54 protein-coding genes (1 of these 54 only partly in view) are annotated in these 57,671 nt (G+C 45.8%); 39 read left to right on the plus strand and 15 right to left on the minus strand.

Going from position 1 to position 57,671, the window contains the following annotated elements:
* The first annotated feature begins 140 nt into the window (after nucleotides 1-140).
* The 3 genes from ABIE27_RS04910 (at nucleotide 141) to ABIE27_RS04920 (ending at nucleotide 2,400) form a co-directional block, all read left to right on the plus strand.
* Nucleotides 141-1,049, plus strand: coding sequence for a helix-turn-helix transcriptional regulator (locus ABIE27_RS04910; protein ID WP_429350024.1), 909 nt, complete (start codon nucleotides 141-143; stop codon nucleotides 1,047-1,049).
* A 278-nt stretch (nucleotides 1,050-1,327) separates the two neighbouring features.
* Nucleotides 1,328-1,600, plus strand: coding sequence for a CD3324 family protein (locus ABIE27_RS04915; RefSeq protein ID WP_123063895.1), 273 nt, complete (start codon nucleotides 1,328-1,330; stop codon nucleotides 1,598-1,600).
* Nucleotides 1,601-1,824: 224 nt separating this feature from the next.
* On the plus strand, nucleotides 1,825-2,400 hold the full coding sequence (locus ABIE27_RS04920) for a GNAT family N-acetyltransferase (RefSeq protein WP_429350025.1): 576 nt from the start codon (nucleotides 1,825-1,827) through the stop codon (nucleotides 2,398-2,400).
* 121 nt (nucleotides 2,401-2,521) lie between these two features.
* On the opposite strand, the gene ABIE27_RS04925 is transcribed toward ABIE27_RS04920, so the two are convergent.
* Nucleotides 2,522-4,339, minus strand: coding sequence for an AbfB domain-containing protein (locus ABIE27_RS04925; RefSeq protein WP_429350249.1), 1,818 nt, complete (start codon nucleotides 4,337-4,339; stop codon nucleotides 2,522-2,524).
* A gap of 313 nt (nucleotides 4,340-4,652) precedes the next feature.
* Here ABIE27_RS04925 and ABIE27_RS04930 point away from each other — a divergent pair, with 313 nt between their 5' ends.
* From ABIE27_RS04930 to ABIE27_RS04940, 3 genes are all read left to right on the plus strand, one after another.
* Nucleotides 4,653-5,429: an FRG domain-containing protein gene (locus ABIE27_RS04930; protein WP_123063897.1), complete on the plus strand. Its 777-nt coding sequence runs from the start codon at nucleotides 4,653-4,655 to the stop codon at nucleotides 5,427-5,429.
* Between the two features lie 106 nt (nucleotides 5,430-5,535).
* Nucleotides 5,536-6,312 (plus strand): SDR family oxidoreductase, encoded by a 777-nt coding sequence (locus ABIE27_RS04935; RefSeq protein ID WP_123063898.1) that lies wholly within the window; start codon nucleotides 5,536-5,538, stop codon nucleotides 6,310-6,312.
* Between the two features lie 39 nt (nucleotides 6,313-6,351).
* Nucleotides 6,352-7,761, plus strand: coding sequence for a DKNYY domain-containing protein (locus tag ABIE27_RS04940; protein ID WP_429350026.1), 1,410 nt, complete (start codon nucleotides 6,352-6,354; stop codon nucleotides 7,759-7,761).
* Between the two features lie 200 nt (nucleotides 7,762-7,961).
* On the opposite strand, the gene ABIE27_RS04945 is transcribed toward ABIE27_RS04940, so the two are convergent.
* Complete coding sequence (locus tag ABIE27_RS04945) at nucleotides 7,962-9,410, minus strand: DEAD/DEAH box helicase (protein ID WP_429350027.1); 1,449 nt, start codon at nucleotides 9,408-9,410, stop codon at nucleotides 7,962-7,964.
* Between the two features lie 425 nt (nucleotides 9,411-9,835).
* On the opposite strand from ABIE27_RS04945, the gene ABIE27_RS04950 reads away from it, so the two are divergent.
* Complete coding sequence (locus ABIE27_RS04950; protein ID WP_429350028.1) at nucleotides 9,836-10,396, plus strand: DUF4352 domain-containing protein; 561 nt, start codon at nucleotides 9,836-9,838, stop codon at nucleotides 10,394-10,396.
* A 250-nt stretch (nucleotides 10,397-10,646) separates the two neighbouring features.
* Nucleotides 10,647-11,609, plus strand: coding sequence for an endo-1,4-beta-xylanase (locus ABIE27_RS04955; RefSeq protein ID WP_429350029.1), 963 nt, complete (start codon nucleotides 10,647-10,649; stop codon nucleotides 11,607-11,609).
* A gap of 202 nt (nucleotides 11,610-11,811) precedes the next feature.
* Here the strand turns inward: ABIE27_RS04955 and ABIE27_RS04960 are convergent, their stop codons facing one another.
* The gene (locus ABIE27_RS04960; protein ID WP_123063903.1) at nucleotides 11,812-13,152 is read right to left on the minus strand and encodes a glycoside hydrolase family 30 protein; all 1,341 of its coding nucleotides are present in this window, start codon (nucleotides 13,150-13,152) and stop codon (nucleotides 11,812-11,814) included.
* A 278-nt stretch (nucleotides 13,153-13,430) separates the two neighbouring features.
* Nucleotides 13,431-14,924 carry a leucine-rich repeat domain-containing protein gene (locus ABIE27_RS04965; RefSeq protein ID WP_429350030.1) on the minus strand — a complete coding sequence of 498 codons (1,494 nt, stop codon included), beginning with the start codon at nucleotides 14,922-14,924 and terminating at the stop codon, nucleotides 13,431-13,433.
* Between the two features lie 260 nt (nucleotides 14,925-15,184).
* On the opposite strand from ABIE27_RS04965, the gene ABIE27_RS04970 reads away from it, so the two are divergent.
* The 7 genes from ABIE27_RS04970 to ABIE27_RS05000 all read left to right on the plus strand — a co-directional run bounded on the left by ABIE27_RS04970 (nucleotide 15,185) and on the right by ABIE27_RS05000 (nucleotide 21,390).
* Complete coding sequence (locus ABIE27_RS04970) at nucleotides 15,185-16,075, plus strand: diacylglycerol/lipid kinase family protein (protein ID WP_429350031.1); 891 nt, start codon at nucleotides 15,185-15,187, stop codon at nucleotides 16,073-16,075.
* 193 nt (nucleotides 16,076-16,268) lie between these two features.
* Nucleotides 16,269-17,186, plus strand: coding sequence for an aldo/keto reductase (locus ABIE27_RS04975; protein WP_123063906.1), 918 nt, complete (start codon nucleotides 16,269-16,271; stop codon nucleotides 17,184-17,186).
* A 298-nt stretch (nucleotides 17,187-17,484) separates the two neighbouring features.
* Complete coding sequence (locus ABIE27_RS04980; protein ID WP_345789266.1) at nucleotides 17,485-18,870, plus strand: transcriptional regulator; 1,386 nt, start codon at nucleotides 17,485-17,487, stop codon at nucleotides 18,868-18,870.
* Between the two features lie 257 nt (nucleotides 18,871-19,127).
* Nucleotides 19,128-19,298 (plus strand): aspartyl-phosphate phosphatase Spo0E family protein, encoded by a 171-nt coding sequence (locus ABIE27_RS04985; protein ID WP_123063907.1) that lies wholly within the window; start codon nucleotides 19,128-19,130, stop codon nucleotides 19,296-19,298.
* 138 nt (nucleotides 19,299-19,436) lie between these two features.
* Nucleotides 19,437-19,817, plus strand: a complete 381-nt coding sequence (locus ABIE27_RS04990) for a GntR family transcriptional regulator (RefSeq protein WP_123063908.1) — start codon at nucleotides 19,437-19,439, stop codon at nucleotides 19,815-19,817.
* The gene (locus ABIE27_RS04995; RefSeq protein ID WP_123063909.1) at nucleotides 19,814-20,695 is read left to right on the plus strand and encodes an ABC transporter ATP-binding protein; all 882 of its coding nucleotides are present in this window, start codon (nucleotides 19,814-19,816) and stop codon (nucleotides 20,693-20,695) included. Before ABIE27_RS04990 ends, ABIE27_RS04995 begins: the two co-directional genes overlap by 4 nt.
* Entirely contained in the window at nucleotides 20,692-21,390 is a 699-nt protein-coding gene (locus ABIE27_RS05000) for a hypothetical protein (RefSeq protein ID WP_123063910.1), read from the plus strand. Before ABIE27_RS04995 ends, ABIE27_RS05000 begins: the two co-directional genes overlap by 4 nt.
* Nucleotides 21,391-21,546: 156 nt before the next feature.
* Here the strand turns inward: ABIE27_RS05000 and ABIE27_RS05005 are convergent, their stop codons facing one another.
* The 3 genes from ABIE27_RS05005 to ABIE27_RS05015 form a co-directional block, all read right to left on the minus strand.
* Nucleotides 21,547-22,062: a hypothetical protein gene (locus tag ABIE27_RS05005; RefSeq protein ID WP_123063911.1), complete on the minus strand. Its 516-nt coding sequence runs from the start codon at nucleotides 22,060-22,062 to the stop codon at nucleotides 21,547-21,549.
* Nucleotides 22,063-22,176: 114 nt separating this feature from the next.
* The gene (locus ABIE27_RS05010) at nucleotides 22,177-22,962 is read right to left on the minus strand and encodes an isocitrate lyase/PEP mutase family protein (protein WP_123063912.1); all 786 of its coding nucleotides are present in this window, start codon (nucleotides 22,960-22,962) and stop codon (nucleotides 22,177-22,179) included.
* A gap of 51 nt (nucleotides 22,963-23,013) precedes the next feature.
* A complete protein-coding gene (locus ABIE27_RS05015) occupies nucleotides 23,014-24,066 on the minus strand; it encodes a bifunctional transcriptional activator/DNA repair enzyme AdaA (RefSeq protein WP_429350032.1) in 1,053 nt (350 codons plus the stop codon).
* A 309-nt stretch (nucleotides 24,067-24,375) separates the two neighbouring features.
* On the opposite strand from ABIE27_RS05015, the gene ABIE27_RS05020 reads away from it, so the two are divergent.
* Both ABIE27_RS05020 and ABIE27_RS05025 read left to right on the plus strand, forming a co-directional pair.
* A complete protein-coding gene (locus ABIE27_RS05020; RefSeq protein WP_161556895.1) occupies nucleotides 24,376-24,762 on the plus strand; it encodes a LysM peptidoglycan-binding domain-containing protein in 387 nt (128 codons plus the stop codon).
* A gap of 211 nt (nucleotides 24,763-24,973) precedes the next feature.
* A complete protein-coding gene (locus ABIE27_RS05025; RefSeq protein WP_123063915.1) occupies nucleotides 24,974-25,549 on the plus strand; it encodes a hypothetical protein in 576 nt (191 codons plus the stop codon).
* Nucleotides 25,550-25,699: 150 nt separating this feature from the next.
* On the opposite strand, the gene ABIE27_RS05030 is transcribed toward ABIE27_RS05025, so the two are convergent.
* Nucleotides 25,700-26,617 carry a phosphatidate cytidylyltransferase gene (locus tag ABIE27_RS05030; protein ID WP_123063916.1) on the minus strand — a complete coding sequence of 306 codons (918 nt, stop codon included), beginning with the start codon at nucleotides 26,615-26,617 and terminating at the stop codon, nucleotides 25,700-25,702.
* 98 nt (nucleotides 26,618-26,715) lie between these two features.
* On the opposite strand from ABIE27_RS05030, the gene ABIE27_RS05035 reads away from it, so the two are divergent.
* Complete coding sequence (locus ABIE27_RS05035; RefSeq protein WP_123063917.1) at nucleotides 26,716-27,264, plus strand: hypothetical protein; 549 nt, start codon at nucleotides 26,716-26,718, stop codon at nucleotides 27,262-27,264.
* A 203-nt stretch (nucleotides 27,265-27,467) separates the two neighbouring features.
* On the plus strand, nucleotides 27,468-31,505 hold the full coding sequence (locus ABIE27_RS05040) for an S-layer homology domain-containing protein (protein ID WP_429350033.1): 4,038 nt from the start codon (nucleotides 27,468-27,470) through the stop codon (nucleotides 31,503-31,505).
* Between the two features lie 209 nt (nucleotides 31,506-31,714).
* Here the strand turns inward: ABIE27_RS05040 and ABIE27_RS05045 are convergent, their stop codons facing one another.
* A complete protein-coding gene (locus ABIE27_RS05045) occupies nucleotides 31,715-32,317 on the minus strand; it encodes a GbsR/MarR family transcriptional regulator (RefSeq protein WP_429350250.1) in 603 nt (200 codons plus the stop codon).
* A 165-nt stretch (nucleotides 32,318-32,482) separates the two neighbouring features.
* On the opposite strand from ABIE27_RS05045, the gene ABIE27_RS05050 reads away from it, so the two are divergent.
* From ABIE27_RS05050 to ABIE27_RS05080, 7 genes are all read left to right on the plus strand, one after another.
* Nucleotides 32,483-33,358: a carbohydrate ABC transporter permease gene (locus ABIE27_RS05050; RefSeq protein WP_123063919.1), complete on the plus strand. Its 876-nt coding sequence runs from the start codon at nucleotides 32,483-32,485 to the stop codon at nucleotides 33,356-33,358.
* A gap of 50 nt (nucleotides 33,359-33,408) precedes the next feature.
* Nucleotides 33,409-34,263, plus strand: coding sequence for a carbohydrate ABC transporter permease (locus ABIE27_RS05055; protein ID WP_123064167.1), 855 nt, complete (start codon nucleotides 33,409-33,411; stop codon nucleotides 34,261-34,263).
* Between the two features lie 52 nt (nucleotides 34,264-34,315).
* Nucleotides 34,316-35,692, plus strand: a complete 1,377-nt coding sequence (locus ABIE27_RS05060) for an ABC transporter substrate-binding protein (RefSeq protein WP_123063920.1) — start codon at nucleotides 34,316-34,318, stop codon at nucleotides 35,690-35,692.
* 124 nt (nucleotides 35,693-35,816) lie between these two features.
* Nucleotides 35,817-36,587 carry an HAD family hydrolase gene (locus ABIE27_RS05065; protein WP_429350034.1) on the plus strand — a complete coding sequence of 257 codons (771 nt, stop codon included), beginning with the start codon at nucleotides 35,817-35,819 and terminating at the stop codon, nucleotides 36,585-36,587.
* Nucleotides 36,584-36,922, plus strand: coding sequence for a DMT family transporter (locus ABIE27_RS05070; protein WP_123063921.1), 339 nt, complete (start codon nucleotides 36,584-36,586; stop codon nucleotides 36,920-36,922). Before ABIE27_RS05065 ends, ABIE27_RS05070 begins: the two co-directional genes overlap by 4 nt.
* Nucleotides 36,922-38,094: a metallophosphoesterase family protein gene (locus tag ABIE27_RS05075; protein ID WP_123063922.1), complete on the plus strand. Its 1,173-nt coding sequence runs from the start codon at nucleotides 36,922-36,924 to the stop codon at nucleotides 38,092-38,094. Before ABIE27_RS05070 ends, ABIE27_RS05075 begins: the two co-directional genes overlap by 1 nt.
* 565 nt (nucleotides 38,095-38,659) lie before the next feature.
* Complete coding sequence (locus tag ABIE27_RS05080) at nucleotides 38,660-40,120, plus strand: carboxylesterase/lipase family protein (protein WP_123063924.1); 1,461 nt, start codon at nucleotides 38,660-38,662, stop codon at nucleotides 40,118-40,120.
* A gap of 171 nt (nucleotides 40,121-40,291) precedes the next feature.
* On the opposite strand, the gene ABIE27_RS05085 is transcribed toward ABIE27_RS05080, so the two are convergent.
* Nucleotides 40,292-41,443: a VanZ family protein gene (locus ABIE27_RS05085; RefSeq protein ID WP_123063925.1), complete on the minus strand. Its 1,152-nt coding sequence runs from the start codon at nucleotides 41,441-41,443 to the stop codon at nucleotides 40,292-40,294.
* Nucleotides 41,444-41,715: 272 nt separating this feature from the next.
* Here ABIE27_RS05085 and ABIE27_RS05090 point away from each other — a divergent pair, with 272 nt between their 5' ends.
* The 7 genes from ABIE27_RS05090 (at nucleotide 41,716) to ABIE27_RS05120 (ending at nucleotide 47,772) form a co-directional block, all read left to right on the plus strand.
* Nucleotides 41,716-42,057, plus strand: coding sequence for a zinc ribbon domain-containing protein YjdM (locus ABIE27_RS05090; protein ID WP_090921192.1), 342 nt, complete (start codon nucleotides 41,716-41,718; stop codon nucleotides 42,055-42,057).
* Nucleotides 42,058-42,414: 357 nt separating this feature from the next.
* Nucleotides 42,415-42,972 carry an RNA polymerase sigma factor gene (locus ABIE27_RS05095; protein WP_123063926.1) on the plus strand — a complete coding sequence of 186 codons (558 nt, stop codon included), beginning with the start codon at nucleotides 42,415-42,417 and terminating at the stop codon, nucleotides 42,970-42,972.
* Nucleotides 42,929-44,590 carry a DUF4179 domain-containing protein gene (locus tag ABIE27_RS05100; RefSeq protein WP_429350035.1) on the plus strand — a complete coding sequence of 554 codons (1,662 nt, stop codon included), beginning with the start codon at nucleotides 42,929-42,931 and terminating at the stop codon, nucleotides 44,588-44,590. The genes ABIE27_RS05095 and ABIE27_RS05100 overlap by 44 nt, the downstream gene beginning before the upstream one ends.
* Nucleotides 44,591-45,093: 503 nt before the next feature.
* A complete protein-coding gene (locus tag ABIE27_RS05105) occupies nucleotides 45,094-45,912 on the plus strand; it encodes a class I SAM-dependent methyltransferase (protein WP_123064169.1) in 819 nt (272 codons plus the stop codon).
* A 100-nt stretch (nucleotides 45,913-46,012) separates the two neighbouring features.
* A complete protein-coding gene (locus ABIE27_RS05110; protein WP_123063928.1) occupies nucleotides 46,013-46,270 on the plus strand; it encodes a hypothetical protein in 258 nt (85 codons plus the stop codon).
* Nucleotides 46,267-46,566 (plus strand): hypothetical protein, encoded by a 300-nt coding sequence (locus tag ABIE27_RS05115; RefSeq protein WP_429350036.1) that lies wholly within the window; start codon nucleotides 46,267-46,269, stop codon nucleotides 46,564-46,566. Before ABIE27_RS05110 ends, ABIE27_RS05115 begins: the two co-directional genes overlap by 4 nt.
* Before the next feature lie 153 nt (nucleotides 46,567-46,719).
* Nucleotides 46,720-47,772 (plus strand): LLM class flavin-dependent oxidoreductase, encoded by a 1,053-nt coding sequence (locus ABIE27_RS05120; protein ID WP_429350037.1) that lies wholly within the window; start codon nucleotides 46,720-46,722, stop codon nucleotides 47,770-47,772.
* 152 nt (nucleotides 47,773-47,924) lie between these two features.
* Here ABIE27_RS05120 and ABIE27_RS05125 read toward each other — a convergent pair whose 3' ends face one another.
* The gene (locus ABIE27_RS05125) at nucleotides 47,925-48,584 is read right to left on the minus strand and encodes a TetR/AcrR family transcriptional regulator (RefSeq protein WP_123063931.1); all 660 of its coding nucleotides are present in this window, start codon (nucleotides 48,582-48,584) and stop codon (nucleotides 47,925-47,927) included.
* Nucleotides 48,585-48,837: 253 nt separating this feature from the next.
* Here ABIE27_RS05125 and ABIE27_RS05130 point away from each other — a divergent pair, with 253 nt between their 5' ends.
* Nucleotides 48,838-49,623 (plus strand): SDR family NAD(P)-dependent oxidoreductase, encoded by a 786-nt coding sequence (locus ABIE27_RS05130; RefSeq protein ID WP_429350038.1) that lies wholly within the window; start codon nucleotides 48,838-48,840, stop codon nucleotides 49,621-49,623.
* Nucleotides 49,624-49,683: 60 nt separating this feature from the next.
* Here the strand turns inward: ABIE27_RS05130 and ABIE27_RS05135 are convergent, their stop codons facing one another.
* Both ABIE27_RS05135 and ABIE27_RS05140 read right to left on the minus strand, forming a co-directional pair.
* Nucleotides 49,684-50,991, minus strand: coding sequence for a VWA domain-containing protein (locus ABIE27_RS05135; RefSeq protein WP_429350039.1), 1,308 nt, complete (start codon nucleotides 50,989-50,991; stop codon nucleotides 49,684-49,686).
* A gap of 104 nt (nucleotides 50,992-51,095) precedes the next feature.
* Nucleotides 51,096-51,560: a DUF4385 domain-containing protein gene (locus ABIE27_RS05140; protein WP_123063934.1), complete on the minus strand. Its 465-nt coding sequence runs from the start codon at nucleotides 51,558-51,560 to the stop codon at nucleotides 51,096-51,098.
* 154 nt (nucleotides 51,561-51,714) lie between these two features.
* On the opposite strand from ABIE27_RS05140, the gene ABIE27_RS05145 reads away from it, so the two are divergent.
* The 5 genes from ABIE27_RS05145 to ABIE27_RS05165 all read left to right on the plus strand — a co-directional run bounded on the left by ABIE27_RS05145 (nucleotide 51,715) and on the right by ABIE27_RS05165 (nucleotide 56,391).
* Nucleotides 51,715-52,182 carry a DUF1877 family protein gene (locus tag ABIE27_RS05145; RefSeq protein WP_123063935.1) on the plus strand — a complete coding sequence of 156 codons (468 nt, stop codon included), beginning with the start codon at nucleotides 51,715-51,717 and terminating at the stop codon, nucleotides 52,180-52,182.
* A gap of 156 nt (nucleotides 52,183-52,338) precedes the next feature.
* Nucleotides 52,339-52,467, plus strand: a complete 129-nt coding sequence (locus ABIE27_RS05150; RefSeq protein WP_429350040.1) for a hypothetical protein — start codon at nucleotides 52,339-52,341, stop codon at nucleotides 52,465-52,467.
* Between the two features lie 187 nt (nucleotides 52,468-52,654).
* Nucleotides 52,655-54,187 carry a copper amine oxidase N-terminal domain-containing protein gene (locus ABIE27_RS05155; protein WP_123063936.1) on the plus strand — a complete coding sequence of 511 codons (1,533 nt, stop codon included), beginning with the start codon at nucleotides 52,655-52,657 and terminating at the stop codon, nucleotides 54,185-54,187.
* Between the two features lie 256 nt (nucleotides 54,188-54,443).
* Nucleotides 54,444-55,892, plus strand: a complete 1,449-nt coding sequence (locus tag ABIE27_RS05160) for a GNAT family N-acetyltransferase (RefSeq protein WP_429350041.1) — start codon at nucleotides 54,444-54,446, stop codon at nucleotides 55,890-55,892.
* Nucleotides 55,870-56,391 carry an SDR family oxidoreductase gene (locus ABIE27_RS05165; RefSeq protein ID WP_429350042.1) on the plus strand — a complete coding sequence of 174 codons (522 nt, stop codon included), beginning with the start codon at nucleotides 55,870-55,872 and terminating at the stop codon, nucleotides 56,389-56,391. The genes ABIE27_RS05160 and ABIE27_RS05165 overlap by 23 nt, the downstream gene beginning before the upstream one ends.
* A gap of 134 nt (nucleotides 56,392-56,525) precedes the next feature.
* On the opposite strand, the gene ABIE27_RS05170 is transcribed toward ABIE27_RS05165, so the two are convergent.
* Both ABIE27_RS05170 and ABIE27_RS05175 read right to left on the minus strand, forming a co-directional pair.
* Complete coding sequence (locus ABIE27_RS05170) at nucleotides 56,526-56,984, minus strand: N-acetyltransferase family protein (protein WP_429350043.1); 459 nt, start codon at nucleotides 56,982-56,984, stop codon at nucleotides 56,526-56,528.
* A protein-coding gene (locus tag ABIE27_RS05175) for a D-alanine--D-alanine ligase (RefSeq protein ID WP_429350044.1) crosses the window boundary here: on the minus strand, nucleotides 56,981-57,671 show its 3' portion. The gene runs 230 nt beyond the window's last position; the window shows 691 of its 921 coding nt (coding positions 231-921); its start codon lies off the right edge, out of view; its stop codon occupies nucleotides 56,981-56,983. The genes ABIE27_RS05170 and ABIE27_RS05175 overlap by 4 nt, the downstream gene beginning before the upstream one ends.

Raw genomic sequence — 57,671 nt, forward strand, 5'->3', positions numbered from 1 at the left:
TCTACATCTATGTGCGGAGGGCCTGCCTGCAAAGTAAACTCATTCAAGGATGCTATAACGTCTTCGCGTTCGTGGAACAGCTCGTATGTGTTACAATTTTTCTATGACAAAATGTGACGTAGTTAAAAGGTGGGGAGATTTTGAATCAACGTAGGTTGGCGATGATGCGCCTCATGGATTCCAGACACAAGTTCACAGCTCGGGAGCTGGCAGAACGATTTGACGTATCGATGCGTACCATTCAGCGTGATCTGGACGCATTACAGGAAATGGGGTTTCCCTTATATACCGAGGTAGGTGTTAACGGCGGATATCGGGTGTTGCCCAATCGGATTCTACCGCCATTACAGCTTACACAACAAGAAGCACTGGGTCTGTTTATGATGCTTGAATATTTGGAGCTGGTTCCTGATTTTCCGTATGGTTCAATTCGTGAACATCTGGCAGAACAGTATTTCTCTACACTGCCTTCGGATGTACAGGAACGGATCGCAGGGTTGCGGGAACACATTGCTTTTATGCAGCATCCGGGTGATCATCACGATTCCCTTACATCGGAACTGTTAACAGCCGCAGTTGAGAAGAAAGCTATTTTATTCATGTACAACGCTCGTAGTGGCTGGAAAAAGGTAAACGTCTATCCCTTGGGCATCTATTATGAGCGGGGGTACTGGTACATGCCTGCACGGGATAACGATCACGTGTTGTTATATCGTGTGGATCGAATAAAGCAGCTTACGGTGCTGGATCAGATCGATGAATCTGTACCCACACTAAAAGCATGGCTGAAACAGGCAACGCACACAGATGGCGAAGAGGTTGTACTGCAATTCACGGAATTCGGGGCAAGAATAGCGGCATCGGACGTGATATTTAAGACGGTGACAGACCAGAAATGGAGCGGTATTGTGCCTCACTCGGAGTTTGCTTTTACCGCGCGTAGGTTGCTCTCCTATGGTCCCGAGGTCAAGGTAATATCTCCACCAGAATTACAGGAGCAGGTACGTACGATGTTGGAACAAAGCGTAGCACAATATAGGGAGGATTAGAGGATATCGGCTTTCCGTATGGAAGATATAGAAATGTTACCCGAAATGACTGGGCACACGTAATGCAACCTTATATAGACTCACGAAAGGGGGGCTACCATGATTCGATTCATAATAAATTTCACGACACGCTCTATGCAGAGTCCATGCGAGGAACAACGGCGGTTGTTTGCATAGAGCCTGATAGCCATTTCCGCCATCATTGATATGATAAAATCAGAAGTTTTCTCGTAAGACCCTGCTACCTTAAAGATTAACTTTTTAAGGAGTGGAGTACGATGAAATATGTGAATGCGGATGCCGTCCTTCCGAAGGCATTGCTCGAAGAAATACAGCGACATCTTCCTGGTGGATTAATCTATATTCCGAGGCCGAAGGATACCCATAAGAAATGGGGAGAGAATTCAGGCGGTCGACAACTAATTCGGGAACGGAACCATGAGATTCGCCAGAAGTTTGCAACGGGAGCAACGATCGATAAGCTTGTAGAGCAATATTGTTTATCTCTGGAGAGCATCAAGAAAATTGTATATTGCAAAAAAGTGAAGTGAAGTTGAAATCAAGTGAAATGAAACTGGATGAAGTGTGAGTCACATTCGAGCTATTGGATGTGGCTTTTTACTATGCACTTTTCGTGTGCAGACATGTGGATGTACAAAATGGTTTGAAAACGAATAGTACATATCTGTCCACCGCCAGTATTCGTACAATGGAGTCTAGAGGGCAAGTTTACTTATATAGAGTAAGGAAACGGGCGTAACCAGCGGAAGGAACGGTGATCTGGATAGAGATGAACATGCATGTGGAGCTGACGAATCTGGAAAAGGCATATATCATCAAAAACATGTATCCGTTATACCTGTATGACCTGTCTGGACATTATGGGCTGCAGGAGGGACATCGACCGAATAAACATGGCATTTACGAGGAAAGTTCTGCCTACCGAACATTACAAGATCAGTATGATGTGCAAAATGTATGGTGGGAAAAGCCGGGTCGTCTCTATCCTTTTCTGATCATGGCTGAGGACAGACCTGCAGGTTTCGCACTGGTGGCAACACCGCCTCACTGTTCACCAGGGGTCGATTTTTTCATGCACGAATTCTTCCTGCTGCAACCATATCGGGGAATGGGCATTGCGGAGCAAGCGGCGGCAACGATCTTCGCCATGTTTAAGGGCAACTGGGAGATATTCACCAATCTAGGGGAGAAAAACAAAGTGGGTCAGCATTTCTGGCGCAAGACGGTAGCGAATTATACGCAAGGTTTGTACGAGGAAGAAGTAGCCGTAACCGCAGACGCGGATGGGCTCAAATTAATCTTTCGTTTCTCGAATCATAGGTTAGATTGATGGGTATATCCGGAAGTCAGCTTTCCGACATAAAAGTTCTACTCCACTACAAACAGACTATTTCTTGTGAAGGAAATAGTCTGCTGAGCATGGAGAAAGGCTGTTTTAACATCATCGTTGCTTAGAAATTCGTCCGTGCAAACGTGGCGTCTCCTTTTGTAGTCGCATTGCTGGCGGCATTCACGGCATCTAGCTGCAACACATAATCATAATGTCGGATGTAATATCCCGGTTGACTGTAGGATTGCAAAGAAAGTTTGTTACTGTCAGCCCAGCCGGGGCTAATCAGGAACGTTGCATCCTCTTTATATGCGGTGGTGTTTGTGAAGGCTTCGAGTACAATTTTGTTATTTGCATTGCGTTTCAGGAAGTAACCAGGGTGGTTGATTGCCTCTAGCGAAACACCTGTAGAGCTGGCAAGACCCGGTACAACGCGGAACTGGGCATCCAGAGCCGGGGAGATATTCGCATCAATGCGAGCAACATAATTGGCGTGACGGATCATGCGATCCGGCACATTGTGTGAAGTGAACTGGCTGTAGCCTGTAGCTTCAGGCGTGGATGGGCCCAGCATTTTGACTTCATGCAGTGTTGGGGTATACCAGTTGCCCGGATTGTTCCACAAGACAGCGTTGACCATATTTATTCGCACATAGCGGGCCGTGAAATGCACCGCATCCGTGGTGAAACCATATGTCAGATTATTGGTGCGATCCAGCGTGGAGTAGTTTATACCATCGTTGCTAATTTCGATTTTGTATTTGTAATACCCCTCGGAACCTTTATACATAAACCACGAAGTGTTAATCTCCGTAATTGTCTTTGGTGCTCCAAAATCGACCTGCCACCACGCAGGCCAGCTATTGGAAGAAGCCACCCACGAGGTCTGATAGTTACCGTCATTGACAAGGGAAGGGGACGAGCCAGAGGCCGTCGAGCTGGCCGAAGCTGTCTTGCCTTGGGCATGATTGACGAGAGGGGGCAGCGTGACCTGGCCTGTTGCCGCGTCAATATTCCATGTGGTATACCATTCCAGTGACGCCGTTCCATTGCCGTCATTCAGCGTAAGGGGCAACCAGATATGCTTGTGCTCGCCCAGATTCATCGGATTCCAGCGATCCGCCATATAGATATACGACGTGGTGCTGCTACCCTGAATCGTGGCAATATCATGAATCTGGGAGCCGAAGGCCGATGGATTGCCATAAGGCATTAGTGCAGACCATGGCCCGGTCATTGAAGTAGCTGTAGCATACGCACCCTGATTCGGATACCAGCCGGCGGCCTGGGAGGTGAATAGGTAGTAGCGATTTCCCTTTTTCACAACAGCGGGGGCTTCTCGGTATGCATTCTCGAATAGCCATCCTTCAAAAGACTGTACCCCTGTATAACTTGCATTCATCTTAAAAATAGCCATCGTATCATTCGCACCACCGTTTTTACGGGAGGCCGTTACGAGATAACCTGTGCCGTCCGTGTCCACAAAAACAGTCATGTCACGAGATTCATAGTCAAGCGGGCGGAAGCTGCCCTCATACGTAAATTTGCCATTAGGTGTACTGCTTGTGGCTACCGCTACGCGGCCGAGATTATAATCTGTACCGTTCTCGTAATGAGCCCAGAGTACATATTGCTTGGTGGAGGCATTATAGATCACTTTGGGACGTTCAATCTTGCTGGAGGCGAGTTCTGTTGCGGAGCCTTTGGTCAGGATGGCATTGCTAAAAGTCCAATTTTTCAAATCGGTTGAGGTGTAGACGTTCACACTGTCAAACTTACCGCCTACCGCGTGTTCACCATACAGATAATACGTTGAGCCAACCTGCAGGATGTTACCGCTGTTGGCGTGAATGGGATTGCCAGCCGTATCAAGCCAATCGGTGCCATTGGTAATTGCTACACTTGCCGCGCTACTTCGTTCAGGATGTAGACCAAACATCGTTAATGCGAGTGTGAAAACCAGAAGCCAGACCGTTTTACGTTTTCCCATTACGTACACCTCCATCAAGATTAGAAGATATTAAAGCGCTTTCAAGTCTATTGTAGTTGATTTACAATATTTAGCAAGTAAACATTTCAGAGATTGTTGAACTTAGCAATATCTTACGAAGAATAAGCGGCAAGAGCATGAATTCCGTCCCTGTTTACTGTGATATGAAGCCGGATATCAGATGAATTCGTATGTAAATGGTAGTATCTTTGTAGGGAAATGAAGGATAAAACATATTTTGGCGCTGGAGGTGCTGGGTGCTATGAGTAATGTCGTACACTATGAGGTAAATTCGGTAGAAGACTATATAGCGATGATCGAAGAGTTACCTAACGGTCAGGACGGGTATTATTATCGTGGAGAAGACAAGGCATATGCCTCGTTATCTTCGTCTCTACTCCGATCCAGTATCGTTAGGCTGATTCGAAATAATCCTGATTACTATGTGGATGCAGTAAATGATTATGTCCGAGATATGGCAGATCAAGCAGGAGAGTGGGAGCGCGGGCATGTGCTGGCCTGGTGTCATCATGAGGGCCTGCCTACGAATTTGCTGGAACTTACAGCGTCGCCGCTACGCGCATTGTACTTTGCCTGTTTGAGCCGCACCGATCATAGCGAGGAGCCGAGTCAGGCAGGATTCGTATATGGTTTTGCGAGAGAGAATACAGCCGATGTGACTGAATTAATATTGGAGAATGTGACAATGAAGGCATCTCGTTATAACTTAATTGAGGATATGGTCGATGATCCACGATGGATAAGTCTGTTGTCGGATAACGAGAAAAAGAGACCTTCTAAGCCTGATCTGGCCCAATTTCCTTACCTGATTTATCAGGCACCGTATAAGTATAGAGGTTCAGACGAACCGAATGGCCTATATTTCTATCAGTTGTTTCAGACGGTTTCCTCATCATCCCGTCCGGAATTTTCTTATGAAATCATGCAGCAGCAGTACACACCTTCGCTGATCGTTAAAGTGAGCAATCCGACAGAGATTCGAGAGCAGCTTCATCACCGATTGGGACTGTACAAGTGATTGAGGTATCGCTCGAATATAAGAGCAAGATTGTGATTGTCGTCTCGTGATATAACTGTCCTGAGCCTTTGAGAAGGTCATATTATTCATTGAAGGGGATGACGTTATGAACGAGACATGCAGAAGACTGGAAGGACAAGTAGCCTTAGTAACAGGTGCGAGCAGAGGTATTGGGCGAAGTATTGCGATCCGTCTGGCACAGGAGGGGGCATACGTTCTTGTGCATTTTGCAACAAGGCAGGCGGGAGCGGAAAGTGTGGTGAGGCACATCATAGACCATGGCGGGCAGGGACAGGCCATTGGAGCTGATTTAAGTACAATGGATGGCATTTATGCATTGTTTTCCAAGGTCGATGCTGCTGTTCGGAAGCACAAACAAGAAGGAAAGTTGGATATTCTGGTCAATAATGCTGGCATAGGGCAAGTCCTTAGCTTGGAGGAAACGACGGAAGAATCTTTTGAGGATGTCATGAGAATTAATGTAAAAGCACCGCTATTTGTGACACAGCAGGCCGTCTCTCGACTTCGGGATGGAGGGTGTATCATCAATATTTCCTCTTTTGTTACACGCGTAGCTTCTCCAGGAGTGTTTGCTTATAGTATGACCAAAGGGGCCATGGATACGTTCACGAAGCTGCTAGCCAAAGAACTGGGAAGCCGCCAGATCAGGGTTAACGCCATACAACCGGGGATCATTAATACCGAGATGAATGCAGGAACACTTACGAACCCACAGGGACAGGCGTATGCAGCCGGGCTCTCTGTAATGAATCGCTGGGGAGAACCCGAGGATGTGGCTGATATCGCTGCATTTCTTGCCTCTGCAGATAGTCGCTGGATGACAGGACAATGTTTGGACGCCAGTGGTGGCTCACACTTATAATTTCTGACGATATAGCCATGGATTGAAGGGGGAACGGTTATGGATCGCTTTGTGATCAATGCGAATGCTCTAGTGGTCTTACAGAAAGAGGACGAAGAGACGGTGCTGGTCAAAGGCGGAATTACTGCTGATGGTTTCGAAGTCTTATCGACCTACCCCAAAGGCTGGCTGACATTTGCCTACCTCAAGGATCACCAGGGCATATGGTGGTTCGATGCGCGTACGAACAAGGCCCGTTTGTTCAGTCAAGATACAGAAGCATTCCGCGTTGTGCACGAGGACTACAGTTCTGATTCGCAGCATGTCTATCTGGAGGACATGCCCGTTTCTCCCTCCGATCCAGGCAGCTTTGAGCTGTTGCCAGGGACACCTTATTTTGCAAAGGATAAACACCAGTTGTATGTCAAAGACAGCCAGCATTTTCATGTGTTCGATGAAATCGATACAAGTGCAGCCATTGCGCAGCATGATTACTGTACGGATCTGGATCATTTGTTTCACTTGTCGAGCGGCCTTCGTTATGCCAATGATTATAAACATGAGATCGTAGATTGGTTGCGGGAGCATTATCCAGATATACCCGGCTGGTGGCAGGCCGATTATGTTCATCGTGCAGATGATGCGGTGCAGCTTGCGTGGAATTGGTATGTTACAGCAACCTCCTTATTCTATCGGACAGAGTTTGGCGGTGGGTACAGGCGAGAGGGTAAAGAAACCTTCCATCTGGTTCGCGGAGCGGATCAGAGTTCATTTGAACCGCTAGATGGACAATTTGCGCGTGACCGGAATCGGGTTTATTTTCAGTGGCGTATTATCCGTGAAGCAGATCCGGACAGCTTCGAGTCACTTGGAGGACGATTTGGGCGGGACAAGCAGCATGTGTATTACAACGGGTACCGTATTGAGGGGGCTGATGTATCCACATTTGAAGTGTTAGGTGGTACGGAGCATCTGGGTTTATCCAGAGATAAGAAGGACGTATATCATGCGCAGTATGCGCGTACCCGTCAGCCTTTCGGTCATCCTGACGATGTGCTTCAACGGATCAAGGGAGCGGATGCGGCAACCTTTGAGTTGCTTACCCCATCGGGCAGTTGGGCTGTAGATGCGAATCAGGTATATCCGTGGGGCATAGCCAATAAAAAGATAGATCGTGCCAGCTTTACTCATCTGCTCGAAGCTGATCCCCAGAGCTGGGCTATGGATCGCAATGGGCTGTATAATGCCAATGGCAAACGTACCGTAAAAGGCATCGATGGAGCATCTTTTGTCATGTTGAACAGGTATTGGGGCAAGGATGATCAGGCTGTATTCAGTTTTGTGACAGGAGGGGTATACAGAACGGCGGATGCGGAGACCTTTCAAGTGATGGATGATGAAGGTAGCGCGGAGGATAAGTTGTTTCGGTATTCTATCCACGATGGAGCGGTGCGCAAGAAGAAAAAGTAGATTTGAAAAATGATGGTGTGGGATTTGAAAATGAGTTGAGATCTAAAGCCATTCTAGGGATTTAAATTTCATTTGTATATTCAGATAAAAAAACCAGGGGCAGACTCCAAAAGTCTTTGTCCCTGGTTCTGCTTCGAGTTCATAAGCGAGCGAATGAATTCGTTTCTTCCTTCGTTGCCCGTTGTTTTATCGCTTCTTCGTTAATTTTTATGGCCCTTGCGCACTTTGAGCTGCATGCGTTTGATTGTGGTGTGTTGCATGACTTCCAGCACAAGCGGGCCTTTGCCATTCAGAATTTCCACATCCGTCACGTTATCCAGAATCGTGATTATCCCGATATCGTCTGCACTTACGCCTTCAATCTTCGCAATCGTTCCTACAAAATCAACTGCACGAAGTTTTTTCTTCTTACCTCCGTTGAAGTTGAGCTTCATGATCTGCTGGTTCAACTGCTCACGCTTGTCCTTTTTGCGTTCAGGTGCGATCTTGAGGCGTTTCCCGAATGCTTCCCGGTGGCGATCTACCTCATCTTCTGAAGGCGCTTTGATCACAGGGATCTCGAATCCGATGTAGGATTCAATCTCCGCAAGACGTCTGCCGTCCTTCGGAGTTACCAAAGTAAAGGCTCTGCCCGTTTTACCTGCACGGCCCGTGCGGCCTGTACGGTGAACATAGCTCTCTTTTTCAAGGGGGATATCATAATTGATGACATGGGTGATGTTCGTGATATCAATCCCACGCGCAGCAACGTCAGTGGCGATCAGATAGCGGAATTGTCCACGTCTGAAGGCGTTCATAACTTCGATTCGCTCATCCTGCTCCATGCCGCCGTGGATACGATCCGCTGGATAGTCCAGATCAGCCAACACGCGGAACAGCTTATCGACATTCTCCTGTGTGCGGCAAAATACAATGCAGCTGTCCGGGTTTTCTGTAATAAACAAGTCCTGAAGCAGCGCAGTTTTGTTCACTTCGGAAGTGCGAATCACGGCATGTTCAATCGTTGCTGTAGTCAGTCCGCTAGCCTTAATCTCGATTTCTACAGGGGTGTTCATGTATTGACGTGAAAGCTTCGCTACATCTTCCGGGAACGTTGCCGAGAACAGCATAGTTGTCCGTTCCTGCGGCAATGCCTGAATAATCGCTTGTACCGTCTCAATAAAGCCCATGTTCAGCATCTCATCTGCTTCATCAATGACCAGATATGCGATGCGATCCAGCGGCAGCGTCCCCCGTTCAATATGATCCAGAACCCGGCCTGGTGTACCGACAGCCACATGGGTTCGTTGCTTCAACTCAGCTTTTTGAATGTGAAAAGGAGACTGCCCATACAGTGCGGTTGCTTTAATACGTTTAAAGCGGCCAATGTTAGTAATATCTTCGTTGACTTGCAGGGCCAACTCCCGTGTGGGAGTCAGAATCAGGGCCTGTGGTTTATTTTCATTCCAGTCCACCAGCTCACAGAGCGGTATGCCGTATGCGGCTGTTTTGCCGCTGCCTGTCTGTGATTTCACAACAAGGTCTTGATTCTCCAGAGCAACGGGAATAACCCGGGTCTGAACTTCGGTGGGATTCTCATAACCCAGGCTGTCCAGTGCTCTGACGATTTCTTCCCCCAGGCCATAATCTTTAAAATGCTGCTTACTCATCGTTTACCTCTTTTGCGTTTAGTTTTGAAATGCAGTTTGCTCACGTTATTTTGGTCTCAGTAAGGATGTGAATGATCTTACTTACCAGCATTGCACCGTACATGTAACATATACCTGCCTATTATACTCTATTAGGTCGTACACTGCTCAACGTTCCACGTGAAACGTATTGTAGCAATAACAAATCAAATGATTTTGCATCTAAATATGTTTTGAATAACTGTACATAATGCGTATGGAGGTAGGACCGAACACTCAAAGTGGTCCTTTAGACACAGTTCCAAAGCTGTTACAGTAATGATTTCTTACCAAACAAACAAATTTTAAAGGGTATTTAGCTATTAAGTATAAAGTTCAACCAAAATATTCCGATATATGTTAATATACAACTTGGGCTAAATTACCTAAGTGACAGGGGGATAAATGTGAAAAAGTTTTTTAAGATTGGATGTTTAGGTTTCATTGGTTTAATTGTTCTAGGGGTAATTGGAAGTATGCTTGCATCAAATGATAAGAAGGCTGATACTGCAGATAGTAAACCAGCAACGGCTACTGCTCAGAAAGAAGCGAAAAATGAAGTTAAACTTGCTGGAATAGGTGATGAATTAAAGATTGGCGACGTTGTATTCAAAGTGAATAAGGTATCTACGAAGAATGAGATTAAAGAAGGGCAGTTCTTATCGTACAAGCCTAGCTCTGATGGAAGTGTTTTTTTAGTGGTGAACGCGACATTAAAAAATGAAGGTAAGCAGATGATCACAACAGATTCGTCGTTCTTTCAACTGAAAAAAGGGGAAATTACATACGCACCAACTACAATGATTTCTGTATCTAACAAAATTTTTATGTATGATGGGATCAATCCAGGTTTATCTCAAACAGGAAATGTAGTTTTTGAAATCCCTGAGGATTTAAATGATTTTGAGCTGAATGTACAGACTGGCTTTTGGGGTACAGAACAAGGCAGAATTAGCATTAAATATTAGTGGATAGTAGTAAAATGAAAAGGATTAGGACCAAGGATTGTAATATCTTGGTTCTTTTTTTATGTAACAAAAAGCAAAAACCTATAATAAAAGACGTTACTTAAATTATGCTTTCTTCTGAATTGTAGAGGAATATGAAGTATACTTTTCAAAGTAAATAGTATGTTTTATATGTGTATAAAACCAAAATTATCCATTATGATGTCCTTGTAAGCGCTTTATAGAATAAACCCAACCAAGGAGGAATATTATGTTGAAGTCCAAATGGTTTAAGACGGTAGGTACGCTTGCTCTGGCAGGTGTGCTGGCCGCGTCAGTCGCGGTGGGCAGTGTCAGTGCCGGATTGGCTAAAGGCAGTAAATTCCTGGGGAATATTATAGCTAGCCAGGTACCAAACAATTTCAGTCCGTACTGGAATCAGGTCACGCCAGAGAACTCCACCAAATGGGGTGCTGTAGAAGGCACACGTAATGTGATGAACTGGGGCCAGGCAGATATGGCTTACAACTATGCGAAAAACAATAAAATGCCTTTCAAATTCCACACCCTTGTTTGGGGAAGTCAGGCACCTAACTGGATTAACGGCCTTTCTGCTAATGATCAAAGAGCCGAAGTGCTTCAATGGATTCGTGCTGCAGGACAACGTTATTCCCAAGCGGAATATGTTGACGTAGTCAATGAGCCGTTGCATGCAAAGCCAGCCTTCCGCAATGCGATTGGTGGAGATGGACAGACAGGTTGGGATTGGGTCATCTGGTCCTTTGAGCAAGCAAGACAAGCTTTCCCGAATTCCAAATTGCTGATCAATGAATATGGTATTATCGGTGATCCTGCCAAAGCAGATCAATATATCCAAATTATCAACTTGCTGAAAAACAGAGGCCTTGTTGATGGCATCGGTATTCAAGCGCACTACTTCAATATGGACAACGTATCTGTGAACACGATGAACACCGTTCTGAACAAACTGCAAGCGACTGGCCTTCCAGTGTATGTATCCGAGCTGGACATGACTGGCGATGACAATACCCAGTTGCAACGTTACCAACAAAAATTCCCGGTACTCTGGAAGCACCCGGCTGTTAAAGGTGTTACGCTGTGGGGTTACAACGAAAACCAAACTTGGACTAGTGGTTCCCACCTGGTAAGAAGCAACGGCACAGAGCGTCCTGCAATGCAGTGGCTGAAAACCTACCTGGCGAACAATCCATAAGCCCAGGTACAGACCTTAGAGTTGGCATTTGTATAAACTTTAGTACAAGTACAAGCAGAATTTATTCACTCTATCTGTTAAAATCAGTTAACCTGCATTATCCCCTCAAAAAAGATCCTGTCCCGTTACGATGTGGGACAGGATCTTTGGCTTGTAGCAGCATCATGCCATGTTTGCATTTCATGCCATTCTACATAGTGTTTTAATTCGCTGTAATCACCATACTGTTAAAGGAATCGGCTTCTAGCTGCACATGAATCGTTTGTCCTTCGGCGAACGTCAAGTGAAGGTCACGGCGATCCGGGAACGGATTGTTAACAACGATAACGAGGCTGTTATCCGGGTTGCGGAAAGCAACGGCTTTGCCGCTCCATGCTCCAGAGAGACCCAGCCGGCGAGCACCGTTAACGATATGATGAGCAAAATGTTTCATGACATAATACTCTGGATTACGAGTGACGTCCTTACTTGCAGGATCAACGGTGATCATTGAGTTTTGCTCCCAGCCCCATGTACTGCGCCCTTTGGGCTCAAGCACCATATTCCAATAGATATAGGCGTTGACGCCATTACTGAAATAGTGCTGATAGAGGTTATATACGTGCTTGGCGTAGTTCCACGAGTTGTTACCATCCCCGCATTCATTCTCGGTTTGCATATAGCGAAGCTCCGGGTAACTAGCAACGGTGCGTTGAATGGCATGTTTGCCGGCCCATTGATATCCGACCCCTTTGATATAGGAGTAGGCTTTGGGATCGCTGAGCACCAGCCCGGCGTATTCATCGAATCCGGTTGTTTTCTTTTTCATCAGTTCTTCCCACGGATCAGGTGCATTAATGGTTCCGAGCCAGATTTCCGTATCCAGCCCATGTTTCTCAAAAGCTGGCCCCAGATAATCCGCGATAAATTCGCGTAGTTGCTCACCTGTCCACATGCAGGAGGGGAACTTCTGATCCGCGATCACTTCGTTCTGCACATGTACCTGATGAATCGTAATGCCCGCTTCGCGGTAAGCTTCAACAAACTTCACAAAATACAAAGCGTAGGCTTCGAGAATTTCCTTTTCCCAACGCAGTGTTCCGTAGTTGTAGGCTTTGGGGAACTTCATCCAGGTTGGCGGACTCCATGGTGATGCGAATAACTGCAAATCCGGGTAATAACTCAAAGCTTCCTTGATATAAGGGATCAGATATTTGAAATCCCGTTCGATGGAAAAATGGTCCATGGCCACATCTCCGTCTACTTCGTTGTGGCTATACCACTGCTCTGCATAATCACTCGCGCCAATCGGCAGGCGACAGATTGTGAACCGATGCTCCCCTTCCGGGTGGAAGAGGGAGTGCATTACTTCATGTCGCTGCTCGTCACTTAGATGGGCCAAAGCCAAATAACCAAGCTCATTGAAACAGCCGCCGAAGCCTTCGACAAGCTGATGCTGTTCACCGGTCAGTTTTAAGTTGGCGCTTTCATGATTGGTTGAAAACGATAACTCGTTCCACGGCTCTGTAGGTGTAGTGGAATATCCGTTAAACGTAAACGTCATATGATGATCCTCCTCGTAGGCTGGTAAGTAATCCACTTGATTACGTTCAGTATACCAACTTCCACTGCAAAAGCAGATGTGCTAATCCGTGCAATATTTACCCTAATCCAAGGTGGAGAGCGTATTAATACACAATCATCGATTGTAAACGAGGGGGTCACCATACCTATAATACCTAAGGTGGTTGTAATTAAAGAATCACTATATAGGCAACACGATATACCCTATTCCTCAAAATACAGAAAAAAATCCCCGCTAAGAAATCAGCGGGGATATGGTTATTTGTTTTCAAAGATCAGAATCGTTTTACTATTGGCGATATATCCAACGGTTGTATGAAGCTGTTCTGAGATAAATCGAATCGGAACATAGGCATTGCCATCCTTCATCAACAATGGAGCATCATTCATGATGGGTTCATCGTTAATGGTGACCTGCTTGTTGCTTACGCTCCAGCGAATCGTTTGATCCGCTTGTGTAATCACTGCTTCACGTGTACCGCTGTTCCAGTTCACATGAGCATTCAAATGCTCGGATACAAAGCGAAGAGGCACATAGGTCCGGCCTTTATCAATAAAAGGAGGTGCATCCAGTTCATACGCCCGGTCACCCACATAGGCTGTAGTAGATCCTTCAATCAGTCGTTGAAAACGCCCTTGCGGTGTACGTTTCTGTTCTCTGACATTCATCTGGTTGAGGAGCTGCATCGTGTGACTTCCACTCGTCACATCCAGATAATTGTTATGTACAGTAAGCCCGGTAGCAGCTGTTTCTGTCGTTACGTTTGGTGAGCTTAAAGACATAGAGGCGGACGCGGAGATATTGTCTACGCTTTGTGCACCTGAATTATCGGCTGTAAAAGATAAATCCGAGAGCGGTGACAGATCCCAGATCCGGTTGTTGGACAGCTTCAAGACGTTTAGTTTGGTTAAATTACGCAACGGCTCCAGATCGTAGATCTGATTGGACTCCGCATTCAGCTCGGTTACATTGGTTAATGCTTCGATGTCGCTCAATTGCTGGATCTGGTTGCCCGAGATATCCAGTTCCCGTAATTCTGTCATGTGGCTCAGGGGGGCAAGGTGCGATATATGGTTACCTGCCACATTCAGCTCTTGCAGTGTATTGGGTAGAGTCGTGAGAGCATCGAGTGATGAGATATGGTTGTTTGCCACATTCAACCGCTTCAGCTCGGTCTGTTCCGTAAGTGGTGTAAGATCCGTAATAAAATTATTAGAGATTTCGAGCCATTTTAGCGAACGTAGCTCTGTTAGCGCGCTCAGGCTTAAAATCTGATTGCCGCTGGCGTGCAATGTATGTAATCTGGAAAATTCCCGCACAACGTCAATGGAAGTTATCGAATTGTTACTGATATATAGCCGGCCTAGTTTCTCTAATGCAGCAAGAGGCTGAATGGATGTAATGTAATTGTTGCGGACGTCAATCTCGCGGAGCTCCGTCAGGTGTTCTAGTGGTGTGAGATCTGTGATTTCATTGCCGTAGAGACGCAGATGGGTCAAATTAACAGCATGTTCCAACCCGGAAAGACTCTGAATGCCAGCATTGCTCAGATCCACTACTCGAAGATTCTTCATATCCTCAGATGTCAGGGGCTCACCTACAGGGATGTTCAAAATCAGCTTGAGCCCTTCTTCCAGCGCAGGATCTTTAATGAGGGAGTGATCCGAATCAGTGGTGGTGTATGCCATCGCTTGCCCTGCGGTACCTATACTTAGAATACATATCAACAATAACAATGTGATTCTCTTCATTACATGCCTTCCCTCCAAATCATAAGATCTCTTATTATTAACCCGTCTTGGGAACATAGGAACAGTAAATTTAAAACGCGCATCGATCTATACTTGTATTCTATATGATAAGGGCCATGCCCTGCACTTTTTCAGTATAACTTTGTGTAAATTATAAATATTTGCATGGTGATCAACATCTTTGCTTCGCGCTGTATTCAACCCCTTTACGAATAGGGTAAGGATGTACAGAGGTTATATGCGGAGAGGGAGATGTATCAATGAGGAAAGCAATGATCATTAGCAATCCGTCGTCAGGCAAGGAAAAAGCAGCACAATATGTATCCCAGGTTCGGGATATTCTGGAAGCCAGACAATATGCAGTCGTGGTGAACGAAACAGCCGGGGAAGGCGATGCTGCCCATTACGGTCTACATGCCTGCAAAGATGGGTGTGATCTGGTCATCTCGATCGGGGGAGATGGCACATTACATGAGACGATCAACGGTATGCTTGATCAGGAACAACGTCCTCTTCTAGGCATCGTTCCACTGGGAACAGTGAATGATTTTGCAAGGGCGTTACATATCTCTCTTGACCCGGAGGAAGCGATCGAGCAGTTACGTTCGGAACAGACCCGGTTGGTCGATCTCGGCATGGTGAATGGGCGACTCTTTGCCAATGTGGTGGCTGCCGGCTCCTTGGCGGAGGCGTTATTCTCTGTTTCGTCAGAGGAAAAGTCGAAGCTAGGATCATTCGCTTATTTGAAAGAAGGATTGAAGGATCTGGTAAATACACAGGCAAACGTTCTGAAGATCGAATATGACGGGCAATTCTGGGAAGGAGAGTCACCGCTTTTTGTGGCGGCACTTACCAACTCGGTCGGAGGGTTCGAAAAATTGTCACCAGAGGCAGAGGTAGACGACGGGCTGATCCACTGCTTTGTGATTCGAAATATCGGTGTATTCAACAGCTTGACCTTAGGGACTTCACTGTTCTTCGGCAATCTGAAGGAGCATAAAGACGTGCACTATTTTGCAGCCAAAGAAGTGCATGTTCGCTCGGACGAAACTATTCGTACGAATGTTGATGGGGAGGAAGGCCCTGCTTTGCCAATTGATATTCGTGTATTGCCTGGTTATATGAAGGTGATCGTGCCGGAAAAAGATTAAGGATTGTTGCTCAAGGCTGGGCAGTCTTACTTAAAACAAATCATTTCTCCATATAAATGTGGGGATAGTCTATTGAAACCGATTGCAGATATGTGTCACAATCATAGACGGAAGACAAGCATGGACATACATATACCGATATGTATCAGAGCTCATGCACACAAACTATTTTTGAATATGGAGGGGAAACATCTTGAGAACCATTAAACTGGGCAGCAGTGCACTCGATGTGCCTGTAGTTGCTGTAGGTTGTATGCGAATCAATTCATTGGACAGTAAGGACGCAGAGCATTTTGTACGTTCTGCTATGGAAGTTGGCGCGAATTTCTTCGATCACGCTGATATTTACGGCACAGGAACATGTGAGGAGATTTTTGCTGATGCTGTGCAGATGAATCCCCAGGTTCGTGAAAATTTGATTCTTCAATCCAAATGCGGCATTCGCAAAGGAATGTTTGATTTCTCCAAAGAGCATATCCTGAATTCGGTGGATGGCATTCTGCAACGTCTGAGAACGGAATATCTGGACGTGCTGCTCTTGCACCGCCCGGATGCACTTGTTGAACCGGAGGAAGTGGCGGAAGCATTCGATCAGTTGGAGCGTGAGGGAAAAGTACGTCACTTCGGCGTATCCAACCAGAATCCGAACCAGATCGCATTGCTTAAAAAATATGTCAAACAGCCCCTTGTAGCTAACCAGCTGCAGATGAGCATTACCAATACGACGATGATCGATAGCGGCATCAACGTGAATATGGAGAATGACGCTGCGGTGAACCGAGATGGCAGCATTCTGGATTACTGCCGTCTGCATGATATCACCATTCAGCCATGGTCTCCGTTCCAATACGGATTCTTCGAGGGTGTCTTCCTGGGTAATGAGAAATTCCCGGAATTGAACGCAAAGATCGATGAGATCGCTTCGAAGTATGACGTGAGCAATACGACCATTGCGATTGCGTGGTTGCTTCGTCATCCTGCGAAGATGCAACCTGTGACAGGCACAATGAATATTGAACGTCTGCAAGATTGTGTGAAAGCAAGTGAAGTTCACCTCACTCGTCCAGAGTGGTATGAAATCTATCGAGCTGCAGGGAATGTACTGCCTTAGTTCACAACCTTTGAGTATGGAATAACAGTGAAAATACGCCGAATATGCAATGATATTCGGACAAATGACACGAGCCTGTCTGGCTCGTGTTTTTTTATATAGTTGGGTCTTGGAAGAACAGACCATTTCGATATAAAATATAGATGCATACTTTTTCGTTGTAAAAGGGTTAAAATGTAATTAATACAAATTAGTTGAAATTATTTTATTGAAAAGCACGCACATATTACATATAATTACTTTTGCATGTACCTGTAGTCTCGCTTTTGGTGTTTTTATTTTGGAGGGTGGTGTTCCCTTGAAGCCGACAACAACCACGATACGCGATCATTTAGCAAGTTATCTGAAGCGTGAGCAGATGTCGATCAGTTTATTTTCAGATCTGTCCGGAATTAATTCTGGTACACTCAGCAACATTTTGAATAAAAATCGACCCATCTCCATGCAGCAACTGGACCGCATTACAGCCGCCATGAAGCTTGCAGCGGGCCATTTCTATGAGCTGTATATTGATGAGTGCTTTGTGCATGCAACCCCGGACTGGCGGAGGTTAGGCCCTTTTTTGCATCGATGTGCTGAACTGGATAAGCTGGACTGTATCGAAGAGGTCGTCCGTCTGATGATGGATAATCTTTCGTATATCCCGATGTTATTTGATGTGGCGGAGGAGTTCTACCATGCTGGTAAATGGAAACCGGCAACCCTCTTATATGAAACGATCGCTGAAAGCGAGAAGATGCAACATTCTGAGCGGCTTGCGCTCTGTCAGTATCGCCTGTTTAAGCTCGGACTGTCGAATGATCAGCAGCGGAATGTCATTATTGCGGCTCAATTTGAATATTACGTGGATCGGCTGGATGAACGCTATCAACTGGATGCATTAAATGAACTCATTAACGCGTTTGCCTCACTTCACCGATGGAGTAAAGTGCAGGAGTTATCTGAGAAACTGCGAGTGAAGGCGACCATTCACTATGAATTAAATGGAAGAAAGAAAGCGGAAGAAACAAAACGACCTATCATTTTTTATGTTATGTATGCTTATTTGGCATCAGGGAGTGCGTACTTCCATTTAGACAACTATGAGACGGCTCTCAAATATGTCTCGTTATACACCGATTCCTCTTGGGTCAAAGATCCGGATCATGAAGAAATGGTTGTTATTCAACAATTTCAGGAATGGGCTGAAGGGAATCGTTATATATATCAATTAATGGCTGGACAGTTCGAAATCCTTCCTCAGTATCTGGCCTACATTTCAACGAAAGAGAACGAGATCTTTCCTGCGTTATGTGATATTGTTACTGCGGCGAATCGATACGATATGGATATCGATGATGTGTTAGAAGAGTATGCACCGCATTTTACTTATCAGGAACAGCGGAACCGAATTGGGAAAGTCAGCAAGCAGGTTACGGATGATCGTTACGTCCGACTTTTGGCTGGATTGGGCAAGTATTATCTGAAGAGGGATCACTTTGCACAAGGTTTAAATTTTGTGCTAGATAGCTTAAGATTTGCTATTGAAATTAGTGATGGACGAGGTATGCTTAGAAGTGTCGGACTATTCGAACAATACAGGGATTATGCGTCCGATACTGCTATACAGCAATACAAAATCTTGATTGGTGAGGTGCAAAAAATCAATGAAGAAAAAACTGGCTTTGCTGATAGTTACTTGTAGTATCGCGGTGAATATCCTGCCGACCGTTACCGGGCCATCTCCAGTCAAGGAAGATACGCCTCCCCCAATCTACCGAACGAATGATCACGGTTTAGGGACATAAGCCTGAGCCAAAGAACGCTTCTGAATAATTCAGAGGCGTTCTTTTTTTGTATGTATAAACGGTCCAGTAACGTATATAAGGGTGCATCTGTCATATCCCCAATAAACTACTGATTGGCATAATAAGCTAAAATATGACAAAAGGAGGGGGTGCTATGGACCGTATGGAATTAAAGTTACAGATTGAAGACGCGAGACAACAGCTGCATCAGATACACCTGCAATATGGTAGTCTGCTTCATCCTGAAGTGATTAGACAATCCGTAGTCCTTGACGCTCTCCTGAACCAATATAACCGAATCCGTGTGGAGAAGTTGATCAATTAACAAAGGTCTATTTACATTTGTGTTTTTGTATACTATAGTTAGTTACATGAGTAACTAACCAACTAACTAAAAGATAAAAAATTGACCCAAAGATAAGACCCACAAAAAATTATTATTATGTATGAAAGTTGGTAACAGATGAAATCGACTTTGGATGAATCCCAGCCTATTTTCCATCAGATTGCCATGATGATCATGGATGATATTGTGGAAGGCAGATTGAGGGTGGAGGAGCAGGTTCCCTCGACGAATGAGCTATCACGCTTTTACAATATTAATCCGGCTACGGCGCGAAAGGGGCTACAGGAGTTGGTAGACAAAGGCATCATATACAAACAGCGAGGAGTGGGAATGTTTGTTGCCAAGGGAGCCAGGGAAGCCTTGCTTATCGAACGGAAGCAGCATTTTTACGAGGAATTCATCAAACCTTTACTTGAAGAAGCCAGACGTATTCGTATGGACGAGGACATGATTATTGATCTGATTCGCGGTAAGAAGGATAAGGAGAGTGAAATATGATTCATATGGAGCAGGTATGTTACAGCTATCAAAAGAATAAAACCTCTATTCTGAACAGTGTCACCCTGCATGAGAATGAACCTGTCATTGGTGCGATTTGGGGAAGAAACGGTGCAGGTAAAACGACGCTGATGAGTCTGCTCGCCGGACACAATCGCCCTGACAGTGGCACCATTCAAATTATGGGCCAGAACCCATACAATAATCTGTCTGCTCAAGGACATCTATGTTATATCCAAGAGAATCATCCGCTCGGTAAAAGCTGGACAATGAATGATCTGGTTACCATCGGATCACATTTTCATTCACAATGGGATCAGGAGCTTGCCAAGCGGCTCATCGATGCATTCGAACTGCCTTCGAAACAGAAGATGAGTAAATTTTCGAAGGGCATGAAGACAGCAGCTCAAATTATTCTGGGGCTGTGCAGTAACGCAAGTGTAACGATTATGGATGAGCCTACAAATGGACTCGATGCCGAGAAACGAAAGCTTTTTTATGAAGCATTATTAGAAACTTATGAAAATAACCCTCGTCTGATTCTGATATCGACGCATCATATTGAAGAGGTACAGCCTTTGTGTGAATCCCTGATTGTGGTCCATCAAGGAAAAGTGTTATATCATCGCCCTATGGAGGAAGTACGCGAACGCGGAGTTCTCCTAACAGGGTTAATTCAAGATGTGGAGCTAGCCTCTGTAGGTACGAATATTATCGAGTCTGCTCGCATGGGTACAACCGGCAAAGTGATGATTGATGATGTGTATTCGAAGGAATGGGCAGCCAAGGCTCAACTTCATGGGCTTTCCATTGAAAAAGCAACGCTCCAGGATTATCTGGTGAATGTAACGCGGAAACAGGAGGAGGTGAGAGCATGAATGCAGTAAAAGGAACGAATCGGTTGATATTAGACGACATGCGTTTATATCTGGTAATCTTCACATCCATTGCTCTTGGTCTTACAGCGGTCTATGTAGCCATTGGGTTTCTGTTTGATGTCCGTTATTCCTCGCAGTTATTCGGGCCGATGTATGGAGGGATCTGTACTTTTGCCATTGCAGGTCTGGTCACGCTCTACCCTGTAGCCATCGGTATGGGCAGTACTCGGATTCAATTCATGAAATCATTCTATATGATGGGAGTCTGTATGGTTGTGGGCACGATGGTCATTCTGCATTTGATCTACCTGCTTGTTCATTTGCTGAATGTTGGAGGATGGCTGCAAGTCACGTTGTACCAACCGGGGATGCTCTACTCTTCCCGTTACCTTGTGCTTCCATATCTATGGATGGACCTGATGCTTGGTTTTCTGGTATTTGGCTTGTCCGTTTTCCTGACGGTGTGCTGGATCAGGCTGGGAATGCGTAACTTTCTGTTTCTGTTGTTTGGCTTGGGCTTGGTGATGTCGCTGGTGGTTGCATTTGGAGATATGAGACAATTCACGCTCTGGATTGCCTATCAAAATCGAATGCTCGTATTCACGGTGCTGGGTGTAATCGGTGGCGCGCTGCTTCTGTCCACCTATCCCATGATGAAGCATGCTCTGTTGGTACGTAAAAGCAGCAAAGACTGACTGTGATGAATTACAGAGTTTAAGCCGTTAGGGGAACGCAAATGAGGATGTTCAGTAATAATTACATCAGTAATTAGGCACGAGGGATAAGAAAAACACGAGGACGTATGCTCGCCTCGTGTTTTCTTTATTTTCTCACATGGGTCGTACTTTAATCTAAGCTTGAGCTTGCGGTTTGAAACCTTCCTCTTCAAGATACTCGCCAGCTTCACCGCGTGATTCAAAAGCCATCTCCAGCTCCTGATCAGCATACACGCACCACATGTCATTGTCATATTTTAACGTAAGTGTGTGTCCCTCTTCATTGATCCAGATACCACCGCCTGATGACAGGGTGACTGGGGCAGATTCTTTAGGAGAGGGTACTTTCTCAGTCACTTCAACTGCGTCTGGATTATGAGACATCGCTTTGAGCGTTGCATCCAGCAATGTGCGTAGATCCGCTTCGGAGTAATCACGGACATTGACGAACCCTTTGGCATCCGTATCGTAGTTCGGCAATAACCCTGCATAGATATAACCGTTACCGTTCGGGTGAATATGGAGTGCTACAATCTTTTTCTCGTAGGCACTGTCCTCGTAGTGGAAATTCACACGACCGAGAGAAACATTTTTGCGTTGCAGCTGCGGGTACGATTCCAGAATTTCAAGCTTTTGTTCAACGTTAAGCATATGTGCCTCCTGTTACTGTTAGGTAGTGGGATTATACCACAGGTGAAGGCTGGAAACATCCTATCCTTTGTCCAAGAGGGACTGTGGTATGAACACACCTCATCAGTATAATCCTTATGCTCCTGTTAAAATACGTTGCCCAAGTACTTTGAGGTTCTCCATGACTTGCAGATAAGGATAAGGCCCGTAGCTGATTCGTGCTACCCCTAGTGTTGCCAGTTGCCTGGGTGAAGGTTCGTTGGAGGTTACCATCACATTGACGGGAATTGGCGAACGGTCACATAGTTCCTGAATCCATTGCTGATCCTGTAAGCCTGGAACGAACAGACCGCTTGCCCCTGCTTCTGCGTATGCTTCGGACCGTGCAATTGCTTCGTTAACTAATGCTTCATTATGTTTTTCAGGAACTTGTTGTAGAAATAAATCTGTGCGTGCATTGATAAAAAGGGGAATGCCTGCCTCATTTGCAGCTTCGCGAGCAGCGCATAATCTCAGACATTGTTCTGCGACACTGTACATGCCTTCATCACAGGGCAACTGATCCTCGATATTAATGCCTACCGCCCCATGCTCAATAATTTGTAGCACATTTTGCTTCACTTCTGACACAGACCTGCCATACCCTCCCTCTATATCGATCGTTACAGGCAGATCTATGCTCTTTGTTATACGTGCGAGATTAGTAAGTACCAATTGGAACGGCAGAGCTTCACCATCCTGTTCCCCATGAGCGGCGGCAACAGACCAGCTTCCCGTAGCAATAGCCTTGGCACCTGTAGATTGAATGGTCTGTGCGCTCCCGGCATCCCACACGTTCACCAGTACAAGCGGGTGTTCCTTCACATGATATCGATGAAATTGTTCAGCTTTTTCCTTCTGATTGCAATGGTTGTTTTTCAACTTGACTCACTTCCTTTATAGAAATAAATAGGGTGTTGCTACTGTTAATTCTTACTTCAATGACATCTGTCTCTCGTGCTGAAGCAACCAATTTTTCCGTGTCAGTCCACCTCCATAACCGCCCAATTCACCACTTGCATTAATCACACGGTGACACGGAATCACAATAGCTAGCTGATTTGCCCCGTTTGCTTGGGCTACGGCCCGGCAGGCAGAAGGTTTTCCAACGACGTTTGCAATTTCCTGATACGACCTCGTTTCCCCAGTCGGAATGGCTAATAACGCTTCCCATACCCCCTTCTGAAATGGTGTTCCTAAACAGAACAACGCTGTGTCGAACGCTGTCCTTTTGCCGTCGAAGTATTCATTTAATTCCCGTTCAATGGATTGAATAGGTGCTGTTGTGCCAGGAACAATCGCAGATTTGGTGCGCTTGCGCAGGCGTTCCACCTCGCGTTCCAGCCCTCTGCGATCTATAAATTCGAGTAAATATAAAGCTTGCTCATCCGCTATAGCCATCATGGGGCCAAGCCTTGTATCGATCCAGGATGCCTTCAGTACCCGTTCATCATCTACATGTGTAGGTGCAGCTCCCATAATCCTTGAAAAGGCATCCCGGAATCCACTGCTGGATTCATATCCGGTGGAGAGTTGGCTATCAATGACAGTACGTCCTGAACGAATATGTTTCAGTGCTAGTCCCATACGCCGTGCGCGAGCGTATTCGACAAAGGTCATCCCGAATCGTTTTTTGAACTGACGGCGAGCAGTGGATTCATCAATGGATAGTGCCCTGAAATCTTGCCCCTTCCAGCGTTTTTCCGGCTCCTTCTCGACAGCCTCCACCAGCATGCGAACCACATCCGAAACATGATTGGGGTGAGATAGAGGCCGGCATCGCTGGCATGGTCGAAATGACGCGAGCAGGGCTTGCTGAGCGGTTTCATAAAATTCGCAGTTTTCAAACTTAGGTTTTCGAGCCGGGCAGGTGGGACGACAGAATACCCCCGTTGTTTTGACCCCGACATAAAATAAACCTTCATATTCTGAATCTTTAGCTATCAGCGCCTGGTAATATTGTTCCTTCAGATCTGCAGAGATCATAAGCCGCACGTCCTTACTCCAGTAGAATCACAATCTTTCCCTTATTATAGGGCAGAATCATACGTCCCATCGCCGAAAATCAGGCATCCATTCTCGAATTGGAACTTTTGTTTATTCAGACCGAGCAATGTTCAGAATTTGTTTAGAATGAAGTGATAACATAGACCTATGTATTAGATTAAAAGGTAGTAGTATATGCCTACTTAGCTTTAGAGAAAGATTAAAAATTATGTTGTTAAGTGAAGTTATATAGGCAAAGAAGTTGAAGATTGACGAAAAAGGAAGATAACAATCGGGGGTTAGATGGAAATGAAATATTCCACGTACAAAAGCATTCATGAACCTGAACAGGTTCTAAGAACCAAGCCGGAATTCTCATATGAAAAATACGCTTCAAGGCTCTTTCTACGAGATCAGATCACACGCTCGGCTATGATTAAACTACTCATTACGATTAGCGTATTTATTGCTGGCTGCAGTGTAGTATTCAAGGCGTCGGCGGGAGATCAGCCTGTGCTGCTGAATGAACAGGTTGTTGTATCTTCCGGGGATACTCTGTGGAGTATATCTCTTGCGAACAAACCGGATCAGATGGATACTCGGATTTATGTCGAAGCGCTCAAAGATAAAAACCAATTGTCACACGGAACCATTCAGACAGGACAGGTGCTGGAGTTGCCGCAATTCCAACATTAATCATAAGAATCAGTACACGTCTGATTCCCATCTTTTTGCATGAAAACTCATACACTCATCACTACAAAAGAACAGGTATAGTCTAGAATTTTTAATTCATTTACATATTATGGAGCTTCATGAGGGACGATATGGTGTAGTGATGAATAAGGTTCATGTTCTAATCTGTGTGTGAGAAGGATGCAATAAGAACGAAGGGAGAAGATGGAGTATGAAACAGGTGATCCAAAGATCTGCACTGTATACTGCTTTGTTATGTATGGTGATTGTTGTTAGCGCCTGTGGTGCTAAAAATAATAAAGAGTCTGTACAGGAGCACGCTTACCCGCAGTCCAAGCAACCGATCGAGGAAGCTGGACAGGGATCGATACCTAATGCGGAGGCCAAAAACAAGAACGATCAGAATAGCACAGCAGGTGAAGAGGGCAAGATGCAGACGCAGTCTAACGCTGCGGCAACGTCAAAGGATATTGACATTGTTATTGATCAATCGGATAAACCGATGGAGGGCAACAGCTTTGATTTTGCGATCAAAAAGGTTCCTAAGGGGTATAGCCTAACGGAAATGCGCTGGACATCCAACACGGTAACGATTGTGAATACGATGCAGGAAGCGATCGAGCATGGCGGGAACGGAGAGGACGGCTTTTATTTTAGCGGTAATGGACAGTTCTCAGGTTTTATCTATTCGGACGAGATGAAGGGCGAACGCGGAAAAGCCACATTTGTTTTTACCAATGATGAGGGTAACATGCTGATGTCCGAGAAGGAGATTCAGTTGAAGTAAGCATAGAAAGCCCAGGAGACGGAGAAACATAAATCATTGTACGGATAAAATTAAAAATAAAACAGGAAAAGCAGCCCTAGGGCTGCTTTTTTTGATGTTCATCATCGTTTGCTTAGAAGTTGTATTTTTACTATTAGTAATAGACCGTTTCTACATGAATTCAAAGAAATACCGAACGACGTGGAACATGACCGGCGAAGTATAGGTGAGGCTGTCGACCCTGCTGAGATAGCTCTTTTTGAGTGCATCCGATTTGTTGTCATCCCCGATGAGCAGATCTCGTTTCAGCACAGATACGGTGAGGCTGCCGAAGAATCCGGCGAGGCCAATCAGTGCCCCGATGAACAGGGAAAACTGCCAATCAAATGGTGTCAGGTAGGGATGGATGAAATAGGAGGTGGCCGTCGTGACCAGGAATGCACATACAAACCCTTCCCAGGTGATAAAAGGATTCGCTGTAGGCACCACTTTTCGTTTGCCCAAATACAGAGATACGAGATAGTGCACCACATCATTAAGCTGAGTCAACACCACAAGGAAGAGGACCAGCTTTGATCCGTACTCGGGTGAGGCAAAAGGGAAATAAGCCAGATGGCTGAGCCCAAACACCATCAGCATGAGTCCCCATTGGGTGGAACTGACACTGCGCAGGAACCCGATCGTTCCCTTGTTGATCAGACGTGGCATGGGCAGGACGAGAAATACATAGAGCGGAATAAAGATGATGAACATGCCATACCACCCAATGTATATCCAGTAAAATTGCACCGGGATCGCGAGATATGCCCATAGAAATAGACGGCGGTCAGCTTTGCGGGTGTTGCGGATCATGGAAAAGTACTCTTTGAGGGAGAAAAATGCCAGCACCATCAGCGAGATCAACGAGACGATGGGATTAAATAGGGTAGCGAGGCAAAAGATGGCCAGCATGCCCCACCAGGTTTTGATTTTCGTCCCAATACCCGAATAATCCTTGTCTGGCTGCAGTTTGGCAATCACTTTGTACACAATATGTATAACGAGTAGAGCTGCGAAAATCAGGGTTAATGTAAGTAGAGAGCTGTTCATGTACGAAGATCACCTGCTTATTCAATATGAGATTCCATTATAGGGTACCTATGTTATTATGAAGGAATAGTGCCAACTTGATAAGGGGAAATATGAGGATGACCGACGAACGTTCGATTTATATTTTGCTGACGAATACAGGTACGTTGTTTACAAGAGTCATTCAGACTTACACCAAAGCGCCGTATAATCACGCTTCCATCTCGTTCGACCGGGAATTAACGGAGTTGTACAGCTTCGGTCGCAAACATCCGAGCAATCCGCTGAACGGTGGGTTTGTGAAGGAAGATATCCAGACAGGGACGTATAGTAAATATCCGAATACGACATGTGTCATCTATGAGCTTCAGGTCACGGAGCGTGAAGTGGAAAAAATGAAACGAGTGCTGCACATTTTCATTCGCAGCCGCCAGAAATATATGTACAACCTACTGGGCGTTCTCGGCATTACACTCAAGGAACCAGTAGAGTTCAGCAACTCCTATTTTTGCTCCCAGTTCGTAGCGGAGATTCTGCAACGCTCAGGGATCAAGCTATGGAACAAACTACCTGCGCTTGTAACCCCGGATGATTTTCGCCAAAGCGAGCAACTGAGGCTGGTGTATGAGGGGAGACTAATGGAATATCAGGTGAAGCCGGACCGTTAAGCAGGAATTTCACCAAATTTTTTTTTGAAAATGATGAATTTTGACGAAAAATATGAAGGAATCCACTCTGTTTTCAACTATGGAGTGGATTTTTTTCCTTTTATTATCATTTCTTGTTTAGAATCTGTTTATTGTTGTGTTCTAAACTAGGTCCAAAGATACAGGCATAAGGATCAAACACGAAATGAGAGGAGAGCGAAGCCTTGTTCAGAAAGATAGTAAGTTTTTTGTTGGTGGCAATGATGTTGCTTCAGATTGTAAGTCCTGGAGGTGTGGTGAGTGCTCGATCTTACCCATTCGAACGTATAAACATGGAGAGACAAGGGTATGACGATTCCAACTCTGGCGAAAAAATAGCTTATGTTCGTAATTTGCTTGAAGAAGGAGAATTGCTACAGCTGCCTGAAGGTTACGCAGCTTTAAGCGAGGACCAAAAGAATGAGATTGCCAGAGGTATGATTATGCTGATTCCACTAGATGTGCAATATAATAGTGACAATCAGGCTGTATACGCATTTACACTGATTTATAACGTCAGTGTAATCCCCGGACAGTTCGAGATGGATGCCTTAGGCGAAAAAATGGATCAGGTATACAGTTCGCTGAGGAAGTGGGACTCTTATTTCCCGGGTGTCCAAAAAACGGAGTGGATACAATCTGCATCTCGTTATATGCAGCTGATCGGTGCGGATCGGACCATGTTTCTTGATAATATATTGCTATACAATATTGTTTTCAAAAATAGTTCTGCTACGATCTATCATAATAGTCAGCTCAAACTCTTGTATGACAAACTTAATGAGTATATGGAGATAAATACAGCAACTGACATCAATAGCATGAATGGGGCGATTGATTCGCTTTTTGGAATATATTTAATGTTTCTGCCACAAGTAGGGCAGACCGAAGGTGTCCGGCCATATGTGTTTAATATGGACAAGATGTTCACGCTTAAGAATGACGACGAAAAAAATGAACTGGCTCAATGGATGCTTGATCACAAAGGTACAGGTTATGAAACAGTATCTGACGTTCAAAAGGCATTTGATGCCTTTTTTAAACCAGGGCTGACCAAGTATAACCAATTGAAGAAGGCGGCGGATACAGGGAATGCCAGTGACTATATTGAGGAAGTTATCGAACTATTAAGTGATGAAAATTTCATAGATGTACCTGGTTTCAAACAACTATCTTCAGATGATCAGAAGGATATCGCAGTTTATATGCTTAATTTAGATCCACCAACCAGTGAAGGGTACGCCAATAAAGAGCAAGTTGAATACCTCGTGCAGTTAGCTTTGAAGGCGGTTGAATTCATTCATGACATTGGTGGACCGGCTGAAATGAATTCACTTAATGAACTATATACGAAGCAGATGCAACAAGTTAACTATTTGGATTACCCTGCCCCTGACAGTATGTTTTATCAGTTTGTAGGTAAATATCCTCAATCCTCAGACATTGAAAAACGTATCACGGCGTCTATGATTGAGCTACAACTTAAAAAAGGTCCGTCGTCTGTGTTCAGATTATTAAATTATCTTGATGATGCAGCAAGGTTCACCCCTTTAATTAACAAGGCGCTGACCACTAATGAAATGCTGGCTTCTCTGTTCGGATTGCAACAAATACAGTCTGACATTAACAAATACAATAATAATAACCTGGGAAATCCTATAAATAGCTTTCCTATAGATGTGAGTAAGATGGATGGTATAAAGACAGATGCACAAAAGTTAAATGTACTGGCAGATCATATGATTGCGGAGCGTCCAGCTGGCGGGTACGAATCCTTTGTTCAAATCCAGAACGCTTTTGACAAATTTTTCTCCAGTGATAACAACACGGATGCATTGTCTGTCTTGAACGCTGCGAGGAAAAGTGGAAATAAAACAGCCATGCGTGATGCTATGGAAGATCCGGCGTTAGGAATTAAATTTCCTGACGGCTACGAAAATTTAAACCCAAAGGTTAGAGATTTCATTGCAGGATTCTTGATCCAATACGTCAGTGAAGATTACGAGAATAAAAATCAGGTTCAACTCATGATTGAACTTGGTGTTCTGGCACAATCTGTTTGGGAACAAACTGAGCTTGCTGCTTTGAGCAATAAACTGGATTTACTTGCACAAAAGTTGGTAGATATATCAGAGTACTTTAACGACCAAGAAGCAGAAGAGTATGGAAGCATTGGTCAAAAATATTTAAAACTCACCAATAAAGTAGACAAAAATGTTTTTGCTTATAAATACATGTATTCAATGGCTTATGAAAAGTTGAAAGGACTCTACCAAGGAGATATCGTGGAACCAATGGTAGTGTTAGGGCTTTTGACGGCCCCATATCAATCTATTGAAAAGGCCACCAAAATTGACCCAATGAATCAGTGGCTCGAGAATGCTATGAAAGATCGAATTGAGGGAGAGGCTTTCTTCGACAATTATGAATTTAATCGTTCAGGTGCCCTTGACCTTTCCAAAAGAGCAGAGCTTAGCGCAGAAGATCAAAAGGAATTGGCACAATGGGTACTTGATGAACAAGACAGCTATGAGGATATTGGGAACTTACAATACGTTATTAATCGTTTCTTCACGGCTCCTAATATAAAAGGGGACGATGTTAAAAACGAAATAACGGGTCTAAATGATACGATGGAAGTTTCCTTCGATGGCAAACTGAACTGGATCGATCTGTCTTCCATTCAGAAGTTGGATTTTAGCGGTAACAAAACAGTATGGGTTCGTTATAAAGCGTTTAGTGATGAGTTGCCGGGACGTGCTGTGAAAATTGTCTTTACAGCCAATGGTGACAGTGGTAATGGTACTGGGTCGACACCTAACCCGGGTAACAACACAGGTGGTAACGGTGGCGGTGGATCATCTGCGCCGGTAACGTCTACACCTGCACCAACGACCAAGCAAGAACAGATCGTGGTGGATGTGAATGGCGTTAACGGTACAAACCTAACCAAAACACCAATCACACGTACAACCGAAACTAACGGCGCGGTTAAAGATTTGGTGAAAATGACAGATGCGATTGCCAAGGAATCGGTTGTAAAAGCAAAACAGCTGGGCACCGATACAGCACGCATCGTCATTCCAGATACCAAAGACGCTGTGTCCGAGACACGTGTGGAAGTCCCAAAAACTGCTGTCAAAGATCTAAGTGACGGTTCGATGAAACTGGAAATCTCGACGGAAAATGCTGTAATCTCCATTCCAACGAAGTCCATTGCTGGATTCGATCAAGACTTGTACTTCCGTATTGTTCCGCTCAAAAAGGAATCCGAGCGCAAAGACTTGGAAGAGCGTGCGAGGAAAGAGCAAGTGATTCAGCAAGTTGCACCGAATACGAATGTTCGTGTACTGGCTCGTCCGGTTGAGATCGAAACGAACATGCAGAGCCGTGAAGTGACGCTGACATTGCCACTAGGCAACAGCCTGCCAACCGATGTGGCAACTCGTCAGCAGATTCTGGATAACCTGGCTGTGTACATTGAACACAGTGACGGTACCAAAGAACTGGTGCAAGGCAAACTCGTGAAACTGGCTAATAACAGCGAAGGTATTGAGTTTACGGTAACCAAATTCAGTACGTTTACACTGGTTGTCGTCGATGGGCTGAAAGCTTCTCAAAAGACAAATCATCCGTACATCCAAGGTTTCGGTACCGATTTCCGTCCAGATGCGTTCGTTACACGTGCACAGATGGCCGCGATGCTGGCTCGTAACCTGCCTGGTGAAACAGCGACAGCTGCGGTGGCAGGTACAATCTTTGCCGATGTAGCCGCAACACATTGGGCAACAAGTGAGATTCAAAAAGCACAAGCCGCAGGTATCATGAACGGCCTGAGCGGCACAGCGTTTGCACCGGAAGGTTCAATCACGCGTGCACAGATGGCAACCATTGCTTACCGCTGGTTGCAGAAGCAACAAACAAACGCTGTAGCAACAGCTGATACCACAGGAACAGCACCAGAAGCAGCGTCCTTTACAGATGTAGCCGCTGATCTGTGGGCAGCCGATGCAATTGCCTATGTGCAATCCACAGGCCTGATGACGGGTTACAATGATGGTACATTCAAACCGGATAGCAAGTTGACTCGTGCCGAAGCGGTAAAAGTGCTAAACGTCCTGTTCAAGCGTACACCGCTGACGGGAGTGGCCACGCCATCCTTTAGCGACGTGCCTGCAACCCACTGGGCATATGCAGATATTGAAGTTGCGGCACAGAAGTGATTTTTTCAAGACAATTAAGTTAGAAAGTACTCGAAAGTAAATAGAATGGAAATTGTAAACGATAAAAGAGCTGTCCCAAGTCATTCAGTGGCTTGGACAGCTCTTTTGCTTATATTTTTATTTTAAAATAAAGTACGCTTCGTATATCTACAGTTAACTTTGCTAAGCCAAAGTCTCAAAGCTTACGTTCAACCTTCGCTGGAGTAATCTTAATCTTCTGGTGATTGTGGGTCATTTTCATACAGCTTACCCTCTCGCAATCGATCCACGAATCCTTGAAGCCAGACATAGTATTGCTCTGCATGCTGGAGCTTGTGTAAATCTCGCAATGCCTCTTCCCGTTCTTGTGCAGCTGTATGTTCCGATAGAATCATGGTTGTCAGGTCAGGGATGACCTCGCGGATGCCTTCCAGCATCACATCCACTTCCCGTTGCAGTTTTAATCCGAAGAAGTTTTGAAACGTGCGAAAGAAGTCAGTCTCCGCTACATATTGGTCCTGCCGCTCCTTCTTCTCATCCAGCTTATAGATCATTTGGGATTCGGTTAACGAACGAACCGCATAGCTCATGTTGCTTTTGCTCATATTCATAGAGGTCTTCATCTCTTCCAGCGTCATCGGACGGTCTTCGAAATACATCACGCCATACAATTTACCAAACGTATGATTAACTCCATACAGATCCATCGTATTGGCAATTGCATCGATGACTCTCTCCCTCAGCGCAGATCGATCGGGTAACGACAAATGATTCGGCTTCCCGGCAATTTCTTTTCCCACAATGTCACCTCGGCAATAGGATAACGTATCCATGAACATATTCATATTTTACATGACTCTTCGAATTTTAACACAACCCGGAAATAGATTTTTCAAATTGAATGTACAATCATTTTTGTACGGAAGATCAAATGAGTCAATATATATCTACAAATTGCCAAATGTTAAAGAAAACTTGGACAATAAGGAGTGGGAGAATTGCGCTTGAAATGTTGGAGGGAGTCGGAGGCGGTCCTATTTACGTTGCCTGCTCTAATCCCGTTGCTGATTTTCTGGCTGGGGCCTCTGGGATACATCGTATATCTCAGTTTTACCGACTGGGACTTCATGAGCCCGGACAAGCTGTTCGTCGGGTTGGACAATTACACGTACCTGCTAACCAACTCTGAATTTTATCGATCCCTGAAAGTCACGCTGTTGTTCGGACTCGGGAGTGTGATCCCTACGATTGTGGGAGGACTTGCACTAGCGATGCTGATGAATAGCAAAATGAAATCATCCGGTATTTTTCGCACATTACTCTTCTCACCATGGGTAACACCGACGGTTGCCGTATCCATCGCGTGGTCATGGATTTTTGAACCGCAAGTGGGATTAGCCAATCTGATGCTGGGTTGGGCGGGGATATCGCCGATTGGATGGTTGCGTGACATGGATTGGGCACTGGTTGCCGTATTGATTGTAACCCTGTGGAAGTCGATTGGTTGGGCGATGGTGTTCTATCTGGTAGCTCTAAGGAATCTGCCATCGGATCTGCTTGAAGCAGCTTCCATTGATGGCGCAGCAGCTTGGGACAAGTTCAGGAGCATTACGTTGCCGCTGATCTCACCAACGACCTTTTTCCTCTCCATCATACTGACAATTCAATCCTTACAGGCTTATGACCAGATTAACGTTATGACCCAGGGTGGCCCAGCGGGCTCAACCAGAACACTGTTGTATATGTACTATCAGTCTGCCTTTGAATCGTTTAATGTCGGGGAAGCTTCATCGATCGCTGTAGTCATTATTCTGATTTGCGTGCTGTTATCGGGAGTTTCCTTCCTGCTTGGCAGACGCCTGGTGCACTACTAATGACAATGACAATGCCAACAAGCAAAACCAGCCAAATGAAGCCCAGGGAGATGCAGAAGTTGTCCCGTAAAAAAGTAAAAATCAGTGCCATCCTTCGCTATCTGGTGCTTGCAATGATTGCCCTTGCCACTGCCTTTCCGTTCTATTGGATGGTGATCAGCGGATTCAAAACGAATGATGAAATCTGGCAGTTCCCGCCGACCTTCTGGCCAGAGACATTACTGTGGCAGAACTACGTGGATGCCTGGAACGCCGCACCGTTTGCACGGTACATGCTGAACAGCACCGGAGTCGCCATAGCGATCTGTCTGCTCCAGATTGTGAACTCCAGTATGATGGCATATGCCCTGACGCATATGAAATTTCGCCTCAAGGGCACGCTGACCGCAATCATTTTGGTAGGTTACATGATCCCGAGCACAGCCGTATATTTGCCCGGTTATTTGGTGTTAAGTGAGCTGAACCTGCTGGATTCTTACACGGGCCTGATCGTATCCAACTGTGTCAGCGTGTTCTCCATTTTTCTGATTCGTCAGGCCTTTATGCAGGTGTCTCATGAACTGGTGGAAGCCGGACAGCTGGATGGAGCATCACACTTCCGCATTCTCTGGACGATTATTGCACCGCTCGTTCGCTCCAGCTTCGCCGTGATGGTGCTGATTACATTCATCGAACAGTACAACAACTATTTCTGGCCGATGCTCATCACCAAAGATCCTGACCTGCAACTGGTATCTGCCGGGTTGCGAAGTTTCTTCGTGGAAGGCGGAGCCTATGGACTGGCTTGGCCGCAGATTATGGCTGCAAGTGCGTTTACTATCGCACCTTTACTCATTCTTTTCGTGTTCACCCAGAAAACGATCATGCAGAGCGTGAACATGACGGCTGGCGTAAACAAGAATTGATATGCTTCACCTTTTCGCCTAATAAAGTCACCTAAAAACGGGAGGAACAACAATGAATTGGAGCAAGTCAGACATGACTTTGAAAAAGAAACTGAAGCTGAGCTGGAAAGGCGGCATGTCGCTGGTACTCGCTGCAAGCATCGCTTTAATAACCGCATGCGGGACACAAGCCCCGACAGAATCGAATTCAACGGCTGCCGCTAGCGGCGGCACGGACACTCAGGCCAAAGCGCCGGTGGAGATTGAGTTCTGGTATGGGCTGGGCGGTAACCTGGGCGACAATATGAAAAAGAAAATTGATGCCTTCAACGCTTCGCAGAACGAAGTGGTTGTGAAAGGCATCGTACAAGCGGATTACACGGAGACTGAGCAGAAGCTTCAAGCGGCCATTGCGTCAAAGAAAGTACCTGCTGCCGTTCTGAGTGCCAATATTGACTGGGCGCGCAAAGGCTATTATGCACCTATGGATGAGATGATCGCGGCTGATCCGGAATTCAAAAAAGAAGATTTCATTCAAACGTTCCTGGAACAAGGAAATGTGGACGGCAAGCAATTCTTTTTGCCGATGTATGGCACGACTCAAATTATGTACTACCGTATGGATACCTTCAAAGAGAACGGAATTGACCCGGCAAGCCTGACTACATGGGAGAAGTTTGCCGAGGCTGCCGCAAAGATGACCAAGAAGGAAAATGGCAAAACGACCTTCTATGGCTGGGAGCCGATGTGGGGCAGAGACAACATGATTGATGCGGTTATGGGCAAAGGCGGCAAAATTCTCAGTGATGACGGTAAAACGGTGATGATTGACTCCCCTGAATGGATCGAGACATGGGAACTGTTCCGCAAATGGATCAACGAAGACAAAATCATGGGCATTCAATATGGCGGTCAAGGCTGGGAGTATTGGTACAAGACCATTGACGATGTGATGAAAAATAAAGCGGCTGGATACACCGGTTCAAGTGGTGACCAAGGCGATCTGGACTTTAAAATCGTAGCGGCCATGCAGCAGCCAGGCTGGGAAGGCATTGGCGAAGGTAAACCGGTAGCGAGTGCAATTCTTGCAGGTATTCCGGCAGCGGCTAGTCCAGAGCAGCAAAAAGCAGCATACAAATGGCTGACGTATTTCTCCAAAACCGAAAACACCGCTTCATGGTCGATGAATACGGGTTACATTGCGGTGCGTCAATCTGCACAGCAAGATCCTGAATTCAAGAAGTTTAGCGAAGAGCACCCACAGATTACCGTGCCACTGCAACAGGCAGCACATGCTTCAGCTCCATTCCGTGATCCGACAGGTGGCAAAATTAACGATGCCTTGAAGGAAGCGGCTGATAAAGTGCAGATCAACAATGTACCTGCAGAGCAGGCATTGAAGGAAGCCAAAGAGAAAGCACAGAAGGAACTTGACCGCATCGCAAAATAATTCATTGTATTACATGAAGTTTGCATCCCCTCTCATGTATAAGCTTTAGTGCCTAAGCAAAAAGGGCGGTACACCACGTACCGTCCTTTCCATTCATTACGATCACAGACAAGGAGTTTAGTCCATGCAAGAGAATAAGGTAGACGATAGATCACAGATGCAGGTTCAAGCCATTCTGTTTGATAAGGATGGGACGTTGCTTGATTTTACAGGCATGTGGGGGTTCTGGACGGATTGTGTGTTGAATGATTTCAGAGAACAACTGGTTATTCGTGGTCTAGAGATGGATGAAGCCGATCTTCCGCAGATTTGGGGCACGTTTCACGATGAACAGGGACGTATGAACGGTTATGACGTCCGGGGCCCGCTCGCCATGGGTACGATGGATGAAGTATATGCCGTGCTGACGTGGCATGGATATCGCGCAGGACTCAGCTGGGCAGAGGCCAAAATGATCGTTCGAGCATGTCTCGCACAGGCGGAGGAGGCGATGGAGGCACATCGTCCGGCGCATCCGCTGCCCGGTGTGCAGGAATTTCTGGAGCAGTCTCGCGATCAGGGATTGAAAATGGGCGTGGTGACAGCGGACGAGACGGCAAGCGCAAACAAACATTTGCAATGGATGGGGCTGGATGCTTACTTTGACATCGTCATTGGAACCGATCTGGTCGATCGCGGTAAACCGTTTCCCGATATGTTGCTGCTTGCCTGTGAGCGACTCAGTGTACAGGCGCAGCAGGTCATGGTGATTGGGGACACGGACGGGGATATGGAGATGGCGAGAGCGGCCGGAGCAGGCTACAAGATTGGGATTGGTGAGTCTGGTAAGATACAACTGGCGGATCGAACCATCCAGACGTTCCATGAATTGCTCTCCGGCGGGTCAGGACGATGACAAACAGTCAGGCTTATCTGGGCTGGGTGTTGCTGGCACTTGCCATTGGTCTGGAGCTGAGTGCCACGATCTTGCTTAAAGTGTCGGATGGTTTCTCCAGATTGTGGCCTTCTGTGATGATGTTTATATGTTATGCCGCGAGCTTCACCTTTCTGAATTATGCCGTCAAGTATATGCCGCTGGCGGTAGCCTATGCGATCTGGTCAGGAGTAGGGATCACGATGATTGGTGTGGTAGGGCATTATTTCTTTGGGGAACGACTTCGGCTGACATCGATGGTGTGGATCGGTTTTATTTTGATAGGCATTATTGGACTGAAATGGAGTGATTCGTAATGAGTATTACTGAGCAGCCACTGGCTACCTTCCAGGTGATCACGGACACACATATACGGGACGAGGCAGATCATAGGCATAACCGACATCTGGAGCAGGCGCTGGCGGATATAGCTTCGTTTAGCGATGGAAGCTGTGGCATTATGCATGTAGGTGATGTGACGGATCGCGGGCTACCGAGTGAGTATCGGGAATGGCAGCGAATCTGGGAGCAATATAAGGAGAAGTTGCCGGAGATACGTTTCACGGTGGGTAATCATGATATCGGTGCAGTCATCTGGCAGAAGCCGCCATTGGTATTACTTGAGATGACCGAAGGGCATGTTGCTGAACTGCTGGAGCAAGATGCGGAGTTAGAGCATCCGGTGAAGCAGACAGCGGAGGAGTCAGCGGCGCTGATTCAGAAGCTGGCTGGCAACCAATTTGTGCTACCTGGACAGGCCGGACATGAAGGAGAAGTGGGGAGTCCAGATGACGGTGTAGATGGCCATGGGTATGACAGTGAGGATGGAAATACAGACGGAAGTGCACAAGGAGAAGTTCAGACGAAAATACCTGCTGGAGCCAACGCCGAAACAATTACTGTAGCAGGCTTATGGCATAGGCGTTTGAAAGATTTTGAAGCGGCGACAGGCATGAAGGGAAGTTATCACGATCACTGGATCAATGGATATCATTACATCTTTCTTGGTACGGAGCAGCCGCATCCGAAGGACTGTGAGATGTCTTCTGAACAACTGGAATGGCTGGATACGAAGCTGGCTGAACAGGCTGTACTGGATCATCCAATTTTTATCTTTATCCATCAGCCGCTGATGGACACCGTTGCCGGATCACTCCAAAATCAAGGCTGGTATGGCGTGAATCAGGATGCAGAACTGAAGGCCGTGCTGGCCAAGTATCCACAAGCGATTCTGTTCTCCGGGCATACGCATTGGCAGCTACAAGCACCGCATACGATGTACGATGGTACAGGCCAAATGCCAACCATGTTCAACGCCTCCTCTGTTGCCTATCTATGGACGGATGAGGATGAGCATTTGGAGGGTAGCGAAGGGCTGCATGTTGAGATTTACAAGGATCGAGTGGTTGTGAAGGGACGGGACTTCGCTGCCGGAAAGTGGATTGAAGGTGCTGAGTATACGGTGCGATATTCAGTATTGGAGCGGTAATCATCTTTTTTGTGAAAAGAGGAAGATTGAAATAATCGCAATTGAAGCAGAGTCGTGTATAAGCACGACTCTGTTTTTGTTTCAATCCTTACTGCAATCCAATCATTATTAAATATTGTATTTTCTGGAACATACAAAGTATTATTAACGTATCCTTTTGGGAATGAAATAACTGTTTTGGTAAATGGATTTAATATTTTGGTAAGGGGATGGCTTTTCTTGAGGGATATAAACTGGAATTTGTATGGAAAATGGATGTTGCCTGTGATTATATCTGTGTTAGGTATCATTATTTTTAATACTTTTAATTTTCTACTCAAAAGCATAGTTGCTCTTGCTGAAAAATTTTATAGTACAGGATATACATTCGGCGAATTTCTAGATCGAATTTTTTAATCCAACTCAAAAGAGAGCATGACCCAATGTGTCAATCTGGGCAAAGTTGTAAATGGGTATGCCAACGATTTATACTCAAATATATACACATGGTTAGCCCTTATTAAGCTCTAATCATGGTTACCAATGCATGAAAATATTTAATTCACGGAGAGGATGTAGAAGCGGAATGCGAGAACTTCAGGTTCAAACGAAATATGGTACGGTTCAAGGCGAGCTTTTACAGGGTGCAAGTGTATGGAAGGGGATTCCTTATGCGAAGCCGCCAGTGGGAGAGCTGCGTTTCCGAGCTCCGGTACAGCCCGATTCATGGGAGGGAATCAGACAGGCGACCGAATTCGGGCCTGAGAATATACAACCGCGTCGGGATTCAGAATGGATGGGCGGGCAAAAGCCGCCAGAGTCGGAAGACAGTCTGTATCTGAACATCTGGGCACCTGAAAAAGAAAGCAGTCACCCCCTTCCCGTTATGGTCTGGATTCATGGGGGATCATTTGTAACCGGATCAGGCAGTCTGCCTGTCTATGATGGCACACAGCTGGCTGTTCGTGGCGACGTCATCGTGGTCACCATTAACTATCGTCTTGGGCCGCTAGGATTCCTGCACATGGCTCCGCTGGGTGATTCCTATGTATCTAATGCAGGACTGCTGGATCAGGTAGCTGCGTTACAATGGGTGAAAGATAACATTACTGCCTTCGGCGGCGACCCCGGTCAGGTAACGGTATTTGGTGAATCGGCAGGTAGTATGAGTATTGCCGCACTAATGGCGATGCCAGCAGCCAAAGGCCTGTTCGAGCGTGCCATCATGGAGAGTGGTGCTTCACAGTTCATGCCGGCAGAACAAGCCTCGGCTTTGCGTGAGGGCATGTTGAAGGTTCTTGGTATAGACCGGGACAGCCTGACCAAGCTGAACAGCATTCCAGTGGAACAGATTATGGCGGCGGCAGAAACGGTGAAGCAGCAGAGCGGAGCAGGCATGGCCTTGTTGTTCCAACCTGTGCTCGATGGTGAGACACTGCCTCAGATACCACTCCAGGCTGTAAGTGAGGGATTCGCGCAGGATATTCCAGTGCTAATTGGAACAACGCTGCATGAAGGATCGTTATTTATTCAGCCGGATGTCCCTTTTTCAAATGAAATTGATATGGTGCAGGGTGTCGATTTCATGACGCCGGATCTGGAGAATCGCGTCGCTATCGTTGATAGTTATCCGAAGACAGCGGATGGACAAGCTCAAGTCATGACCGATCTGTTCTTCTGGCGGTCAGCATTGCAGTATGCATCTGCACAGCAGAAGCATGCTCCGGTGTGGATGTACCGTTTTGACTGGGTGATGCCGGAGCATCCGCTTTTGAAAAGAGCCATTCACAGCATTGAGATGTTCTTTGTATTTAACACGCTGGATGCGCTAAAGTTCATGAAAGCTGAGCCGGATGAAGCGGCTAAAGCGCTTGCTCTCAAGGTGCAGGATGCCTGGATTTCCTTTGCGAGAAACGGCAAGCCGGAGACAGCAGGAATCGAATGGCCTGAATATCGTCAGGATCGGGCGACACTGATCATCAACCATGAGATTGAGGTTGTTCATGATCCAGAGGCTTCTAAACGCGAACTGCTGGGTGTTAAGTAAGGTATCCCTTCATATCGCAAGTCTGAGGATATGCAGTGAGTTCAACAATGTACAATTTCGGTAGCAGTTTCGGTATTTTAAAATACAAAAGGCGGCCTCATGGATTAACCATGAGATGCCGCCTTTTTTGGCTAGGTGATCGTCTCTGTTAGGGAGAGCAAACTTCATTTTCTATTTGCGCGAGGCTCGTGTTCGTGCGACCTCGTCGAAGTAAAAGGAACGTTTTCCACCCGAGAACAATACGACGATGACATGGATAAACAGTGTAATATACACGAGGAAGTACAGAATGCCGACACCCAGAGAAATCCAGATGAGGTAAGGCTGAGTGATATCATCCTGATAGTTAGGGTATGCATATTTACTTACCAGCTGAATCATCGTTACCAGAAGCCACGGAGCATAAATAGCAATAAATCGTTTCAATAGCGCTGAGAGCGTTGGGGCGCTCGTTTGACGATCAACATATCGGAACCGGAGAACGGCAGAGCCCGGTGTAACTCCGTTGCGAACCCATGGGATGAAGAACAGAACAATAACCATCGCCGTGGACGTATTTATTACATCCTGGATATCGTTAGATAAGGTAAAGATCGACATGAGATTGGTGATAATCACCACAACAATACCGTCGATCAGCAGTGCAAGCAGCTGGGGCACAGGATAGACGCGGTTTTGCTCCACGATTTGCTCACTCTTAGCCTGAATACTCTCACGTGACGGGAACAAGGCCAACACCAGCGGGGCTGCGAAAAATCCAATCACTGCACCGGAGGTGTTCAGAATCAGATCATCCACATCGAACAATCGGTAAGGACAATTGAAATATCCGTATAACCCGGTGAGTTGGGTGACTTCGAAAAATAAGGAAAGCCCGAAACCAGCGACAAAGGCGTGTTTCCAGAATGCTCTTTTTTGCCAAAAATACCGTATATATACTCCTAGTGGCATGAGCAGCAGAACATTAAACAGCACTTGCAAGAAAGCACGGCCCTTAATCATGTTGATCCACGTAGAGGGTTGAGACCATATGATGGGTGTTTCCTTCATAATGTCTTTCACAAACATAAAGGGTTGAAGGTTGTAATAGACCGCATTCGCTGTGTGACCAGCACAGTTATTTCGAGTCGCGGGAAGCGGCAGGATCACAAGGCAGTAAGCAGCCATTAGGAAGAAAATAAAAGAAAAGCTAACGGCAAACCGGGACCAGCTAAAGAAGCCGTCTTTGCGATAACCATAGATTAACCACGGCACCAGCAGGAACATGGATGCGATGACAAAGATGATAAACGCGGTCTGAATGGGAAAAACATAGGATGACATAAGCAGAAGCTCCTTTGGCATGGGAATATAAACAGAGGACAATGTCCTTAAGGTTTATAGAATGATATTCGTTACTGTTTGGATACTTATATATTAAGCGAATTTCCTTAAAGCAAGGGTAGAACCAAGTTTAAATTTGGTTTAAATTCGGTGTAGGTAGAACCTTCCCTATAAGTTAAACATTTGTTGCAGTGATCCATCGTATGGAACAAACGGCCCAAATCCCGTATACTTGCATGTAAGCCAATTTTAGAATGGAGAGTTTAATACATATGTCTACTTTGCCTAATTGTCCGAAATGTAATTCGGAATATACGTACGAGGACGGAAATTTGCTCGTTTGCCCGGAATGTGCGCATGAATGGTCTTTGGAAGCAGATCAAGGAGACGCCGAGGAATCCAAAGTTGTGCGTGATGCCAATGGAAATGTACTGAATGATGGGGATACCGTTACGGTCATTAAAGACCTCAAGGTGAAAGGCAGCTCACTCGTCGTGAAACAAGGAACCAAGGTGAAGAATATTCGTCTGATCGATGGAGATCACGATATTGATTGCAAGATCGATAGCCTTGGCGCGATGAAGTTGAAGTCCGAATTTGTGAAAAAAATCTAGGGTGTGTCTGAAAACGCTGAAGAAAGCCAATTTTGCTGAATTTTCGCTCCAAGCCAGGAAGTTTCCCGCAGGCGTGCCGGGGCACGTCAAGGGAAATTGACGCAGCAGGGGGCGAAAAGGCATTAAAAGATGCACTTCAGTAGGTTTCAAGATACGCCCCAGGCTTGCGTTCAGGGACTGCACTGTACGTGAGTTCAAATATACTTGTCTTCATCCATGAAGAACGTTCATTTCTGCATTGCTGTGGAAGTGAACGTTCTTTTTTGGCTGTGCTGAGAGAAGAAGAATGAACCTTTGGAGGATCGGCTTTGTCTATAGATTTGAAAAGGCTGATGCAAAAGAAAGGAGGTGAGTCGTTTGACTGAAAAAGAACTGTTCGAAATGTACAACAAAGATGTGTACCGGACGTGTTACTACATGCTCCATCATGCGCAGAATGCAGAAGATGTGTGCCACGACGTTTTTATTACCGTCTTCCGTCAGGATTGGAGGAAGGTAGAATACATGAAAACATGGCTGATGAAAATCACAGTGAATCATTGTCTTAATTTTATGAAAAGAGAACATGCATCCAAGCAACGGGAAAAAAGGCTTTTTATGCTCACACCGCAACGAACGGTTGATCCGGTTGACCAGGTGGCTCAGCATGCGGAGGAATCGGAACTCTGGGAACAATGGGTTCAGGAGTTGCCTGAGAAAATACGTTCAGCGATTCTGCTACGCTATATGAACGAATTCAGTTTATCGGAAACGGCCGAGACGCTGGAAGTTCCGCTGGGTACGGTGAAGTCCAGAATATATAAGGGAATTCGTCTGCTCAGGAAAAAATGGGAGAAAGCCAGCAAACCACATCAGAAAGGGGAAGTGTACAGTGAAACATACGGAAGAAAGATTGTCTCATCATCTGAAAAATGATGCGGATATCCATTATCCCGATTTTAATGCCATGTGGGATCAGATTCAAAAGGATCAAGAACGTTGCCCTGAACTTCATGCTTCAGCGAGGAACGAAAATGTACGGCGAAGCCTGAGATGGAAAAAGAGCGCACTGATCGGAACAGCAGCCGTTATTCTTATGGCGACACCCGTATATGCAGCAGTTCACTATAATTGGATTGACCTGTTGGATCACCGGAGGGGGATTCAGAATGCGTTGCAAAATGGACTTGGGCAGAAACTGGATCAATCGGTGACAGTGGGCGGTGTAACATTAACACTCGATACAGCCTTTACTGATGATAATCGAACGGTGATTTTATATACCCTGAAACCCGGGAAGTACAAAGGGGATACCGTAAGATTCCCTTCGATTGGTCTGCGGGATGAGACAGGAAAGCTTATTGAAGGCAGGTACTATCATGATTTTGATCAGGCGGACGGAGAATATAAAGGATATTTTGAAACGGAGTGGACACCCTCAGGAAGTAAGGCCAATGTTGATTTCACAGTAAATGGAGTCCAGGTATTGGCTCCCGAGGAACAGGCAATTAACCTGGATCTTTCCCAGCGGATGTCACAAGGATTCGATATCCATAAAAACGGCTTGGGTAAACTTGCAGTGAGTGTATTCAACGAGAAAGATAATCGAGTGATGCTGTCTACCTCTTTAACTTTTGATCAGTCGGAGGTTCGTGATTATGCTTTTCCTTATCTAAAAGTATACGATCAAAAAGGACAGACTTTAGAGTGGATTGCACCAAGTATAAGCGGTAAGCCAGGAGCGCATGGTGAATATATATCAGAACAGTTCTATAACCTGGACACATTAAAGCAGCAAGCCTCATCTTATGTACTTGCGTATCATAAAGAAGAAGGTAGAATGGATCAGCCCCTGAATATCGGTATACGATTAGATAAAACGGAGATGCTTAGCGGTACGAGTAAAAGAGTGCTGAATCTCCCTCTAGGCCAGCAATCGGAAGGGGTGCTTGTGAAGGAAGCCATCATTACGCCGACACAAATCCGGGTGATTCTTGCTCAGGATCGAGCTATCTTGCAACTCCCCTATTTGAAATATAATCTGGATGTGAATGGTACCCGGTTGGAAGGTGCCGTATGGCCGGCAGAAAATTCAAATCAAACGGAACTGCGTTTTGAAGTAAACCCGGGTCTGGAGATCCATCCGGATACCCCAATGACTCTGTATGCCCATCATCAAGTCCAATATATTGAGGGTGAGTTCGAGCCGGTTATTTTATCTGCAATTCGAGAGAAACCACAGATTGTAGATTCAAACCTGGACGGTTTTATAATTCATTGGACATATTACCTTAAGGACGGGGATTTGTACGTGGAGAGGTATAGTGATGATCCGCATTTTGGGGGAATGAATCAGACCTTCATGCTCATAAAGGGTGAACGAAGCTATGGTATGCCTACCAAGACCCAGTTTGCGGGTGACGGAGACAATCAGGGTATTGATCGGTATGAGAAGTATACATCGGATACGGCCGTTGTATATCCGTGGATGTATAGTACAGAAGAACCGGAAGCTAGAATAGCTGTACCATTAGTGGAAGAGAAGAAAAAATAAGAAGGATTGAAGTAATGAGGTTTGTATTTTATAAGTGAGAGAGCCATTCTGGTTTATTGTGAATTTAGAGTTGACAGTAAATATTTAGGAGAACTATACTTGGTAAAATTAAAATAACAAACGCAATGATCAGGAGTATTAAGGTATATGGCGTGGTTCAGAGAACTGTCAATTCGGTGCGAGACAGTCCAGCCTGTCCCCAACTCACCTGTGAGCAGCAGGATCGAAGAGCAGTTGTAGAAATGTCTTCATTGGTTCAGCGAACGAAGGACTGAATCAAATGGTGGATATGATGAACTGAATTCACGTAGATCCTGACGGGTAACCTCCGTCATCAGGTCATGAGATGTTATGGAAGGATAGGACGGTAAACGATGTCGATCTACTCCATGAATCAAAAAGAGTGGTACCGCGAAGGTCAGACCTGTCGCCTCTTAGCTGAGGTGGCAGGTCTTTTTTGGTTTATAGGGCCTAATATGGAGAAAAGGGCAGGTGTGCAAGAGATGGACAGAGATCGAGACCGCATTATTCAATATTATTCTGGATTTGATGAGTGGGGCAGGCTGGAGCGTGAGCCTATTGAATTCATGATTAACATGCATTATATTCGCGAACATCTTCCGCCGAGCGGCATGATTCTGGATAACGGTGCAGGGCCGGGAAAATATGCGATGGAGTTAGCCAAACGGGGATACAGGGTTACATTATCGGATCTTACACCTTCATCCGTAGAACAAGCACGAGAAAAGGCCGAAGCGTTTGGGCTGACGCAGCAGTTTGAGGGATTTCATGTATTGGATGCGACCCATCTGAACGGGATTGCCGATGACACCTATGATGCGGTGCTTATGCTTGGACCGCTGTACCATCTGCAGAAGGAAGAAGCGCGGATAGCGGCAGTGCGTGAACTTTATCGGGTAACGAAGCAGGGAGGCGTTGTGTTTGTGGCAGTACAGACCCGGATGCGGATGAGTATCAACTCACTGCAATCTCCGCAGCATTGGAGACCCAATGACAGTATGGACGCGATCCAGTCTTTTGTCGAAAGAGGCACGTTTGATCATCAGGATCAAGGGCGTTTTACGGGAGCATACTATTTTCGTGTGCAGGATGTTGTGCCGTTCATGGAGCAGCACGGATTCGAGACTGTTCAGTTGATTGGTTCCTCCAGCCTGAAAGCAGTGCTCACAGATGAACAGTCGCACTATTGGAAGGAACAGGGTGAGGAGCAGGGACTTATCCAATACATGATTGAGGCAGCCAAAGACCCTTCCATTTTGGGAATCTCATCTCATCTGCTGTATATCGGAAGGAAGTTGTAGAAGGCTAGCATTTCTATAGCTTAATTTTCGGTTAGTGAATTCATTGAATGGATAGATTGCATGATATAATGGAGGTATCGAATAATCGGAGGCGTCAACTATGCAATGGAAAGAGGTTCAAGAACGTTTCCCGAATGAGTGGGTTGTTTTTGAAGCGACGAAGGCCTATTCGCAAGAAGGTCAACGTTATATTGAAGAAATGGCTGTTATAGATTCATTTACTGATTCAACAAAGGCCTTGAAACGATATAGCGAATTGCATCAGGAAGAACCTAATCGGGAATATTGTTTTTTTCATACCTCACGTTCTGAAGTTGTGGCTAGAGAAAGGTATGTTGGAATAAGAGGTCCTAGATGAAGATAGCAGATATTTATGGATTGCCCTTTATAAGTGTACAACTGGTTTACAGAGGTAAAAAACTTACGTTGAAGAAAGTACTTCTTGATACAGGGTCGGCTAGTACATTATTAAACGCAGATGTGGTTATGGATATCGGAATGATTCCGGAATATGGAACTGTTGTGGAAGACTTTGAAATTGAGATCGGAAGCATGGATTATGGTTTGGAGATTGACGGGATTTTGGGTTTCAATTTTATGAAACAAACAGGCGCCGTTATTAATCTAAACTCTATGGAAATACTCCTAAAGTGATCCTGATGTAATAAGAAAAGTGCCCTCTGGAAACAGAGGGTACTTGTATTTTTGCTCGAAATAGTCCAATATAAAGGTAAATAACAAAAGGTGATCTACTTACAATAGGTTAGATGAACGACGGATCGCTTCATACACAGGGAGGAACATACTATGGAAATCGGAATCAGTACATTCGTGGAAACAAATCCGGATGTTAATACAGGAAAACTAATAACCCACGCACAACGTATTCGTGATGTGGTGGAAGAGATTGTTTTGGCAGATCAAGTGGGTCTGGATGTATACGGCGTAGGGGAGCATCATCGTTCGGACTATGCAGCCTCATCTCCGGCGGTCATTCTGGCAGCAGCAGCTTCGCAGACGAAAAACATTCGCTTGACCAGTGCGGTAACGGTGTTGTCATCAGATGATCCAGTACGTGTGTTTCAGGACTTTGCGACACTCGACGGTATTTCGAATGGACGTGCAGAGATTATGGCCGGACGTGGCTCATTTATCGAGTCGTTCCCGTTGTTCGGTTATGATCTGGGCGACTATGATGAATTGTTCGACGAGAAATTGGATCTGCTTCTGAAACTGACGGAGTCGGAAAAAGTAACCTGGTCGGGCAAGCATCGCCCTTCCTTCAACAACCTGGGCATCTACCCGCGCCCGGTACAGGAGAAGCTTCCGGTCTGGATTGGCAGTGGCGGTAATCAGGAATCGGTTGTCCGTGCAGGTCTGCTCGGATTGCCACTTGTGCTTGCGATTATTGGTGGCCGCCCGAAACAGTTCGCCCCTCTGGTGGAGCTGTACAAAAAAGCTGCTGCACACGCTGGACACGACGCTTCCAAGTTAACCGTTGCTTCCCACTCCCACGGCTTTGTTGCCGATACAACCGATGAAGCGGTAGAAAAGTTTTTCCGCCCTGCACAAGCGGTAATGAACCAGCTTGGACGTGAACGCGGATGGGGACATTATGGCAGAGAAACATTTGATGCGGCACGCAGCCTGGAAGGTGCATTGTACGTAGGGGATGTGGAAACCGTCGCTGAGAAAATCATCTATCTGCGCAAAGAGGTTGGCATTACACGTTTCATGCTGCACACTCCGCTCGGCACACAGCCGCATGATGAAGTTATGCGTGCCATTGAATTGCTTGGCAAAGAAGTAGCGCCAAAAGTTCGTGAAGAAATCGCGCGCTGGGAAGCGGAGAACGAATAAGGACGCTAAGAGGGTTGTATTGGATATGAATCGATCTATCCATGCACACAGGAAATAGAATAGCAAAGGAGCCTATCCTAAGTGTATTACACCAACGGATAGGCTCCTTTTATGCTTGTCTTTAATCGTTTCTGTATGCACAAATTCTGTTTTTATCCATTCGCAGATGTGCTCACAAGGGAATCTACGACCATCGATAACGTATGGTCATAGAGGGTTTTGGCAGCTTCTTCGTTTTCAATATGTCCTCCCAGGTACAGATGAATCACACCGTGTAAGGGAGCCCAGATCATGCGCACCGCAAGCAAGGGGTCTTGCACCTGAATCTTTCCTTGTTCAATCGCTCCCTCAACTAACGCCGACACTTGCTTGAGTGCAGTCGCCGTTCCCTGTAACGTCTCTCCATCCGGTTTGAATTCGGAAAAAGAACCTCCAAACATCAGCTGATAGAAGCTGGTTTGAGAAATGCCGAAGTCCCAATAGGCGTAAGCCAGGTCACGGAAATATTGTTCAAACGATGCTTGCCGGGGTACAGCTTCAAAACGCTGGGCCATGAGAGAACATCCCTCTAAATATAGATGTTTGGCTAACCCTTCTTTCTTGCCAAAAAGATTATATATGATCTTGGTAGAGCATTCCATGCGTTCAGCTACGCGGCGTACCGTGACAGCTTCGGGTCCGTGTTCTTGTAATAAAGCAGCAGCGGCATGTACAACATTTTGCCGAAGATTATCCGAGTGTTGCAGCCTTGCTTCCTGAAAGGTTGTTACTGTATGTGCAGATTCCGCGGACCCCGAAAGTATATCCTTCATTTATTTCATCCTCATAACCGTATTATTGTTAAACAGAAACCATGGCATTTCCTTTTCTTATGGTCATTCTACTGTTATAGGCCAGATCACGTCAATTTAATCCGACCTGACAGAGTAGGCATGATGTTCTCAAATTAAGTATAACAGATGTAATTTGACATAATCATGAGATTTGGTTACGATGATTCTATTAGGAAACGTTGTTTCCTAATAAAAACATATGTTTATACTCAATGTAGAGGATGGATGAAAAATGATAAAACAACCACATCAATGGGCACTTATTACAGGAGCTTCTTCAGGAATAGGTGAAGTTTTTGCACTCGAAATGGCTTCAAGGGGTAACCATGTTGTACTGGTAGCAAGAACGGAGTCCAAACTGGAACAATTGGCAGAACGAATACAACGTACATATCAGGTGAGAGCCGAGGTGATTGTATCGGATCTCTCCGAATTAGACGCACCACACAAGGTATATGAGGAATGCCAGAAACGGGGAATACAGATTGATATCCTGATCAATAATGCTGGCTTCGCTACTTATGGATACTTTGAACAAGTGCAAGGTTCGCGGCAGCAGGATGAGATTATGTTGAACGTATTGGCCTTGACAAACATGACGCATCTTTTCTTGCCAGGCATGTTACAGAAGGAGAATGGCGCTGTTATTAATGTGTCTTCGACAGCAGCCTTTCAACCTGATCCGTATATGGCTGTATATGGTGCGACGAAGGCGTTTGTACTTTCTTTTACAGAGGCGTTATATGAGGAAAACAGGAAGCGCGGTGTTCAATTTTTGGCCTTATGTCCGGGTTCAACCGAGACGCCGTTCTTTGATGTGGTAGGTGCTAATGAAGCTTCTGTAGGCAAACGTGATACACCTGAGCATGTCGTGGAAGTTGCCATGAGGGCACTGGAGAAAGGCAAGCCATATGCAGTACCGGGTGCCCGGAATTACTGGACAGCACAGTTCTCCCGCCTCATGCCACGCAAGTCCATGCTGCGAATTGTCGGAAGCATGTTAAGACCACGATTCTAAGATTGCAAAGCTGAAAAACTACAAATCTGAATTGGCCAGAGGGGATGAATGCTGTAACCTCTAGCCCAGAATGCCTTTGGCCCGAGCTTCTTTGATCCAGCTTGGGAATTCGTTGAGCAGACGATCATACAATTCTTCATCGCTGATCTTTGAAATGTCGTCCAGTGCGAAGAAGTTAGCATTATCAATGAAACGTCCCTTCATCTCATCGAGATTCTCCAGAACACCGTAATTGGCTCTCCCCAAGCCAACGAATTGCCAGAACAGATTTTTGGTTGAACTTTCGGTAATAAGCTTCGAGATTTTTCCTTTTTGGCTCACCCCGCCATCGCTAAAAAAGATAATATACGTTGGAATCTTTACATTAGGTTCCTCGACGGTGTACTTGCGAATGACATCCTGTATAACAGGGGGTTCGTTATTGGTACCGCCTTTACTTCCTAATGTATATGTACGTGTAATATAATTCTCAAAATCTTGTGCCGTTACGCTGGGAGCACGTAAGAAGTCTTTGGCGAAGAACCATACGTCTAATTCACCGTTATCATCAAATGCAGATGCAATCGCCAGTATACGCTCAAAGGCTTCTTGCACGATGCCTTTACGATACAGATGGTACATAGAGCCTGATGCATCGAATACAACGGCAACACGTGCCTGAATAGGTTCGACCTTTTTCTTTTGGAGAGACAGGGTTACTTTATGCTTGAGAAGATCGATTTTGGTCAAGTTTAGTGGTGGAGGACTCGGGACTGATTCAGCAACAGGTGCAGTGGTTTGGGAAGAGGATGCTGCAACTTCAGCTTGTGCTTGGATCAGAGCCTGTTCGGCTTCCGAGGCATCGTTACTTTCAATCTCCACCCCGAAAGATTCTGCCAGCGGCTTCAATCCACCAAAGAAACCACGGCCAATTGCACGAACTTTGAATCCGTCACGATGCTTATAAACTTCAATGAGAATAAGTGCTGTTTCTGCGGTAGCCTGAGTAATTTCATACGTAATCTGCTGGGAACCCGCTTGAACAACCGCCTGGCATGTACGAACATTGGCGAATGTATGTCCCGCATCGAGTGTAGCCGTGAACACACATTTTTCTACAGAGGCCTGCCGTAATTTATGCGTATCCAGTACAAAAGTGGATTGCCAGTCCTCTACCTGTTGCAGAAGTACACTTTGATGTGGGTCTGCCTTCTGATTATAAAATACAAAATAGTCGTCTGACGGCACTTTTCCTGCTTCGTTTACCATGAAACAGCTAACATCCAAGGCAGAGGGGTCGGATGTGCACTTGATGGTCACCTGAAGCTGAGCACATTCGTTGATGTTGGTATTCTGGCCTGTGTTTAATTGTATAAACGAATCTGTCATAGTCGGCTGCGCCTCTTTTCTTCAAAATAGTGGTGAAAAGTAAACAGTAACAAGATAGATTCTGAACCATATGTTTCCACAAGTCAATGATTTCAAATATGCGCCTAGCCTTCCTCTGACTCGTACTTTTCCCGATGTTGCTTCATCATCTTCACGTAGTCGGGGTCTTTCTTCGCTACTTCCCATTGCGCTTTGAAAATAGCTGCTGCTTCCGCCTTCACCGGGTCGTTCTGATAAGGCAGGATCGAGCCATCCTTCTTCGAATATTTACGCCCGCCTTTATGATTGGTATAACGTCTCGCCCGAGTGTAGCCCATCTGTAAAAACTTGCGAGCCATATCCATGCCAATGAAATCCCCCTGCTTCTTATACTCCAAAAATAGTTCATAGATCTTCTCCGATGACTCTGTCGCAATTTCTGGTGTTTTGAACCGCCAGTGCGGCAGAATCTCACTTTTGTAAGGTTCCACCATGAGTACCCCTTGCTCGCCCCGGCCAACGGTATATAATTCAGGCTGCTTGCGCAGATCGAGTTCCTCGTAATTAAGACTGTAGTCAAATTTTTTCATCCGGTTCTCCTCCTTGGAAATGATTCGTTTATTCTCCCCACATGAGCATCTTCTGGTGACGTTATGGTGCCCTTTTTCCTTTTTACCCCGATTCTGATGTAACATGCACGGTTAATGGGGAACAATAGAAGGAAATGTCAGGAGGGATAACGCGATGGGCATGTCGGGCAGATATGTGGTAGTAACCGATGAGTTGTTGAATTCTATTCAATCTGGAGAGGTTAGTGTACATGATTGTCAGGTCGATCTGGATATTGATAAAACGTGGCAGATGCTTCAGTTCACGTTGAACGGTAACCTGTTGGATGGAGAACCTCCGCTAGGATACGTTGTGCCGCTTGCTAGTCAGCAGTATTTAGGGAACTATTCCGATATGGATCTGTTCTTGATTAATAACAAGCAGGTTCTTGAAGCGTACATGGCCTTGGAGCAGCTTACTCCTGAGGATGTGAGGGCACGTTTTAGCTTGGACAAGATGCTGGCTGAAGGGGTATATCCCGTCATGGAAGGCTGGGAAGAAGAAGAGATTTTTCAGGAGATTGTGCAAACGATAGATACGATTCAGGCTTTGTTTCAGGTTACCGTAGAGAACGGCAACGGGATTATCTTTTACGTCTTCTAAAAGGGCAGGATGTTGCAAAAAAGATATAACCATTTCAATCAACTTCGATCAACTTGCAGAAATCACAACACCATGTTTGATTTATGCACCATCCGGTTATTAATACAAACAAGGCAGTGCCTTGATGATATTCCGCTGAAAAGAGGGAGAGCGATTATGACACAAAATCAGAACGAAGAGAACAAAGCGATCCAAGACGATGAACCGGATCAATTCGAGACCCCTGCAACACCAGCAGATGAAGAGAAAGATGAAGAGTCTGCGGCAGATCAGGAGCAGGAATAGTCTGAAAATATTACATGAAACAGCACGTTTCCACGCGCATGTTATGACATATGAGTGATAGAAGAACCAGAAGGCCGGACGTGTTCCGGCCTATTTGGCCTATTTTTATGCGTATCCGTTTACATTGTTTCCAACTGCCCTCATAATATGGAGTGAACCATATTTTGCTAAGGGGGAGATCCCAATTATGAGCCGAAAGTTAAGCCAATGGATGGCAGTACCGCTTGTCCTGTTACTGGTTATTCTTACAGGTTGTCAGGCTGTGGGCGGAGTTGATGTTGGCCAAGCCATGGTCAATAACACCAAGGTAAAATCCGGTGAAACCAAACAATCCATGCATATTAACATAGAACCGGACAAACAATTCGCAACCGATGAAGACCTCGAAATGATCAAACGTATTAACTCCATTTCACTCAACATTGATCATGCCAAGATGAAGGACACGAATACGGCATCGGTCAAAGGATCAGTGAGTATTGAAGGCACAAAACTGCCTTTCCATCTGTCTATGGACAAGTCGGGCATGACCATCGATGTGGATGGAGCACAGAAACCGGTCTACATATCTCTCGATACACTTGGGGGAGCTGAGACGATGCTGCTTCCTATAGATACAAAAGAGCTGGAGAAACAGATGCAAGAGCTTTCTCCAAAGGTATTAACTTTTGTCATGAAACATCTATCCAATCCGAAAAACATATCCGTTACCCCTGTTCAGGAAGCTGTAAATGGCGAAACATTATCTCTGAACAAGCTGCATATGGAGATTAACGGTGAAGAGCTGCTTGCGATGGTTAAGCCGTTCCTTACAAGTATCTCTAAGGATGAGCAAGGCCTCAAGCAGTTGATTGGAGACTTGTATGATGTGCTGTACCCTGTATTTGAAAGCTATATGGGTCTGGAAGGCATGGAGAACGAAGGAATCACTTCTATCGTGCCTAATTCGAAGGAGGAAGCAGTTACATCCATCTATGCCATGATCAAAGAAGGTTTGGACAGCATTCTGGTGAACTATGATCAGGAGCTGAACAACCTGCTGCAAAATACGACTGAACTGAAAACGGTATTTGGTCCGGAAACCAAATTGAACATGGACTTCTTCATCGACAGCAAGCTGGATATTCGTAAACAAAAGATGTCGTTGAAGGTTGCTGTGCCTGCATCCGAAGACTTGCCAGTTCGTGCTGTAACTGTTAGCGCAGACAGCGAGCTATGGAATATTGGCGGCGCGGTCACTATAGATGAAGTGGATGCTTCCCGTGGTGTGATGGAACTGACCGAAGGGGAAGTTACACCGGGTCAGGTGCTTCGCAATTTTGATCCAAATTCGTTTGTTTATCAATTCCTGAAAAATGAGATGAAGATTACAACCAAAAGTATCTTCCTTCATCCGAGTGAAGAAAATGGTGCAATGACGGTCAAAAATACAACCTTTGTGCCGCTTCGGTATCTGTCCGAGCAATTGGATGCAGAAGTGAAATGGACGAAAGGTTCGAAACAGATCGTTGTCATTGACGACATCACTGGAGACGAGATCATACTGACGGTAGATTCTCCGAAAGCAACAGTTGCGGGGCAAGAAGTCACGATGGTGGAATCCGCCTTTGTTGGCAAAAACGGCAAGACTTATGTGCCTTTGCGCTTCATGGCTGAATCGCTGGGAGCCACGATTGAAAAAGAACAAGATACAGGCTGGATTTTCATTGATCGTCCATAATATAATGTGGATAGCTATAAACGATGCGTGAATTGAAAGGGGATTTCAGAGAATGCCAGATTTCTCGTAATGATGTAGAAAAGAACAAGGCGCAAAAATTCCGTTAGACCAACACGGGATACGTCTGTCCTTTTTTGACCCATTACGAGGAGCTTCGGCGTTTGATCTGAAAGGATGAAACGATTCGGGAGTACCTCTATTGGAGGTGCTCCTTTTTGTCGTGTCATCGCAAAATAATCCCTAAGAGGTGTTTTATATGAATCATGGATTTACGATTGTTGCGAGTACAGTGATGTTACGTCCCTTTACCTTGCAAGACCAAGCCGCGCTGGCAACCTTGACACATCAGCCTGAAATTACCGACCTGTTACCCGATTGGAAGATGACTGAGGAGCAATTAAGTGAATTTTTGCAGTTTGTTGTAGGGAGTTATAAACAGTTTAATCCGCAGGATGTGCGGGTTATGCTTGCGGTAATTCATCAGGAGAGCCAGCAGTTGATCGGTTGGTGTGGTGTGTTTCCAAACGATATGCTTGATCCATCTGATCGTGAGGTAGCTTATGCCATTTCACGCGATCACCGCAACAAAGGTTATATCTCAGAAGCTGTACGAGCGTTGACGACGTATCTGTTCGAACATACATCGTTAAACCGGATTGTGGGCATTGTGAAGACATATAACCCGGCTTCTCGCAAAGTACTGGAGCATACAGGCTTCCAGTATGTGAATCGAAGATGCCTGTCTGATGGGGAGGTCTATGATTATTTTGAACTTAACAGCACCCACTCCAATGGGAAAGCCACTGGGCGGATGAAACCCAAACCATTATCGATAAACCTGCGCCGAGCAGAACACGAGGATGCCGTTGTGTTGACGGAAATCTGCACACGTGCCTTTGATCATGCCATGCACGTCTGGGCGAACGGAGAGCAGCACGTGGATAGCAATCTTTGTCCTCCGGGTTATAACGAAGTTCGCCTCCATGAATATGTGATTCGCGAGTGGGACTATTATGTGGTGGAAGCAGATGGCTGTGCGATTGGTGGCGTAAGCATAAATGTGCTTGGACATGAAATTGCAAGGCTGGATAGAATCTATATCGACCCTGTCTGTCAAGGGCGCGGTGTAGGATCACAAGTAATCAGACAGGTGGAGACTGCATTTCCTCATATTCGGCACTGGAGGCTAGAGACTTCTGGCCGGCAACGGAGTAATCATCATTTTTACGAAAAGCTGGGATATGTACGTATGTCTGCCTCTGAGTCTGAGTATGGTTATGAGAAGAAGATAGATGGCGGGAGCGGGCAGCATGATCCAGTGAAGGAACGAGAACACGTTCAGGCGAACCTGGATTCGATGTGGTACAGCGCCAGTACAATGAAGAACAGCCGCATCACCGATTGTAATCTGAGTGGAAGCAAATTAACGAACTTGAATATGACAGGAATGCTGTTAGCAGATTTGCGTTTAACAAACACCAAGTTTGAATTCTGTGCGCTGGACGGGGTTCAGTTTCAGGATACACATCTTGGTGCAGACCGTGTGCCAATGCAGTGGAGACATTGTGATTTGAGAGACAGTCGTTTTGTCGACTGTGATCTTTCAGGTGTTGAGCTTGAGGCCTGCCAAGTGTCAGGAATGAAAATTAATGGCGTTCCCATTGAGAGATTAATGGAGGCATATGAGTTGTCGAATCAGCGTTAACGAGACCTATGAAACCGAAATGTTCAACAAGGTGATCGACATTAATCTGAAAGGTGTATTTTATGGCCTGAAACATGTGCTTCCTGTGATGAAAAAGCAAAGCGGGGGCTCCATCGTCAACACCTCCTCCTTTGGTGGTATTCGTGCTGTGCCTAATCAGATCGCTTATGGGGCGAGTAAACATGCCGTTGCTGGCATGACCAAGGATGCTGCGATTGAATATGCGGAGCATGGTATCAGCATCAATGCAGTAGCTCCAGGAGCCATTCTGACAGACAAGGTGATCGGTTCATTCAAACAGATTAACCCGAATGACTGGGAGCCGGCGTCCAAAGAGTTTGTAAAGGACAACCCGGCCAAACGTCCGGGTGATCCCGAGGAAGTCGTACGTCTGGTTGCATTCTTGCTGTCTGGTGAATCGCCATTTATCAACGGAGCCATCATTCCGATTGACGGTGCACAATCTGCCAAGTACTATATCAATCAGATAAGAAAATGAAATATAAATATGCCCTTCCGAGCCACTTTAGCGCTTGGGAGGGCATGTTTTATGGTTTAGATATCAGCGAATGGCATCCTGAGATATACGCGCGATAAAGTTGCGGCAGTCGTGTCTGGTCGTCCACACCTCATTTAATTGTGTAGCAGCAGCTGTGGTTTTTTGCTGAATCCGGTACTGCCAGCGGTATAACCCATCTCCTGATAAAATGCATGCGCGGCTTCACGATCGGCACGATTACCGCTGTTTAGCGATATAGAGTCCACCTGCTGTGCTGCTGCCCACTGCTCAGCAGCGAGTAGAAGCTGACGGCCGATGCCGGAGCCGCGGTAATGCTCATGAACAACCAGTGCCATGATACGGCAATGTCTGCCGTTCTTTTCATATGAATAGGATGTCTGCATGCCGAGCAGTCCCGCTACACGTCCGCGCACTTCGGCTGCCAACGTTGTAAAATTGGCATCAGCGGCGATGTGAGCGTATCTTTCCTGCATCTCGGCGTAGGTTGTTGGGTATCCCAGCTGATCCATGAGAATCACCATGTCCTGCAAATCCTGATCGGTGCTATGCCGGATATTTACATCTAGACTCATATACGAGACAACTCCCCGGAACGTTCTTTGAGAGACAGATCAATGATTGTGTCGAGCAACTTGGCAAAAGAAATCCCTGCAGCGGCTGCGCTTTTGGGCAGCAGGCTGTTCCGGGTAAGCCCCGGTAAGGTGTTAACCTCTAGCACGTAAGGCACACCTTCCCGAATGAGCATATCCACCCTGGCGTAGACACTGCATTTAAGTACGTTGTAACAAGTTAACGCAGCGGCTTCTACGCGCTGATGCAACTCAGAAGGGAGATGCACGACCTGCTCATCCGCACCGTTATCATCATATTTAGCTGCATAATCGAAAAAGGCAGCATTGGCATGAATAGAGATCACGGGTAACATCTTACCATCGACAATTGCACAGGTAATCTCTTCACCCTCAATGTATTGCTCAATCATCACACTGTCATCCCAGGCAAGAGCAGCTTCTACCGCCGCAGGCAGGGATGATGGATCATGGACAATCTGCGTTCCAATGCTGGAGCCGCCCGAATTTGGTTTGACAACGACTGGGTACGTTAAGTGCTGGACTGCCGCTGAGGACAGATCTTGCATTCCGTTCACTTGGAGCCAGTCTCCTGTGAGTACTCCGGCTTGGCGCATGAGCCGTTTGGACATGTCCTTATCCATACATACACTGCTCGCAAGCACGCCGCAGCCTGTGTAGGGAATGCCG

Source organism: Paenibacillus sp. 4624 (assembly GCF_050435065.1).
Classification (GTDB): Bacteria; Bacillota; Bacilli; order Paenibacillales; family Paenibacillaceae; genus Paenibacillus; species Paenibacillus amylolyticus_D.

Bases quoted from the DNA above. Each gene is read 5' to 3' on its own strand.
- ABIE27_RS04915 (WP_123063895.1), top strand. From the start codon at position 1,328: ATGAAATATGTGAATGCGGATGCCGTCCTTCCGAAGGCATTGCTCGAA.
- ABIE27_RS04925 (WP_429350249.1), bottom strand. From the start codon at position 4,339: ATGTTTGGTCTACATCCTGAACGAAGTAGCGCGGCAAGTGTAGCAATT.
- ABIE27_RS04930 (WP_123063897.1), top strand. From the start codon at position 4,653: ATGAGTAATGTCGTACACTATGAGGTAAATTCGGTAGAAGACTATATA.
- ABIE27_RS04935 (WP_123063898.1), top strand. From the start codon at position 5,536: ATGAACGAGACATGCAGAAGACTGGAAGGACAAGTAGCCTTAGTAACA.
- ABIE27_RS04940 (WP_429350026.1), top strand. From the start codon at position 6,352: ATGGATCGCTTTGTGATCAATGCGAATGCTCTAGTGGTCTTACAGAAA.
- ABIE27_RS04945 (WP_429350027.1), bottom strand. From the start codon at position 9,410: ATGAGTAAGCAGCATTTTAAAGATTATGGCCTGGGGGAAGAAATCGTC.
- ABIE27_RS04955 (WP_429350029.1), top strand. From the start codon at position 10,647: ATGTTGAAGTCCAAATGGTTTAAGACGGTAGGTACGCTTGCTCTGGCA.
- ABIE27_RS04960 (WP_123063903.1), bottom strand. From the start codon at position 13,152: ATGACGTTTACGTTTAACGGATATTCCACTACACCTACAGAGCCGTGG.
- ABIE27_RS04965 (WP_429350030.1), bottom strand. From the start codon at position 14,924: ATGAAGAGAATCACATTGTTATTGTTGATATGTATTCTAAGTATAGGT.
- ABIE27_RS04970 (WP_429350031.1), top strand. From the start codon at position 15,185: ATGAGGAAAGCAATGATCATTAGCAATCCGTCGTCAGGCAAGGAAAAA.
- ABIE27_RS04985 (WP_123063907.1), top strand. From the start codon at position 19,128: ATGGACCGTATGGAATTAAAGTTACAGATTGAAGACGCGAGACAACAG.
- ABIE27_RS04990 (WP_123063908.1), top strand. From the start codon at position 19,437: ATGAAATCGACTTTGGATGAATCCCAGCCTATTTTCCATCAGATTGCC.
- ABIE27_RS04995 (WP_123063909.1), top strand. From the start codon at position 19,814: ATGATTCATATGGAGCAGGTATGTTACAGCTATCAAAAGAATAAAACC.
- ABIE27_RS05000 (WP_123063910.1), top strand. From the start codon at position 20,692: ATGAATGCAGTAAAAGGAACGAATCGGTTGATATTAGACGACATGCGT.
- ABIE27_RS05005 (WP_123063911.1), bottom strand. From the start codon at position 22,062: ATGCTTAACGTTGAACAAAAGCTTGAAATTCTGGAATCGTACCCGCAG.
- ABIE27_RS05015 (WP_429350032.1), bottom strand. From the start codon at position 24,066: ATGATCTCTGCAGATCTGAAGGAACAATATTACCAGGCGCTGATAGCT.
- ABIE27_RS05020 (WP_161556895.1), top strand. From the start codon at position 24,376: ATGAAATATTCCACGTACAAAAGCATTCATGAACCTGAACAGGTTCTA.
- ABIE27_RS05025 (WP_123063915.1), top strand. From the start codon at position 24,974: ATGAAACAGGTGATCCAAAGATCTGCACTGTATACTGCTTTGTTATGT.
- ABIE27_RS05030 (WP_123063916.1), bottom strand. From the start codon at position 26,617: ATGAACAGCTCTCTACTTACATTAACCCTGATTTTCGCAGCTCTACTC.
- ABIE27_RS05035 (WP_123063917.1), top strand. From the start codon at position 26,716: ATGACCGACGAACGTTCGATTTATATTTTGCTGACGAATACAGGTACG.
- ABIE27_RS05045 (WP_429350250.1), bottom strand. From the start codon at position 32,317: ATGGATACGTTATCCTATTGCCGAGGTGACATTGTGGGAAAAGAAATT.
- ABIE27_RS05055 (WP_123064167.1), top strand. From the start codon at position 33,409: ATGCAGAAGTTGTCCCGTAAAAAAGTAAAAATCAGTGCCATCCTTCGC.
- ABIE27_RS05060 (WP_123063920.1), top strand. From the start codon at position 34,316: ATGAATTGGAGCAAGTCAGACATGACTTTGAAAAAGAAACTGAAGCTG.
- ABIE27_RS05065 (WP_429350034.1), top strand. From the start codon at position 35,817: ATGCAAGAGAATAAGGTAGACGATAGATCACAGATGCAGGTTCAAGCC.
- ABIE27_RS05070 (WP_123063921.1), top strand. From the start codon at position 36,584: ATGACAAACAGTCAGGCTTATCTGGGCTGGGTGTTGCTGGCACTTGCC.
- ABIE27_RS05075 (WP_123063922.1), top strand. From the start codon at position 36,922: ATGAGTATTACTGAGCAGCCACTGGCTACCTTCCAGGTGATCACGGAC.
- ABIE27_RS05080 (WP_123063924.1), top strand. From the start codon at position 38,660: ATGCGAGAACTTCAGGTTCAAACGAAATATGGTACGGTTCAAGGCGAG.
- ABIE27_RS05085 (WP_123063925.1), bottom strand. From the start codon at position 41,443: ATGTCATCCTATGTTTTTCCCATTCAGACCGCGTTTATCATCTTTGTC.
- ABIE27_RS05090 (WP_090921192.1), top strand. From the start codon at position 41,716: ATGTCTACTTTGCCTAATTGTCCGAAATGTAATTCGGAATATACGTAC.
- ABIE27_RS05105 (WP_123064169.1), top strand. From the start codon at position 45,094: ATGGACAGAGATCGAGACCGCATTATTCAATATTATTCTGGATTTGAT.
- ABIE27_RS05110 (WP_123063928.1), top strand. From the start codon at position 46,013: ATGCAATGGAAAGAGGTTCAAGAACGTTTCCCGAATGAGTGGGTTGTT.
- ABIE27_RS05115 (WP_429350036.1), top strand. From the start codon at position 46,267: ATGAAGATAGCAGATATTTATGGATTGCCCTTTATAAGTGTACAACTG.
- ABIE27_RS05120 (WP_429350037.1), top strand. From the start codon at position 46,720: ATGGAAATCGGAATCAGTACATTCGTGGAAACAAATCCGGATGTTAAT.
- ABIE27_RS05125 (WP_123063931.1), bottom strand. From the start codon at position 48,584: ATGAAGGATATACTTTCGGGGTCCGCGGAATCTGCACATACAGTAACA.
- ABIE27_RS05130 (WP_429350038.1), top strand. From the start codon at position 48,838: ATGATAAAACAACCACATCAATGGGCACTTATTACAGGAGCTTCTTCA.
- ABIE27_RS05135 (WP_429350039.1), bottom strand. From the start codon at position 50,991: ATGACAGATTCGTTTATACAATTAAACACAGGCCAGAATACCAACATC.
- ABIE27_RS05140 (WP_123063934.1), bottom strand. From the start codon at position 51,560: ATGAAAAAATTTGACTACAGTCTTAATTACGAGGAACTCGATCTGCGC.
- ABIE27_RS05145 (WP_123063935.1), top strand. From the start codon at position 51,715: ATGGGCATGTCGGGCAGATATGTGGTAGTAACCGATGAGTTGTTGAAT.
- ABIE27_RS05150 (WP_429350040.1), top strand. From the start codon at position 52,339: ATGACACAAAATCAGAACGAAGAGAACAAAGCGATCCAAGACGATGAA.
- ABIE27_RS05155 (WP_123063936.1), top strand. From the start codon at position 52,655: ATGAGCCGAAAGTTAAGCCAATGGATGGCAGTACCGCTTGTCCTGTTA.
- ABIE27_RS05160 (WP_429350041.1), top strand. From the start codon at position 54,444: ATGAATCATGGATTTACGATTGTTGCGAGTACAGTGATGTTACGTCCC.
- ABIE27_RS05165 (WP_429350042.1), top strand. From the start codon at position 55,870: ATGAGTTGTCGAATCAGCGTTAACGAGACCTATGAAACCGAAATGTTC.
- ABIE27_RS05170 (WP_429350043.1), bottom strand. From the start codon at position 56,984: ATGAGTCTAGATGTAAATATCCGGCATAGCACCGATCAGGATTTGCAG.